The organism is bacterium, from assembly GCA_037147175.1.
GTDB lineage: Bacteria > Cyanobacteriota > Vampirovibrionia > Gastranaerophilales > UBA9971 > UBA9971.
Genome location: JBAWVS010000003.1, coordinates 1 through 57,671 on the forward strand (window position 1 = coordinate 1; position 57,671 = coordinate 57,671).

At 33.8% G+C, this 57,671-nt stretch carries 54 protein-coding genes and 1 tRNA gene (1 of these 55 running past the window's edge); 16 read left to right on the forward strand and 39 right to left on the reverse strand.

Features of this window, described 5'->3' with window-relative positions:
- Positions 1 to 115: 115 nt before the first annotated feature.
- Entirely contained in the window at positions 116 to 856 is a 741-nt protein-coding gene (locus WCG23_01225) for a hypothetical protein (GenBank protein MEI8388482.1), read from the reverse strand.
- Positions 853 to 2,250: a Clp protease N-terminal domain-containing protein gene (locus WCG23_01230; protein ID MEI8388483.1), complete on the reverse strand. Its 1,398-nt coding sequence runs from the start codon at positions 2,248 to 2,250 to the stop codon at positions 853 to 855. The genes WCG23_01225 and WCG23_01230 overlap by 4 nt, the downstream gene beginning before the upstream one ends.
- Positions 2,251 to 2,609: 359 nt before the next feature.
- Between WCG23_01230 and WCG23_01235 the strand changes: the two genes are divergently transcribed.
- Positions 2,610 to 2,975 carry a hypothetical protein gene (locus WCG23_01235; GenBank protein ID MEI8388484.1) on the forward strand — a complete coding sequence of 122 codons (366 nt, stop codon included), beginning with the start codon at positions 2,610 to 2,612 and terminating at the stop codon, positions 2,973 to 2,975.
- 74 nt (positions 2,976 to 3,049) lie between these two features.
- Here WCG23_01235 and WCG23_01240 read toward each other — a convergent pair whose 3' ends face one another.
- A complete protein-coding gene (locus WCG23_01240) occupies positions 3,050 to 3,664 on the reverse strand; it encodes a hypothetical protein (GenBank protein MEI8388485.1) in 615 nt (204 codons plus the stop codon).
- Between the two features lie 203 nt (positions 3,665 to 3,867).
- Here WCG23_01240 and WCG23_01245 point away from each other — a divergent pair, with 203 nt between their 5' ends.
- Complete coding sequence (locus WCG23_01245; protein MEI8388486.1) at positions 3,868 to 4,494, forward strand: DedA family protein; 627 nt, start codon at positions 3,868 to 3,870, stop codon at positions 4,492 to 4,494.
- Positions 4,495 to 4,613: 119 nt separating this feature from the next.
- On the opposite strand, the gene WCG23_01250 is transcribed toward WCG23_01245, so the two are convergent.
- Together WCG23_01250 and glyA are read right to left on the reverse strand one after the other, a co-directional pair.
- Positions 4,614 to 5,693, reverse strand: coding sequence for an MraY family glycosyltransferase (locus WCG23_01250; protein MEI8388487.1), 1,080 nt, complete (start codon positions 5,691 to 5,693; stop codon positions 4,614 to 4,616).
- A 57-nt stretch (positions 5,694 to 5,750) separates the two neighbouring features.
- On the reverse strand, positions 5,751 to 7,001 hold the full coding sequence (gene glyA / locus WCG23_01255; GenBank protein ID MEI8388488.1) for a serine hydroxymethyltransferase: 1,251 nt from the start codon (positions 6,999 to 7,001) through the stop codon (positions 5,751 to 5,753).
- A gap of 192 nt (positions 7,002 to 7,193) precedes the next feature.
- Between glyA and WCG23_01260 the strand changes: the two genes are divergently transcribed.
- Positions 7,194 to 7,511, forward strand: coding sequence for a nucleotidyltransferase domain-containing protein (locus WCG23_01260; GenBank protein ID MEI8388489.1), 318 nt, complete (start codon positions 7,194 to 7,196; stop codon positions 7,509 to 7,511).
- Positions 7,498 to 7,890 (forward strand): HEPN domain-containing protein, encoded by a 393-nt coding sequence (locus tag WCG23_01265; GenBank protein MEI8388490.1) that lies wholly within the window; start codon positions 7,498 to 7,500, stop codon positions 7,888 to 7,890. Before WCG23_01260 ends, WCG23_01265 begins: the two co-directional genes overlap by 14 nt.
- A 5-nt stretch (positions 7,891 to 7,895) precedes the next feature.
- Here the strand turns inward: WCG23_01265 and WCG23_01270 are convergent, their stop codons facing one another.
- The 3 genes from WCG23_01270 to WCG23_01280 all read right to left on the reverse strand — a co-directional run bounded on the left by WCG23_01270 (position 7,896) and on the right by WCG23_01280 (position 16,115).
- Complete coding sequence (locus WCG23_01270) at positions 7,896 to 12,380, reverse strand: AsmA-like C-terminal region-containing protein (protein ID MEI8388491.1); 4,485 nt, start codon at positions 12,378 to 12,380, stop codon at positions 7,896 to 7,898.
- A 268-nt stretch (positions 12,381 to 12,648) separates the two neighbouring features.
- Complete coding sequence (locus WCG23_01275; GenBank protein ID MEI8388492.1) at positions 12,649 to 13,839, reverse strand: trypsin-like peptidase domain-containing protein; 1,191 nt, start codon at positions 13,837 to 13,839, stop codon at positions 12,649 to 12,651.
- Between the two features lie 77 nt (positions 13,840 to 13,916).
- Positions 13,917 to 16,115, reverse strand: a complete 2,199-nt coding sequence (locus WCG23_01280) for a PBP1A family penicillin-binding protein (protein MEI8388493.1) — start codon at positions 16,113 to 16,115, stop codon at positions 13,917 to 13,919.
- A 376-nt stretch (positions 16,116 to 16,491) separates the two neighbouring features.
- Here WCG23_01280 and WCG23_01285 point away from each other — a divergent pair, with 376 nt between their 5' ends.
- Positions 16,492 to 16,644 (forward strand): hypothetical protein, encoded by a 153-nt coding sequence (locus WCG23_01285; protein ID MEI8388494.1) that lies wholly within the window; start codon positions 16,492 to 16,494, stop codon positions 16,642 to 16,644.
- A gap of 70 nt (positions 16,645 to 16,714) precedes the next feature.
- Here the strand turns inward: WCG23_01285 and WCG23_01290 are convergent, their stop codons facing one another.
- From WCG23_01290 to recA, 4 genes are all read right to left on the reverse strand, one after another.
- Entirely contained in the window at positions 16,715 to 17,581 is an 867-nt protein-coding gene (locus WCG23_01290; GenBank protein ID MEI8388495.1) for a PHP domain-containing protein, read from the reverse strand.
- 27 nt (positions 17,582 to 17,608) lie between these two features.
- Positions 17,609 to 18,412 (reverse strand): TIGR00282 family metallophosphoesterase, encoded by an 804-nt coding sequence (locus WCG23_01295; protein MEI8388496.1) that lies wholly within the window; start codon positions 18,410 to 18,412, stop codon positions 17,609 to 17,611.
- Positions 18,413 to 18,436: 24 nt separating this feature from the next.
- Entirely contained in the window at positions 18,437 to 19,987 is a 1,551-nt protein-coding gene (gene rny, locus WCG23_01300; protein ID MEI8388497.1) for a ribonuclease Y, read from the reverse strand.
- Between the two features lie 264 nt (positions 19,988 to 20,251).
- On the reverse strand, positions 20,252 to 21,331 hold the full coding sequence (recA, locus tag WCG23_01305; GenBank protein MEI8388498.1) for a recombinase RecA: 1,080 nt from the start codon (positions 21,329 to 21,331) through the stop codon (positions 20,252 to 20,254).
- Between the two features lie 458 nt (positions 21,332 to 21,789).
- Here recA and WCG23_01310 point away from each other — a divergent pair, with 458 nt between their 5' ends.
- A complete protein-coding gene (locus tag WCG23_01310) occupies positions 21,790 to 23,856 on the forward strand; it encodes a hypothetical protein (protein MEI8388499.1) in 2,067 nt (688 codons plus the stop codon).
- Between the two features lie 96 nt (positions 23,857 to 23,952).
- Positions 23,953 to 25,491 (forward strand): MFS transporter, encoded by a 1,539-nt coding sequence (locus WCG23_01315; protein MEI8388500.1) that lies wholly within the window; start codon positions 23,953 to 23,955, stop codon positions 25,489 to 25,491.
- A gap of 4 nt (positions 25,492 to 25,495) precedes the next feature.
- Here WCG23_01315 and WCG23_01320 read toward each other — a convergent pair whose 3' ends face one another.
- The 3 genes from WCG23_01320 to WCG23_01330 all read right to left on the reverse strand — a co-directional run bounded on the left by WCG23_01320 (position 25,496) and on the right by WCG23_01330 (position 28,546).
- On the reverse strand, positions 25,496 to 26,161 hold the full coding sequence (locus WCG23_01320) for a flagellar brake domain-containing protein (GenBank protein ID MEI8388501.1): 666 nt from the start codon (positions 26,159 to 26,161) through the stop codon (positions 25,496 to 25,498).
- Between the two features lie 2 nt (positions 26,162 to 26,163).
- Positions 26,164 to 27,765 (reverse strand): tetratricopeptide repeat protein, encoded by a 1,602-nt coding sequence (locus WCG23_01325; GenBank protein MEI8388502.1) that lies wholly within the window; start codon positions 27,763 to 27,765, stop codon positions 26,164 to 26,166.
- A gap of 157 nt (positions 27,766 to 27,922) precedes the next feature.
- Complete coding sequence (locus WCG23_01330; protein ID MEI8388503.1) at positions 27,923 to 28,546, reverse strand: PilZ domain-containing protein; 624 nt, start codon at positions 28,544 to 28,546, stop codon at positions 27,923 to 27,925.
- Positions 28,547 to 28,665: 119 nt separating this feature from the next.
- Here WCG23_01330 and WCG23_01335 point away from each other — a divergent pair, with 119 nt between their 5' ends.
- Positions 28,666 to 29,376, forward strand: coding sequence for a matrixin family metalloprotease (locus WCG23_01335; GenBank protein MEI8388504.1), 711 nt, complete (start codon positions 28,666 to 28,668; stop codon positions 29,374 to 29,376).
- A gap of 23 nt (positions 29,377 to 29,399) precedes the next feature.
- Here the strand turns inward: WCG23_01335 and WCG23_01340 are convergent, their stop codons facing one another.
- The 3 genes from WCG23_01340 to WCG23_01350 form a co-directional block, all read right to left on the reverse strand.
- Positions 29,400 to 29,750 (reverse strand): phage holin family protein, encoded by a 351-nt coding sequence (locus WCG23_01340; protein ID MEI8388505.1) that lies wholly within the window; start codon positions 29,748 to 29,750, stop codon positions 29,400 to 29,402.
- 100 nt (positions 29,751 to 29,850) lie between these two features.
- Positions 29,851 to 30,657, reverse strand: a complete 807-nt coding sequence (locus WCG23_01345; GenBank protein ID MEI8388506.1) for a hypothetical protein — start codon at positions 30,655 to 30,657, stop codon at positions 29,851 to 29,853.
- A gap of 4 nt (positions 30,658 to 30,661) precedes the next feature.
- A complete protein-coding gene (locus WCG23_01350) occupies positions 30,662 to 31,411 on the reverse strand; it encodes a hypothetical protein (GenBank protein ID MEI8388507.1) in 750 nt (249 codons plus the stop codon).
- Between the two features lie 113 nt (positions 31,412 to 31,524).
- Here WCG23_01350 and WCG23_01355 point away from each other — a divergent pair, with 113 nt between their 5' ends.
- The 3 genes from WCG23_01355 (at position 31,525) to dnaK (ending at position 34,368) form a co-directional block, all read left to right on the forward strand.
- Positions 31,525 to 31,890, forward strand: a complete 366-nt coding sequence (locus tag WCG23_01355) for a hypothetical protein (GenBank protein ID MEI8388508.1) — start codon at positions 31,525 to 31,527, stop codon at positions 31,888 to 31,890.
- A gap of 72 nt (positions 31,891 to 31,962) precedes the next feature.
- Positions 31,963 to 32,361, forward strand: a complete 399-nt coding sequence (locus WCG23_01360) for a hypothetical protein (GenBank protein ID MEI8388509.1) — start codon at positions 31,963 to 31,965, stop codon at positions 32,359 to 32,361.
- Positions 32,362 to 32,532: 171 nt separating this feature from the next.
- Positions 32,533 to 34,368: a molecular chaperone DnaK gene (dnaK, locus tag WCG23_01365; protein MEI8388510.1), complete on the forward strand. Its 1,836-nt coding sequence runs from the start codon at positions 32,533 to 32,535 to the stop codon at positions 34,366 to 34,368.
- 407 nt (positions 34,369 to 34,775) lie between these two features.
- On the opposite strand, the gene WCG23_01370 is transcribed toward dnaK, so the two are convergent.
- Both WCG23_01370 and WCG23_01375 read right to left on the reverse strand, forming a co-directional pair.
- Positions 34,776 to 34,898, reverse strand: coding sequence for a hypothetical protein (locus tag WCG23_01370; protein MEI8388511.1), 123 nt, complete (start codon positions 34,896 to 34,898; stop codon positions 34,776 to 34,778).
- 128 nt (positions 34,899 to 35,026) lie between these two features.
- On the reverse strand, positions 35,027 to 36,034 hold the full coding sequence (locus WCG23_01375) for a YkgJ family cysteine cluster protein (GenBank protein ID MEI8388512.1): 1,008 nt from the start codon (positions 36,032 to 36,034) through the stop codon (positions 35,027 to 35,029).
- A 259-nt stretch (positions 36,035 to 36,293) separates the two neighbouring features.
- Between WCG23_01375 and WCG23_01380 the strand changes: the two genes are divergently transcribed.
- Positions 36,294 to 36,605: a hypothetical protein gene (locus WCG23_01380; GenBank protein MEI8388513.1), complete on the forward strand. Its 312-nt coding sequence runs from the start codon at positions 36,294 to 36,296 to the stop codon at positions 36,603 to 36,605.
- 72 nt (positions 36,606 to 36,677) lie between these two features.
- Here WCG23_01380 and WCG23_01385 read toward each other — a convergent pair whose 3' ends face one another.
- Both WCG23_01385 and WCG23_01390 read right to left on the reverse strand, forming a co-directional pair.
- Entirely contained in the window at positions 36,678 to 39,107 is a 2,430-nt protein-coding gene (locus tag WCG23_01385) for a DsrE/DsrF/DrsH-like family protein (GenBank protein MEI8388514.1), read from the reverse strand.
- A gap of 62 nt (positions 39,108 to 39,169) precedes the next feature.
- Positions 39,170 to 39,439: a metalloregulator ArsR/SmtB family transcription factor gene (locus WCG23_01390; GenBank protein ID MEI8388515.1), complete on the reverse strand. Its 270-nt coding sequence runs from the start codon at positions 39,437 to 39,439 to the stop codon at positions 39,170 to 39,172.
- A 103-nt stretch (positions 39,440 to 39,542) separates the two neighbouring features.
- On the opposite strand from WCG23_01390, the gene WCG23_01395 reads away from it, so the two are divergent.
- Both WCG23_01395 and WCG23_01400 read left to right on the forward strand, forming a co-directional pair.
- On the forward strand, positions 39,543 to 40,685 hold the full coding sequence (locus tag WCG23_01395) for an aminotransferase class III-fold pyridoxal phosphate-dependent enzyme (protein MEI8388516.1): 1,143 nt from the start codon (positions 39,543 to 39,545) through the stop codon (positions 40,683 to 40,685).
- Positions 40,686 to 40,929: 244 nt separating this feature from the next.
- Positions 40,930 to 41,088 carry a hypothetical protein gene (locus WCG23_01400; protein MEI8388517.1) on the forward strand — a complete coding sequence of 53 codons (159 nt, stop codon included), beginning with the start codon at positions 40,930 to 40,932 and terminating at the stop codon, positions 41,086 to 41,088.
- 89 nt (positions 41,089 to 41,177) lie between these two features.
- Here WCG23_01400 and WCG23_01405 read toward each other — a convergent pair whose 3' ends face one another.
- The gene (locus WCG23_01405) at positions 41,178 to 41,594 is read right to left on the reverse strand and encodes a YkgJ family cysteine cluster protein (GenBank protein MEI8388518.1); all 417 of its coding nucleotides are present in this window, start codon (positions 41,592 to 41,594) and stop codon (positions 41,178 to 41,180) included.
- Between the two features lie 119 nt (positions 41,595 to 41,713).
- On the opposite strand from WCG23_01405, the gene WCG23_01410 reads away from it, so the two are divergent.
- Positions 41,714 to 42,841, forward strand: a complete 1,128-nt coding sequence (locus WCG23_01410; protein ID MEI8388519.1) for a GGDEF domain-containing protein — start codon at positions 41,714 to 41,716, stop codon at positions 42,839 to 42,841.
- 48 nt (positions 42,842 to 42,889) lie between these two features.
- On the opposite strand, the gene WCG23_01415 is transcribed toward WCG23_01410, so the two are convergent.
- The 15 genes from WCG23_01415 to hisF all read right to left on the reverse strand — a co-directional run bounded on the left by WCG23_01415 (position 42,890) and on the right by hisF (position 57,277).
- Entirely contained in the window at positions 42,890 to 43,450 is a 561-nt protein-coding gene (locus WCG23_01415) for a M23 family metallopeptidase (protein ID MEI8388520.1), read from the reverse strand.
- A gap of 398 nt (positions 43,451 to 43,848) precedes the next feature.
- Positions 43,849 to 43,986 carry a hypothetical protein gene (locus WCG23_01420; protein MEI8388521.1) on the reverse strand — a complete coding sequence of 46 codons (138 nt, stop codon included), beginning with the start codon at positions 43,984 to 43,986 and terminating at the stop codon, positions 43,849 to 43,851.
- A gap of 105 nt (positions 43,987 to 44,091) precedes the next feature.
- On the reverse strand, positions 44,092 to 44,502 hold the full coding sequence (locus WCG23_01425; GenBank protein MEI8388522.1) for an AIR carboxylase family protein: 411 nt from the start codon (positions 44,500 to 44,502) through the stop codon (positions 44,092 to 44,094).
- Positions 44,471 to 45,763, reverse strand: coding sequence for a phosphoribosylamine--glycine ligase (gene purD / locus WCG23_01430; protein MEI8388523.1), 1,293 nt, complete (start codon positions 45,761 to 45,763; stop codon positions 44,471 to 44,473). The genes WCG23_01425 and purD overlap by 32 nt, the downstream gene beginning before the upstream one ends.
- A gap of 2 nt (positions 45,764 to 45,765) precedes the next feature.
- Entirely contained in the window at positions 45,766 to 46,737 is a 972-nt protein-coding gene (purM, locus tag WCG23_01435) for a phosphoribosylformylglycinamidine cyclo-ligase (protein ID MEI8388524.1), read from the reverse strand.
- Between the two features lie 12 nt (positions 46,738 to 46,749).
- On the reverse strand, positions 46,750 to 48,231 hold the full coding sequence (gene purF / locus WCG23_01440; protein MEI8388525.1) for an amidophosphoribosyltransferase: 1,482 nt from the start codon (positions 48,229 to 48,231) through the stop codon (positions 46,750 to 46,752).
- Positions 48,228 to 50,393 carry a phosphoribosylformylglycinamidine synthase subunit PurL gene (gene purL / locus WCG23_01445; GenBank protein MEI8388526.1) on the reverse strand — a complete coding sequence of 722 codons (2,166 nt, stop codon included), beginning with the start codon at positions 50,391 to 50,393 and terminating at the stop codon, positions 48,228 to 48,230. The genes purF and purL overlap by 4 nt, the downstream gene beginning before the upstream one ends.
- Positions 50,394 to 50,395: 2 nt before the next feature.
- Complete coding sequence (gene purQ, locus WCG23_01450) at positions 50,396 to 51,049, reverse strand: phosphoribosylformylglycinamidine synthase subunit PurQ (GenBank protein MEI8388527.1); 654 nt, start codon at positions 51,047 to 51,049, stop codon at positions 50,396 to 50,398.
- Positions 51,050 to 51,060: 11 nt separating this feature from the next.
- Positions 51,061 to 51,318: a phosphoribosylformylglycinamidine synthase subunit PurS gene (purS, locus tag WCG23_01455; GenBank protein MEI8388528.1), complete on the reverse strand. Its 258-nt coding sequence runs from the start codon at positions 51,316 to 51,318 to the stop codon at positions 51,061 to 51,063.
- Between the two features lie 75 nt (positions 51,319 to 51,393).
- Complete coding sequence (purC, locus tag WCG23_01460) at positions 51,394 to 52,104, reverse strand: phosphoribosylaminoimidazolesuccinocarboxamide synthase (GenBank protein ID MEI8388529.1); 711 nt, start codon at positions 52,102 to 52,104, stop codon at positions 51,394 to 51,396.
- Positions 52,105 to 52,235: 131 nt separating this feature from the next.
- Positions 52,236 to 52,308 (reverse strand) — tRNA-Lys (locus WCG23_01465).
- A 110-nt stretch (positions 52,309 to 52,418) separates the two neighbouring features.
- Positions 52,419 to 53,723, reverse strand: a complete 1,305-nt coding sequence (locus WCG23_01470) for an adenylosuccinate synthase (GenBank protein ID MEI8388530.1) — start codon at positions 53,721 to 53,723, stop codon at positions 52,419 to 52,421.
- A 165-nt stretch (positions 53,724 to 53,888) separates the two neighbouring features.
- Positions 53,889 to 55,139, reverse strand: a complete 1,251-nt coding sequence (gene hisD / locus WCG23_01475) for a histidinol dehydrogenase (protein ID MEI8388531.1) — start codon at positions 55,137 to 55,139, stop codon at positions 53,889 to 53,891.
- A 124-nt stretch (positions 55,140 to 55,263) separates the two neighbouring features.
- On the reverse strand, positions 55,264 to 56,490 hold the full coding sequence (hisIE, locus tag WCG23_01480; protein MEI8388532.1) for a bifunctional phosphoribosyl-AMP cyclohydrolase/phosphoribosyl-ATP diphosphatase HisIE: 1,227 nt from the start codon (positions 56,488 to 56,490) through the stop codon (positions 55,264 to 55,266).
- A 25-nt stretch (positions 56,491 to 56,515) separates the two neighbouring features.
- Positions 56,516 to 57,277: an imidazole glycerol phosphate synthase subunit HisF gene (gene hisF / locus WCG23_01485; protein MEI8388533.1), complete on the reverse strand. Its 762-nt coding sequence runs from the start codon at positions 57,275 to 57,277 to the stop codon at positions 56,516 to 56,518.
- Between the two features lie 176 nt (positions 57,278 to 57,453).
- Between hisF and WCG23_01490 the strand changes: the two genes are divergently transcribed.
- A complete protein-coding gene (locus WCG23_01490; protein ID MEI8388534.1) occupies positions 57,454 to 57,642 on the forward strand; it encodes a hypothetical protein in 189 nt (62 codons plus the stop codon).
- Here WCG23_01490 and hisH read toward each other — a convergent pair.
- Positions 57,617 to 57,671, reverse strand: the 3' portion of a protein-coding gene (gene hisH, locus WCG23_01495) for an imidazole glycerol phosphate synthase subunit HisH (protein ID MEI8388535.1). It continues 539 nt past the right edge of the window; 55 of the gene's 594 nt are visible here — the last part of the coding sequence; the start codon falls outside the window, past its right edge; its stop codon occupies positions 57,617 to 57,619. The genes WCG23_01490 and hisH overlap by 26 nt on opposite strands.

The window sequence follows — 57,671 nt, forward strand, 5'->3', positions numbered from 1 at the left end:
TCGGGAAAATCCGGCTTTGCCGGTTTTCCTGAAAACAAACTCGTTTCAGTATAGACAGATTCTTCGGATTTGTGTTTTTACTTGATAGACTGAAATTTACTATGAACCTGAATATTTAACTTTCAGCGACTGCTTTTTTCTCTGCAATGCTGGTATAAACTACAAAAATTATGAGAATTGCAGCGAGAATGGAAGAAGAGCCGATTGTTCCAAAATTAAGCCCACCCTTTGCAACGGGCTTTGTAAGAAGGTCTCCGAAAGTTGCTCCAAAAGGACGCGTCAAAACAAAAATAATCCAGAACAATATAACTCTATTAGACCGTGTAAAATACCACGTAAAGACAGCTACTCCTATTAATCCTGCAATAAGAGCCGCTCCTCCCAAAAATCCCAGACCGGAATTATCAGCAAGAAAATCTCCTAAAGCAGTACCCAACGTATTTGAAAACAATATAGCTATCCAATAAAAAATTTCTGCTTTTGTTGTTTGGATATTGCTGACAGATAAAGTCTTTTCGCTAAAATACCAAACAGCTAAAGTTCCCAACAAACAAGTAATCAGGATAACCGAGCCTTTCGCATATCCAAACTTGAGTGTTCGATCCATAAAATCAGACATTGTTGTGCCTGCCGTACTTGTCGAAAGTATCACCGTCCAATAAAGTACCGGATTAAACTTACGCGAAGTAAGCTGCATTATTAACGTAATAAAAAAAATACTGACCAGAATTCCGGAACTCATAGCATATCCGACGTTCATCGTCATTGACAAAAGATCTCCCGCTGTTTCCCCGAGAGTAGTTGCACAAATTTTCATAATCCAAAAATTAAATGTTATTTTGGCGACTTTATTCATATATCAACTTTATCAAAGCCCGTTATATCGCCTTTTTTAATTTCGTTTAAGATGCCCTGTCTTATTTCGAGTACATCAACACCTACGTTTCCAAGTACCTTCATCGCCATTGAATCTTTTTCTCTTGTTATAGCAAGCAAAAGATGTTCGGATTTTATTTTAGCATGATGGAATCTTTTTGCTTTGGCCCATGCAAGAGCTAAAACTCTTTTGGCACGAGGAGTAAAAAGCATTTCTTTTTCTTCTGAATAATGATGTCCAAAACCGATAACTTTTTGGACTTCTATCCGCAAATCTTTTAAAGTTATCCCTAAGTCCCTGAGAACTTTTGCGGCAACTCCTGCGCCTTCGCCGAGTATCCCCAGAAGTATCTGTTCTGTTCCTACTATATTTTGTTCCATCCTTCTTGCTTCTTCCTGAGCAAGTTTAATAATAGTAAGAATTTCAGGCTTTTCTTTTTCTATAGGATTAATTATTTTATGAAAAAGTGAATCTATATCAATGTTTAATTCTTCTAAAATCCTGCTTGCAAGACCATTTTTTTCCTTCAGAATCCCCAGAAGCACATGTTCAGGTTTTATGTATGTTGACCCGAATTCTCTTGCAAGGTCATACGCTGAACTCACTGCTTTGTAAGCTTTTGGAGTCAGCTGTGGTTCATCTTCATTATATTCATCTTTTCTTGAATTAATTTCATTTAATTTTTGCATAAAATTATCAATATTTACGCCTTCGCTTTCGAGAATCTGCGCAAGCCAGTTTTCTTTATTTTCCAGCATTCCGATAAACAACTGTTCTGTGCCGTAAGCTTCTCGATTGGTTTCGATTAATTTTTCTTTAGCTATATTCATTATTTTGTTCAAATTTTCATCTTCAAACAAAAGAGAAGTATCAAGATTTGCTATTGATACAACAGACTTAGAAACGTCTTCAGGATGATTATTAGGCTTTATAGATTTGTTTGCAGATCTTTTTACACTTGTTTTAATCCTTGCTATATCAATATCCAAATTTCTCAAAAGATTTATAATAGATGTATTTTCTTCCCTTAACAGGCATACAAAAAGATTTTCAGGCGTTACATAATACGCACCGACAGATTGGCTTTCATACCAGGCTTCCCTGAGTATTTTTTTTACAGCAGGACTAAAAGGTAAAGATTCAGAAGTATTGGAAAGTTCAGTCTGTTTAAAAGGTATTTTTGTTATTTCTTCTCTTAAAATTTCCAGGGTTAAGCCTGAGGCTCTAAGCAATTTTGCCGAAAGCCCAGAGCCTTCTCTTAAAAGTCCGAGCAGAATATGTTCAGGATAAAGTTTTTCATGTTTAGCAATAAAAGCTTCTTCCTGCGCTAATAAAATTACTTTTATTGCCTTTTCCGTAAATCTTTCTATCAAACCTTTTCTCTTTCTATATCTAACTAAGAGCCGATCTTGCTAAAATATTAAAATTAATATATAAGCTTTTAAGGCTCGTTTAGGGACTGCGGTTAAAATCATAAACGACTTGTTTGACAAGGCGGTTCTGATTTTAACAAGACAGCTTCTAAACCTAATACACAATTAAAATCATTCTAAAATAAAAAACAAATAATTAGAAGATACCCGAAGCTCTGATTTTAGAATAATTCCCAACCTTTGTGTAAAGAAATGTAACAGTATATACTTTTTATGCATTCCGTAGATACTTTTTGTTTTTATATAAGAGTAGAGACAAAATTAATAAATAGTTAAGGTAAGATAAAAGGAGAATTAAAATGGGTTTAGCAGCAAGCCAAGGTAGATTGTTAATGCTTACAGCAAGAAAAAGCGATCTTGAATTTCAAGTACAAAACGTTAACCAACAAAGAATGATTGTCAGTATGGCAGCCGCTCAAGTAGGAACATTATATGCAGCTCAGATGTCTGCTGTTAACCCAACAAGTCAAACTTATGCATCTGAACTTTCCGTAATAAGCGCAAATCAAACAGCTGCTCTTGCAGTATTCCAATCTCAAGATAAATCATTAGAATGTGTTCAAAAAAATCTTGATACCCAGCACAATGAAGTTCAAACAGAATATGATGCAGTTAAAAAAGTTATCGATAAAAACATTGAAACATCATTCAAAACACTCGGTTAATTAATCATAAATAATCGATATATTATTAAAAAACTCCTCTTCCCGAGGAGTTTTTTAAATTATAGAAAAATTTTTTAAAATCTTGTTTTATCAAGTTCTTTCTTTATATAAACGCCGGGTATTACAGATCTAAAACTTTCTATTTCTTTTTTAGATTTATAATTATCTCTGGTTAAATTATCGACTTTTTGTTTTAATCTTTCATTTTCAGTTTTACATCTGATAAGATCAAGTATAATATCATCAAATTTTTCAAGTCTTTTGTCAAAAACTTCGGTTAATTCCTGAACTATATGATTTTGCGTATGAATAAGTGCATTAATCATTTGCATTGCTTCATTGTTTATAGTGGGAACATTAACAATCTGAGGAGTTTTCTCACTTTCAGGAATATTAAAAATCTCCTGTTTCTCTATAGAAGCATTTTCCTCAAAAATTTTAGTATTATTTTTTAGTCCCAGTCTATGATTTTTTCTCAAAGTATCAATTTTTTGTGTAAAAGAATTTTTATTGTTCACTTGATTATTTATCTCAGGACGCAAAACACTTCCTGCATCTTCAAGAGAAAAGGTTTTTTCAAGATTCACAATGTTTCTATCCGAAGTAGTAACTGCCAGCTTAGCCATAGATTTTTCGTGCTTATTTGCAATAATTTTTTTCGTGTGTGCATTTACGTCTGTAAAACTCACTATTTCAATCCTTCACTATCCTACCCAACCTATAATATTATTCAAATATTTATAATACATTATTTTATATAAATACTAACATATTAGTTTTTCGATGACAAACAAAGAAGTTGGTTATCATTGATGGTATGATAGTATTCTAAAATTAACCGCTAAATAAAATTTTACAAACGCAGTACAGTTTTTAGGAGTTTAAGCGTATCATGTCTTATCTAGATCAAAGTCTTTTGCCTTTAATTAATTTTATTGAACATACTATAACAAGCATGGGATCGATAGGAATAGCTTTATTAATGGCTATTGAATCCTCAAATATTCCTCTGCCAAGTGAAGCAATTTTGCCTTTTGCAGGATATCTTGTAAGCAAAGGATTAATAGGCTTTCATACAGCTTGTTTTGCAGGAGCTTTCGGTTGTGTTGCAGGCTCTATCCCGTCATATTATCTGGGATACTTCGGAGGAAGGCCTTTTGTCGAAAATCATGGAAAATGGTTTTTAATCAGCAAAAAAGACCTCGAAACCGCTGATAAATGGACTGCAAAATACGGCGACTGGGCATTTTTTATATGCCGCATGCTTCCTGTAGTAAGAACTTTTATTTCTTTACCTGCCGGAATTTTAAAGGTAAATTTACCGAGATTTATCTTGTTTACCTTTCTCGGTTCTTTAATATGGAGTTATTTTCTTGTTTATGTCGGTCTAAAGCTCGGTCAACACAGAGAAGTATTTTCAGCTTTCTGGCATAAATTCGATTACGCCATTGTCGGAACTTTATTTATATTATTCGTAATATATATTTACAGGCATTTAAAACATCTTAAAGAATCTTAATATTTCAAATTACCATGTTACAAAAATTATATTTTTAGAAGCTGTCTTGTTAAAATCAAAACCGCTTTGTCAAACAAGCATTTAAAGCTTAATTTATAAATTTTTAACAAGATAGGCTCTTAAACTTGAAATTCTTCCTGAGGCTGTTCATTCAAATCCGCTAGTTTATCAGATTCTTTAACTTTTCTGGAATTAGCTAATCTTGATAATAAAAGCATTAGCGACAATACGATTAACAAAATTGTAAGATAAACTCTTTGCGCTCCGACTATAATTGCTGCAACAGAGCCGGCTCCTGCACATACAAGATAAAGAATAGTCGCTGTTCTATTATGAGAAAACCCTGCCTGAAGAAGTTTATGGTGAATATGCTCTGCATCTGCCTTCATCGGATTTGAACCTTTTAAAAGTCTTCTAAAAACTGAAAAAGATATATCCAAAATTGGCACAACCAATATAAGAATAGGCAAAACCATTGTAGCAGTTAGGCTTTTCAATACTCCAGCGACAGAAAGTCCTGCCAGCGCAAATCCAGAAAACAAAGCTCCTGAATCTCCCATAAAAATTCTTGCCGGATGAAAATTAAACACAAGAAAGCCCATCATTGAACCGGCTAAGATTGATGCCAGAAGTGCGCTTATGGGCTGATTAGTATAAATTGCAACCACTGCCAGAGTCACCGCACAGATTGCGCTTACTCCACCTGCAAGTCCGTCAACTCCGTCAATAAAATTCATAGCATTGCTTATACCGACAAGCCATATCAACGTTATAGGCAGGCTGAATATTCCGAGATGCAGCGCACCTCCAAAAGGATTAAACAAAATTTCAATCCTAACACCCAGTAAAAATGCTATTAAAGCAGCACCTATCTGGACTACAAGCTTGAATTTAGGGCTTAGGTCATATAAATCGTCTACCAGTCCGAGAAGAAACATAATGCTTCCTCCCACAAGTATGCCTGACAATCCATTGCCATAAGGATAGTCCCAGTTTACAAAAACAAGTATTATGAATGTGAGTATTGTACAAAGCCATATTGCAACCCCACCCAGTCTTGGAATGGGTTTTTTATGGACTTTTCTGTCGTTAGGAATATCTACCAGTCCTTTTTTAAGACAAAAACTCCTAACTACAGGCACAATTACTAAAGCCAGTACAAATGCTATTAAAAAACCGTGAATATGGGCATATTGCATATAGTTTTGATCGCTCCTTTTATAACTTATGCATATTATACTTCATTTTAAATGTTTTTATACTATATCAGGGTAAAGTGGATATTTATTGCATAATTCCGCTGAAATAGTTTTCAATTCGCTTAATTTCTCTTCGTTTTCAGAATATTTTACTGTTTCTGCAATGATTTTACCAACTATTTTCATATCTTCTGTGGTGAAACCCCTTGTGGTTATTGCAGGTGTACCGAGTCTTACTCCGCTTGTAACGAAAGGACTTTTTGGATCATTAGGTACAGTATTTTTGTTAGCGGTAATATTAACTTTTTCAAGTAAATTACTGATATCTTTTCCTGTTTTATCGTACTTTCTCAAGTCCATAATCATTAAATGATTATCTGTTCCACCGCTTACCAGATCCATATCATTTGCAATCAGGGATTCTGCAAGAGCCTTTGCGTTATCTAATATTCTTTGCTGATAAACTTTGAATTCCGGCTGAAGTGCTTCTTTCAATGCTATAGCTTTACCTGCAATAATATGTTCGAGCGGACCGCCCTGAATTCCGGGGAATACTGCCTTGTCTATGCCTAAAGAGTGCTGTTCTTTGCAAAGAATTAGTCCGCCTCTGGGGCCTCTAAGTGTTTTATGAGTTGTAGTTGTCACAAAATCCGCATATTCAACAGGTGAAGGATGTAGTCCTGCTGCTACAAGCCCTGCAATATGTGCTATATCAGCCATAAAATAAGCGCCGACTTTATCTGCTATATCTTTGAATTTTTTAAAGTCTATAGTTCTCGCATAAGCACTTGCACCTGCGATAATCATTTTCGGTTTTGATTCAAGAGCAAGTCTTTCGAGTTCATCATAATTGATATAACCTTTTTCATCTACACCGTAAAAAGTTGTTGCATCAAAGTAAGTACCTGAAAAATTCGCAGGTGAACCGTGAGAAAGATGTCCTCCGTTGGATAAATCCATTCCCAGTATTTTATCTCCGAATTTTAAAGCATATAAAAACACTGCCATATTTGCCTGTGCGCCACTGTGTGGCTGCACATTTGCGTGTTCTGCTCCGAAAAGTTTTTTTGCTCTTTGCTGAGCCAATTCTTCTATCTGGTCTACTATTTCGCAACCGTTATAAAATCTTTTATGCGGTTTGCCTTCTGCATATTTATTTGTCAAAACCGTTCCACACGCAGCCATTACTGCTTCACTCGTGAAATTTTCGCTTGCAATAAGTTCTATAGTGTTTCTTTGTCTGTCTAATTCTTTTAAGACTAGTTCTGCCACTTCAGGGTCTGTCTGTCTTATTCTTTCAACTTCCATAACATCCTCCATCATCTTTTATAATTATTATAGTAGAAAAATATGATGATATAAAATTAATTATTGATTCTCAAAATATTACTTATTAAATCTTATATATATAAACAACTTTATCAAAAAAATAAATCAAATTTATTTAAATTTAGCTTTAATCTGATATAATCGAATTTGACAGAAGGAAAATAAAATTTCATGGATATAAAAACTTTACAGGTAGTTGAATATTTAAATACAAAACTGAAAGAAACCTTTACTGATTTTAAAGGGGCTTATTTATACGGTTCAAGAGTTAGTGGCTCTGCAACTGATGAAAGCGATATTGATATTGTGGCTGTTTTCGATGAAATAAGCAGAAACAAAAGAATGGATATATGGGGTATTGTTGGTAGACTAGAGGCAGAACTCGATGTTTTTATTGATCTTCACCCTATGACAATAAAAGAACTGGAAAGAAATCCCATATATTACAATCAAGTAGTGAATAACGGTATATTTTATGACGCAGCATAAAGATGTTCTTATAAAAATAGCACTTGAAAAGGCAGATGAATCTATAAAATCAGCAGAATCAAGCATTGAAAATGAATTTTTATCAACAGCGCAAAACAGAATTTATTATGCGATTTTTTATTCTATTGTTGCACTTGGATATTTTTACGATTTTTCTTCTTCAAAGCACAGTCCATATTTAAGCTGGTTTAACAAGAAATTTGTTTATACTGACAAAATTTTTAATGAAAACCTTTTTAAAATATACAAAGAAGCTTACGAAAACAGACAAAAAAGTGATTATGAATTCACATGGAAACCCGATAAAGAAGATATTATCAAGGATTTGAATGATTCAAAATTTTTTATAGAACAAATTAAAACACATCTCGGTTATTAAATTTTTTAATCTAGCCACCTAAAGCTTTTTACTGAGCTTTGTTCGTAGAGATTGCCATTAATATCAACTTCAAACTGTCTGTTTTTCTTATTAAAATCAAGCCCGAGTACAGGGATTTTGCTTAATCCGGGGATTAAATCAATAAGACCTTTTTCTCCTGCCGCAGTTGGCAAAAATCCAAACCCGGGAATATAGCCTATAACCTGATTTACAGAAACACTTCCGAGAGGACCCAACAATCCTAATACTTTTTTGGAAAGTTTACCAAGTATTTTAGCGTCAGCATAGTTTGTAAGCATATCAAAGTTGCCTGAAATAAACAGGCTCAAGTTATCTCCGGAAGAAGTTATCTCTTCTGTATTAATTACACCGTCTTTTATATCAAGTTTTCCTTCCAGTTTGTCAAAATATCCTGTTTTTTGAGGAATGACAAGATCAATAACATTATTGACATTCAATCCACCAATACCACTCTGCATTACATTTGCAGCTCTCAAGAAGTACTCAAGCGAACCAAGCCTGACAAGTCTACCGTCATAAATTTTGAAATCAGCATAGCCGTTTGAATTAGAAATCATTTCTTCGGAATTTCTTCCACTTGTATAAAATTGTCCTTCTCCGTTAAGAGTTCCGTAAACTTCGTTTGGAAATCTTAAAAGTGTTGTAGCAAGAGCATTTGCCTGCATATTCTTGGCTTTTAAATTAAGCGAAAGTTCTGTTGACTTGGCATTATAATAGAGATTACCCGTGCCAACGCCACCTGCTGCTTTCATTTGAATATCAGAAACAGATAATAATCCATCAGGAGTGAAGTTTACATCAGCTTTAACATTTGAAATAATCATATCGCGCATGATTAACTCTTTAGAATCAAGAGTTCCATTTTGAATAACAAAATTTGTTGCTTTAATATCCTCTGTACTGCTGTTTATCAAATCTTTATTTGCCATAAAAACTGCAGCAATCTTATCAATATTCATATAATCTGAAGTGATATTGATATCTCTAACCATCAAGGGAGTTTGCCATGAATAATCGAGTAAAGCTTTAATATCCATAGAAGAATCATCTATTTTTAAGCCTTTAAGATTAAGATTAATATTGTCTTTAGTAAAAGAAACATTTGCATCTCCAAGACTTAACTTATAATCAGGTATTTTTAATCCGTAAAAAGAAATAAAACCTGCAATATCAGGATTATAAATTGATCCGTTAATTGTTAAATCAGCTTTTACATTTCCTTCAGAAAAGAATTTATCATTTCCATTATTTATAACTTTGCATACACCTGGATTTAAAATACATAGACTAAGGGGCTTTTCGTTATTTGTATAAACTCTAAAGGTTTTAAATATTGGAGTTTGGCTTTTTAATCTGTCTACAGAGCCTGAAATGTGCAGGATTTTATCTTTTTCGTCTGTAATATCAACATTACGAAGTAATTGATTGTTCAGTTCAGTATCTCTTCCGAAAATGTTGAGTTCCATTCTTTTTATATCAATTCTGTCACTTTTGCCCTGAGCCTCCAGAGCAATCATTCTTACTTTATCATCAGGCAAGCCTATTTGCTTAGCAAAACTCAAAGAAGTGCCTTTGTTAAGCGCCATCTTTGCCAAAACATTCCAGTTATCAAGACCTCCCTTGAGTTTTATCACTATAGGGATACTGTTTTTCATATCAACAGGTTGTTTAAACAGTGAACTAAGTCTGTCTGAATCTTCAGGATTAACTTCCATAGATAATTCCGTCTCAAACGAAGGTTTTTTTAGATAATTTTTTACGGCTCCATTTATAAAGAATCCTGAATTTGATATTTTACCGTTTATGCCTGAAAAATATGCGGTTTTATCAGTTATTTCAGCTTTTCCATTTTCAATTACAAGGGGTAAATCGTAGGGCAAATAATTCATTGCGAAATTATCAAAATTCACTTTAGCCTTGAATCCTGACTGATTTATCCTTACAAAAATATTATTATTACCGCTATGAAGAGGCAATGAAGATGGGGTTATATCTGCCAAAATTTTTCTTAAATTATTAGGAATTAAAGAGGATTTTGCTGTTTCTTTAAGCATTGCAACGTTAAAATTTCTTATTTGCAACTCTATATCAGGCACTACAGGAGCTTTTGTATTGATGTTTGCTTTAAGATTAGAAACTTTGCCTTTGACAGTAAAATCCGTATTTGCAATACTTGCTTGCATTTCTGGAGTTTGAACAGAATCATCAGTTATGGTAAAAGTTCCTTTAGCAATTTTTATCGGGAAACCAGTATTTTTTTGTATAAAAACTGCATTCGTATTCTCAAAAATCAGGCTTTCAAGGCAATCATCATTAGATTTTCCCTTGAGTTTCAATTTAAAAGAAGCTCTTCCTTTAATAAAAGAAAAATCATTAACTATTTTCTGTGCTTTAGACATTAAAGAACTGTTCATGACAAATTTCTTGGCATCTTCCAGATTAATATTTTTGGAAGCAATTGAAAGATCAATATTTTTACTTAATGCAGCCACAAAACCGTCAACAGTTACGTTGTTTTTTAAGACATTGCCATTTATATTATCCATAAATATATTTTCATTGTTGTACCTTAGCTGCCCTTTGAGATCATTAAAAGCTTCTCCATAGCCTTTATAAGAAAGATAAGCACCAACAAATTTTATAATTCCGCTTGAATCAAGCTTTTCTTCTGTTCCTTTAAGAAAAATCGTAGTATCAGCAACCCCTTTTATGTCCATAATGTCTTTTAATGAGACCTGCACTTTTTTAAGGAGAGGGCTGCCATATATAAACTTTTGTCCTTTTTTTAAATCAAGATTAGGCATATATAATTTTATGTCAGAATACCCGTGAAGTGTTGAATATCCTGAGGGAATCAACTTTATTCCTTCCACAACACCGCTAAGATCATCATAAAAAACCTTTTCTCCATTGAATTTCACTTTTCCGTTAACATTTTCCGCTTTACTTGCAAGGGTTTTGTACTTTACCTTTGCATTTTTGGTTTCTACATATCCGTTTATTGTTACGTCTTTAAATGCTCCTACTATATCAAGACTGACTTTTCCTCTTCCTGTTATGTCCATTTCCGTAACAGGTGCTAGTTTAAACTGAAACATATCTCTGACAGCAAGCAAGACAGGTAATGTTGTTGCAAAATCTATGTTTTGAGTTGAATTTATCTTAAGATCAACTTTTTTTCCCTTGAAAGGAACTATAGTACCTGTTGTTTTAACAAATCCATTTTTGCTCAGGTACTGTGTACTGTCCAAGACCAGCGTAGAACCCAAAAAATCCACGCTGCCATAACCGTTGGGAGAATCGGGAACTTTTTCTACTACTGAAAAATCATCGTATTTAATTTTTCCAAAAAGGGCAGGTCTTTTATAATAGCCTTTTGCTGTTATATTTCCTGATATATTACCGTCTATATTATGTTTTATAATTTTATTAAACGGATCCAGAGCAACATTAATATTTTTAGGAAATATTTCTGCTGCTGTCTTTGCTCTTGTTCCTTCTACTTCAACATTTAAATCTACGTTTCTGATTTTTTTTCTGGCAAAATTGCTTATTTTTCCTTTGATAGATGTATTAATTCCTTTTCCGTTAACCTGAAAATTATCTAAATACAAATCATTATCATCAAAATTCCCGTTCGTTTGAAAGATTAACGAGCCTTTATGAGACAAAATATTTCCATAAAACTCATCAGATGCAGACGAAGCTTGAGATTCTTTTTTTTCTCTCAGTCCGCTGCTTATATTCAGATTGTTAATTTTTGAATTAATGAAGAATTTTCTTTTGCCGACAATTTCTGTATTTAAATCTATATCAAAGTTTACACTGCCAATTCCCGTAAAATCCGAGAAATAACGGGAACTATATCTGTTTATGTAAGGTTTGAACTCTGAAAGATCAAATTTTTCAATGATTCCTCTGATTTTTAACCTATTTTTTGTTGGATTTATTTTCTTTAAAGGAAGATCTGCATCCAAAGTTAAAGCATAGAGCATTTCGGGTTTTTTTAACTCAGAAACAGCTCCTACTGCTTGAATTTTAATATATTTATCAGGAGTAAAATTCTCTATTTTTAGATTTTTTCCGCTAAAAACAAAATCTTTTTCAGGAGATATATTTTTATCTATGAAATTGAGTTTATAATTACTTAAATTTATTGAAGTGTTTTTAAATTCAACTTTATATTTTGCTTTTCCTTTTTTGGCAAAGATTTTGTTTATATCGAAAGTTCCGTCTTTAGTTCTTGTAATAATCCCGTCAAGATTGTTTATAACGGCTTCGCGAATCACAACATGTTTATTCAACAAAGGAAGCAGCGAAACCTCAATGCGAGAATCACCAATACTTATAAATTTGCTCCCATTCGGCTTTCTTAGAAAAGCTTTATCAATTTTAATTTTCATCCCTAAATTCCAGGTCATATCAATATCAAGTTTTCCTAAAACAAGTGGAACAGAAACACGTTCCATAAGATATTCCCTTATTTCAGGCTTGTATTTTTCTATATTAATAATTGCAGGCAACGCAAAAAAATATGCTAAATTAAGCACAATAAAAAAAATAAAAATACTTGAAAAAATTATATTTTTTTTAAAATCGGGTTTCATTAAACCTGTTATTACAAATTTTCCTGCTACTTCTCTAATATTACTATATTAACTGACTTTTCATCAACAATTATACCTCTAACAAGTTGATGTTTTTACGGTTAAAACATCCTCAAGCCTTATTTGTACTTTATTTTGCAGTGATTTTAAAATTACTGACATCAAAAACTTCCAAATTATCAGGCAATTTTGATATTTTAACGGAAATAGTTTCTTTTTTTCCTTTTCTTATAATATTCATAATGATTTTATTACCGGCATGCGTTTCGGCAACTTCATTTTTGACCTGAGTTATATTTTCTATTTTTTTATTATTCAACGATATTATTATATCGCCTTTTTTTAACCCGTACATAAAAGCGGGGCTGTCTTTTATGATATCTGTAATTACAACACCTTTAACCAATTTTTTTGATAAAAATTTGGCTATTTCGATATTAGTATCTTGAATGCCTGCTCCCAGCCAACCTCTTTCAACCCTGCCGTTTTTCATAATAGAATTAATAACTTTTTTTGCCATATTGGTGGGGATTGCAAAACCTATGCCTTCATATCCTCCGCTTTTGGTAAGGATTGCCGTATTTATTCCCACAAGTTCGCCTTTTGTATTAACCAGCGCACCTCCTGAACTTCCCGGATTTATTGCTGCATCTGTCTGAATAAAATTTTCATACTCAACAATGCCTATATTTGTACGTCCTACTGCGCTTATTATCCCCATGGTTACAGTTTCACCTATCCCAAAGGGATTTCCTACCGCAATTACTACATCACCAACAATAGCTTTGTCAGAATCACCTAATTTTATAATCGGAAGGTCGTTTGCATTTATTTTAATTATAGCCAAATCGGTTTTTGGGTCAGTACCGACTGTTTTTGCCATGAATCTTTTTCCGTTGGAAAGGCTTACACTGATATTTCCGCCAAGATTTTCTACTACATGATTATTTGTCAAAATATACCCGTCATGAGAAATAATTATACCTGAGCCTAAGCTGAAATATCTCTTTTCTAAAGGTCTATATATGTTTGTGGATGTATTTCTCAACACAAATTGGGATAAATTTCTACTTCCAAGTGAAATATTAACGACAGCAGGAGTAGCCAACTTTGCCGACAAAGACATGGAAGCAGGTTCTGTAGTGATATTTGTTTTAGTTTTATTATCTGAAATAATATTTTTTTGGATGTTTTCATAATTTGTATTTTTATATGACAAAGAATTTTTATATGAAATCTGTCCACCTTCATATCCCGAAAAAAATGATAAAATCAGAACGAAAATTACTAATATAAAGTCTTTTTTATTAATCTTTTGCAATTTAATCTCCTGTTATTAATGTTGACTTTGGGTTTGATAATTTTATTTTGACAAGTTTTTGCAACAACTTGAAAAAATTATTGCTGATAGTTGTTGTAATTTTGCTGAGGATATTGATAAGTTTGATTTTGCTCCTCCTGCTGTTTTGCTTTTTTGTATCTGTTTTCATAATCATTTTCATCAGGAACATAAGTTCTCTCAGGAAGTTTAATTTCATTATTATTCGCTTTATTTTCCTTTGTTTTAAGCTTTTTAAACTTATATTTCTTTTTGTTTTTGTAATTTTGTTTTTTTAATGAACTTTTAATCCCTGTTTTTTTATTTAAATCTTCTTCTGTTTTTATTTTAACTTTAGCGGCTACCTGATTTTTTATTTCCATTTCGGAAAGAGGAAAGGGTTCAGGCGGAATCTTTTTAATTTTGTAGTATTCTGTACTGAATTTATTCCATAGAACAGCGCAATTACTGCTGAACACTCCGCTTAACGTCTGGTTTTCATCATTGCCCATCCATATTGTAGTTGCGGTATCAGGAGTGAATCCGTTAAACCAGATATCTTTTACACTGTCAGTTGTCCCTGTTTTTCCTGCTACCTGTCTATCTTCAAGCTTAGCTGACTTTCCTGTGCCTTTTTCAACGACATCTACAAGGATAGAATCTAATTCTCTAACAGGTTCCTGCTTTACAACCCTTACAGGCGTGTTATTAGAAACTTCAAGAACATTTCCTTTGTTATCTTTAACAAATCTTATTGCTACTGGCTCGATATAGACACCATCACGAGCCAGTGTGCTATAAACAGCAGCCACTTCCAGAGGTGTAATCTCAGATGAGCCAAGAACCATGGAAAAACCTCGCCTTATATAGCTTTTAATGCCCAGCAATCTTGCTGTTTCAATTATTTTATCAACACCAACTTTCAGGGCAATTCTGACAGTCGGCGTATTTCTTGATAGAGTAAGAGCTTTTCTTACAGTTAATTTCCCTAAATATTTACCGTCCCAATTATGCGGACACCATACATTCCACTTTGTACGATAAGCAACAGGCGCATCAAATATCGTAGACTCAGGATTAATTGCACCTAGCCGCAACCCTGTCAGGTAAACAACTGGTTTAAATCCTGAGCCTACAGGTCTTTTAGCTAAAACTGCCCTGTTAAATTGGCTCTTTGTAAAGTCAACACCTCCGACAAGAGCCTGAACATAACCATTTTTAACATTAATTGAAACAAGAGCGCCTTCTCTTACTCCGCATCCTTTTGGTAAAGCCTTTATGCCTTCTGTAATGGTTTTTTCCGCAATTTGCTGCACTTCCGGATCCAAAGTCGTATAAACATTCAGTCCGCCTCTTCTGACAATATTATCGCCATATCTTTTTCTTAACACGTAAGACACATAATCTACAAAATAAATATACTTTGCGTAGGCAAATTTACGCGGCGCAAGCTTCAATGGTCCTGCATAAGCCGAATATTTCTGTTTTTTGGTTATAAAACCAAATTCATACATTTTATTTAGCACTACCATCTGCCTTTTTTTGGCATCTTTCATATTAGTGTAAGGAGAATAAAGCTCAGGAGCTCGAATTAATCCTGCGAGCATAGAAGATTCAGCTAAATTAAGATCTTTTGCCGATTTTTTAAAATATCTTCTGGCTCCTTTTTCAATACCATAGGCTTGATTTCCCCAATAAATCTGATTCAGGTATTTTTCAAGAATTTCATTTTTTGAATAATACATTTCAACTTTTATAGCAAGAATTGCTTCCAGAAACTTTCTTTTTATCGATCTTTCAGGCGTTAAAAAAGAATTTTTTACCAACTGCTGGGTTAAAGTACTTCCTCCCTGAATCGAATCCCTATGCAAAAGATTATTATAAAAAGCCCTAACGGTACCCATTAAATCAATTCCGCTGTGGCTGTAAAATCGGTTGTCTTCGATAGAAATAACTGCGCTTTGTAAATAGCGGGAAATTTTATTAAGTGGCACGGAAATCCTGTCTTCATCAGCATGAATGCTTGCAACAAGATTATTATTTATATCAAAAATCTGGGTTGATTGATCAGGAGCATAAGAATTTAAAAAAGATACATCCGGAAACTCCGCTAAAGTCTTTAACAAATAAACCGATACGCCAAGACTTAATAAAAAAATAAGAAGACCTGCTATAGCAAAAATCCTTTTAAAAGCCGACTTAAAGAGTTCTGACCTTTCAAGTTCAGTTTTGGAAAGAAGATCAATATTATAAAAATGGTTTATTGGTCGATTTTTCATTTACACCTTTAATTTTACTGAATTATTTTATATCAGTTAGTTTCTATAAAAATGCGTCTGTAAGGCATAGTCTATTGGATGTTTTAACACACAATTAAGTTAACTTGAGATTATATTTATATATTGAAATCATTAAAAATCTAATGGCATGAAAAAATCATCTCGGGACAATAAAAAAGCATGAAATTTTAGCCATGTAAGGAATTTAAAACATAGAAAAAATTGAATAATCTGTTATACAGATACAAAAACATTCAAAGACTTTTCAAAATTTTCTGAATAGCTTATGAGCTCTTTTTATGTTATTATATAAATATAAAAACAAAAGTGTCTGTTCTACACTTATTTACTAAACTGGAAAAAGGAGGCAATTAACATGGCGACCTTAACGAACATCAAAGTAAACAAAAAAACGGGTTTAAACGATGAATTTGAAAAATACCTTGATAAACAAAGGGGTTATACAACATTCAACGGTATTGAGGTTGCTAAATTCTCTTCTTATAAAAAGCTTTTAGGTCTTAAATAAATAATTTTATAAAATAATATAAAAAAAAGGAGAAAACAAAATTTTCTCCTTTTTTATTTAGAATTTTTAATTAATTAGCTGCTATTTCAAGGCGGCTTTTTTCTTTTTTAAGCTCTGTTAACACCCATGCAGGGACATGGACTTTCCCCAGAACAAGCTGTCCGTTCGGTCTTGGGCCGTGACAATCCGAGCCTCCCGTCATTATTAATTTATATTTTTCTGCAATACTTGAATAATATTCTATTATTGCAGGTGAATGTTTTCTGTGATAGACTTCTACGCCTCTTAGACCGTAGTTCATTAGCTCTTTTATAAGGTCTTCAGCACCATTAAGATCACAAGGATGAGCTACAACAGGAATTCCGCCTGATTCATAAATTGTTTCAACTGCTTCAAAAGGCGAAACTGTTTTTCGTTTTACATAGGTCGGGGAATTATCGCAAATATATCTTCTGTAGGCTTCAATCATATTTGAAACCCCGCCAGCATTAACTATTGCTTTTGCAATATGCGGTCTGCCAACACTACCGCCTTCTTTAACAAGTGAAGTTACATCCTCAAGCTTGATATTGATTTTAGCTTCATCTTTAAGTTTTTTAACTATTTCAATTGTTTGTTGAATTCTTACATGCTGCTGATAGGCGATTAAATCCTGCATTTGTTTGTTAGCGGAATTTATATAATAACCGAGAATATGCACTTCCTGCTTTTCATGCATTGTATTAATTTCAATTCCGGGGATAATCTCAAGCTGAGTATTTCCTGTTTCTTTTGAACGCATTTCAGCATGACTTCTTGCATATTCATATGCAAGGATGTTGTCATGATCAGTAATAGAAACAGCCGCCAATCCTAAGTTTATGGTAACGTCAACAATTTCCTCAGGGGTAAGACTCCCATCAGAATAGACGCTATGGGTATGCAAATCTAGTCCCAATTTTTTATCCTTTCATAATAAATTACCTCAACTACTTAAATTAAATACATTATTAATTCTTTTTATATTCAATGCACACCCTGTTTTGGCATTGATACTTAATTCTATTCCGTTTACCTGAACTTCATCACTGGAAACCACTTCAAATTTAACAGGCAAACAAGTAACCAACCTTTTCACAGATTCTTCTATATCCATACCTATGACGCTGTTATAAGCTCCGCAAAACCCTGCATCGGTAATATAGGCAGCGCCATTCTCTAAAATTTTCTCATCTGCCGTCTGTATATGAGTATGCGTTCCTATAACTGCACTTACTGATAATTTGTCAGCTATATAGCCGCATGACACTTTTTCTGCCGTTGCTTCCGCGTGGATATCGATTATCACAACTGGTGTTTTATACTGAATTTTTTGAATTTCCGCTTTTAACATTTCCCATGGCGGTGTTATTGGCGACATAAATACTGTTCCCTGTATATTAATAACGCCTACTGAAAGATTTTCAGCAAGTTCAAATACCCTTGAACCAAAACCGGGAGTGCCTTCGGGATAATTTAGAGGTCTAACAAGTTTATCTGCATTATCTATAAAATTAAATACTTCTTTTTTGTCCCAAATATGATTACCTGAAGTCATCGCTCCTATGCCCAGAGACTCGAGTTCATGATAGTTTTTTTCAGTTAATCCAAAGCCATGAGAGGCATTTTCGATATTTGCTATAACAAAATCATATTTTTCACCGGATTGTTCGAGAAACAGGGCAACACTTTGTCTGCCTGGTTTTCCGACTATATCCCCTAGGAATAATATATTTATATTTTCTTTCATTTTATTTCATTTTTACTATATTAATTATTTTGCTATTTCAGTAGATCTGACTTCTCTTACTACTGTAACTCGTATCTGACCGGGATAATCCAATTCTGTTTCTATTTTCTTGGCGATATCTCTTGCCAGTTTGCTTGCTGCTACATCATCAAATACTGTCGGTTGAACAAGTACTCTGATTTCGCGTCCTGCTTGAACAGCAAATGATCTTTTAATACCTTCATAGCCTGTAGCAATTTCTTCGAGTTTTTTAATTCTCTTAATATATATTTCAAGAGTATCTCGTCTTGCTCCCGGTCTTCCTGCACTTAATGCATCTGCAATTTTAACAAGTACAGCTTCCACAGAATTTGCTACAACGTCGTCATGATGGGCTTCTATAGCATGAATGATACATTCTTGCTCACCATAGCGTCTTGCAAAATCAACACCAAGCTGAATATGCGTTCCTTCATGCGTTTGGTCGAGCGCTTTACCGACATCATGGAGAAGACCTGCTCTTTTTGCAACATCAACATTTGCTCCTATCTCTGTAGCAAGCATTCCAGCGATATGTCCTACTTCTAAAGAGTGTTTAAGAACATTTTGACCGTAGCTTGTTCTATATAGAAGCCTTCCTAAAGTTCTGATAGATTCAGGATGCAAGTTTATGACACCTAATTCATATGCAGCGGCTTCACCTTCTTTGTACATGGTTTCTTCTATTTCGCTTTTGGCTTTTTCAACCATATCTTCTATTCGAACAGGGTGAATTCTTCCGTCTGAAATCAATTTTTCGAGAGCTACTTTAGCTATTTGTCTTCTGACAGGATCAAATGAAGATAAAACAACCGCTTCAGGAGTATCATCAATAATTAAGTCAACACCTGTAAGTGTTTCCAGAGCGCGGATATTTCTTCCTTCTCTGCCTATGATTCTTCCTTTCATTTCATCGTTAGGAAGGTTCACTACAGAAACAGTTGACTCAACAGCCTGATCTATAGCACATCTTTGCATTGTAGTAGACAGGATTTCACGTGATTTTTCATTTGAAGTTTCTTTAATATAAGCTTCATTTTCACGGATAAGCTGAGCAGCTTCGAGTTTTAACTCTTTTTCCAGATGTTCGAGGAGTATTTTCTTGGCATCTTCGCTTGAAAGTCCTGAAACTCTTTCAAGTTCGCGAATATGTTTTTCTACGAGGTCTGCTAAATAATCTTCTTTTTCATACAATTCATCAAGTTTTTTAGCAAGTTCGCTTTCTCTATCGACAGCTGACTGCATTTTGGTTTCTAATTTTTCTTCTTTCTCAAGAAGTCTTTTTTCAAGTCTTCCGAGTTCATTTCTTCTTTCACGGACTTCATTGTCAAATTCTTGTTTTTGACTTTGAAGAGCTTCTTTTGCTGAAATTAATGCTTCTTTTTTCTGGAGTTTAATTTGTTCTTCGGCATCTTTAATTTTTCTTGCAGCTTCTTCGTTTATATTTTGAACTTTTTCATTCATGTTTTTAAGCTGAGCATACTGATAAACAGCATACGCCAAAAACAAAACTGCAAGCACAGCCAATACTATTGTAATAATACTTATGCTTTCGATTGTCCTGTACCTCTTTTAATATATATAACTATAACTGATTTTAATCTACTATTGTTGGGAGTATTTTCTGTTTTTAACAGATTCTTCGGGGAGTCAAAGCCGCAAATACAAATAATCAAGAAAGTCCTTGAATAGCTGATTAATTGCATTATCCAAATTCAGTATAACCGCCCGAAATTTAAGTTTGACAATATAATCTTAGCACAACTAATGCTTATTAATATACTGCATTTAAATAATTTTCTACTTTTATATATGTATAATTTATTCGGTATCTTCTGCTTCCGATATTTCCGAAGGAACCGCAGTATTGCCGACTTTTATGTTATTTCTGACAATATTTTCTACTTCGGCAAGCAACTCGGTATTTTCTTTAAAATACTCTATAGCCTTATCTCTACCTTGCCCAAGCTTGTTATCATTATAACTAAACCAGCTTCCTGATTTGTTAACGATATTCATATCGACAGCAACATCAAGAATACAGCCGACTTTGGAAACGCCTTCTCCGTAAATAATGTCGAATTCGGAAATTCTGAACGGAGGAGCAACTTTGTTTTTAACAACTTTTACTTTGACCCTGTTTCCGTATTCTTGTCCATCTTTTTTAAGTGTTTCGATTTTTCTTATATCAAGTCTTAAACTTGCATAATATTTTAAAGCATTACCGCCTGTGGTCGTTTCGGGATTTCCAAACATAATGCCGATTTTTTGTCTTAGCTGGTTAATAAAAATAACGGTCGTTCTTGTTTTTCCGACAATACCTGTAAGTTTTCTTAAAGCCTGACTCATAAGTCTTGCCTGAAGCCCCATGTGGCTGTCGCCCATTTCACCGTCAATCTCAGCTTTTGGAACTAATGCAGCTACAGAATCTATTACAATTACATCAATAGCTCCTGAACGAACTAATTCTTCGGTTATTTCCAAAGCCTGTTCACCTGTGTCAGGCTGGCTTAAAAGCAGTTCATCTATATTCACACCAAGATTTTTAGCATATTCAGGGTCAAGAGCATGCTCTGCATCAATAAATGCTGCTATTCCACCCTTTCTTTGGGCTTCTGCTATGATATGCTGAGCAAGTGTGGTTTTACCACTGCTTTCCGGACCGTATATTTCTACTATTCTTCCTCTTGGTACACCGCCTATACCTAACGCTACATCCAAAGAAAGGATACCTGTAGGGATTGATTCCACACCAACACCTGTTTTGTCCCCCAGTCGCATTATTGCGCCTTTGCCAAAATCTTTTTCTATTTTGCCAATTGTTGCTTCAAGTGATTTCTTTTTTTCCGAATCCAATGTAACCTGGAATGCTTCAGGTTTTGATTTTTCTTTTGTTGCCATTTTGACCAACCTTCCACTATCTATATTTTAAATTAAGTAATCTTAATTACTTGAAATTATACTTCAAAATACAATTCTTTAAGTAAATATTATGTTTTCTTTACAATGCTCCAAAGCGTAAATTCAATTTCTAATTGCAACACTAATTTTTTTGTTGTACTTTTTTATAACTGCTTAATTATTAATTCAGATTCAAAAATCAAGGTATTTGTTTTAGAAATTTAAAAAAATTATCTTAATTTTTATAATCTGAAATTCATCTTCTCTGACTTTTTACAGCTTTTTGTCTTTTATATTGTAACAATATATTGCAATTTTATTCAAAACTCCCGTAAAAAAGTAAATTTTTTTTTCGTTTAGGTTTTATCTTAACAGAAGTATTAAAAATGGTTTAAATTATTCAATTTTTTTAATATTTTCTATTGTTTATTAATTTGATATGAAGGACTTTTTAAAAAATGATGCATGTTTCTTCTAATTTCCAAAAAAAAATAACAAAAGAAAAATTGAATAGTTCAAATCTTCCCCAAAAAACCGGATTTACTTCAACTCCGACAAAACCAATTTCAAGAATAGTAAAAGAAGCTCAATCGCTTGCTGTAAGTGATTCTTTCAGGAATACTAATTCCTTTATAAAAAATTGGGATAAATGGCTTGGACTTGCTACAGCATTAACCTCAACAGTTGGTTTTGCCGTTGGAGGAGTCGCTTTGATGTATGATGATATATACAAAAAAAGGAAACATAAAAAAGAGCATGCAGAAACCAAAAACAATTCTCAAATAGATACAAATAATGCTTCTGCGCAAAAAGATAAAACTGCAAGCAATGTTTCCTTCCAGGGAAACAAAACTAAAGACACCCACAAAAAAGAAGAGATGGGTCATATTAACCCTGAAACTGCATTCGGCAAGATAGGACTTGCTTTTGCAAAAGTCGGCATAGCTTTTTCAGGAATTGCCGGTATTTTTAACGGTATTGCAATGAAATTGCCTCTTATGGCTTTTGGAGAAGGCGTTAACGTTGCAGCCTCCCCTATAATAAATACTCCTGCCGGTTTTGGATTATTTTCCATGGGGCTTGCAGGTGTTTTTGCAGGTCGTGCTCTTGAAAATAATCCTGCCTTGAAATTAAATACCGCTGTATTAGCCAGCAAAACTTTAAATGAAAAAGTTAAATACCTTGCTTCTAATACATGGTTGACTATAAAAGAACTTGGTAAATCAACAAAAACAACGTTTACGCATTTATTTAATCTTGTAAATCCTGCAAAATCAAAAATCTCCGCTAATTTCTTCAGAGATAAAATTATTGCGGTAAAATCCTCAACACTTCAATTTAACCAAAGCGTACTTGCAGATGGATCAAAAATAGCAGAGGCAGCAATAAAATCACACCCTTACCGCATGCATACCGCATCTGTAATACTTGCCGTCGGTGGAGCAATATTAACAATCGCAAGTTTTATAAAAAATAAAATTGGGCAAAAAACAGGCTTTAAAACAAGCGAAGTTGGTGGAGCACTTGATAATATAGGGCTTGCATATTCAGGGTTGGAAAAACTTCAGATGGGCAGTAAAGCTTCAGGTGCTGCGCTTGCTGTTTCCGGTGTTACAATCCTTGCAGGAACTCCTCAGGCAGAAACAGAAAGAGGAAGAGCTCTACAATGGATAGGATGCGGACTTCTTTTTGCAGCATTTGTGTTTGAAAGAAAGCATGATTTATCAAAAGCCTTAGCAGCAATGAAAAACATAAAAGAAACAGGACTTGCTAAAGAATCAAGTCAACTTATACGACAGCTGGAAATTGACTTGCCTGATGCATTTTCAAGAAAAGAACTTAAAAAGATTTTAAATCCTCTTGCAAAATTTATTAAGGGAGGTCAAAAAGAAAAAATTGCAGCAGAAGCAAGAAATGCCTTAATGAACAATCAGGCAGGCTCAAAAATTGTTAAATTTATTGATTCTGTTTCGGAAGAAAGCAGAGCGGATATTATCAGATTCCTTGGAAATGACAGCAAAATTGCAGAAAAAACAAGAAAAATAATGGAAGACAATCCAGCAGGCACAGAAATTGTTAAATTCTTTGATTCGATTTCAAAAGAACATACAAAAAATATAATTGATTTACTTGGCGGAGATAAAGAAGCTGTAGCCGCAAGAGAAATTCTGGAAAACAATCCTACAGGCAAAGCCGCGGTTAACTTTATTGATTCTATGCTAGAGCATCTCTCAACAGGCAAATATGAACCAAGTACTTTTAAAAATCCTGAAACGCAAGAAGGAAGCAATATTGTAGCAACACTGGTTCAGGATTTACAAAAAGACGGCGTTCACTCCCAAGTGGCTAATAACGTAAGATTTATAAGCGAAGCAAAAGACCCGAAAGCGGTTGCACAAGCTATTATCTTCGAAAACTCCAAAATGTTCGGAGAAAATTACAAAACCGAGCTTCAAAAAATAAGTGACGACTCTTCTACCCCTGCTGCTTTCAGAGAAGCTGCACAAGAAGCATTAAAAAAATAAATTTAAAAATAAACATAAATAAACTGTCCTGTTACTATGTTCCATGCTAAAATTTTTCTACAGCATTAAATACTTTTTTAGAGAGGAAAGAAATAAATGGAAGCTCAAATTAGACCGGCTAAATTGCCAAAAGTTTCTGTATGGCAATTTATAAATCTTTGCATTGGCGGAATAGGCTTACAGTTTGCATGGGCAATGCAAATAGGACTTACAAGCCGTGTCACAGAGCCTCTTGGAGCAACACCATTAATTCTGGGCTTAATTTGGCTGGCCGGTCCGATAACAGGAATCCTTGTTCAACCTATAGTCGGAACAGTAAGCGATAATATCTGGACAAGATTTGGCAGAAGAAGACCTTTTTTAATGACAGGAGCAATTTTAGGCGCTTTAGCACTTGTACTGATGCCTTATTCTCCAACTCTTTTATGGGCAGCTCTCTCTCTCTGGATCATAGATATATGTGTTAACGTCAGCATGGGACCACATAGAGCTCTTGTTCCCGATACAATGCCTTCGGAACAGCATGCTCTGGCAAATTCATTTTTCAGTTTTGGTGCAGGATTTGGAGCTATTATTGTTTTTGGGTTTCCGTATTTTTTAAAAACATTTTTTCATCAACAAATTTCAATTCACAGCCAATTTTTAATAGCTGCAATTGTTCTCGTTCTCGGAATGGGATGGACCTGTTTCAGCGTAAAAGAAAAATATTTACCTGAAGAAAAGAAAATAGAAGATAAAGAAAATCCTTTTGAATCAATAAATATGTTTTTAATAAGCGGACTGATTTCCGCGGCTATATTAACTGTGCTAATCAGTTTTGGAGTCTTTGGAAAGTTTGATCTTTCAAATAATAACTTTATAACAACTATTCTTTCATGGTTCGTACTGATTCTTAGTTTTCCGATGCTGGCAATGGCCTTAAAGAGTTTTTACACAAAAGAAATAGCTAAAATATGTGCGATGCAGTACTTTACCTGGATTGGAATGATGTGTTTATTTATTTATTTCAATAATTATGTCGTACACAATATTTTTCTTATTCCTGATTTAACATCAGCTACTGAAGTTATTAAAAAAGCCTACGAATCCAGAGTTATGGAAGCTACAAATCTCTCAGGATTAGGATTTGCCTTTTTTAATCTTGTTTGTTTCCTTGTTTCAATACCGCTTGGTCTTTTATGCAATAAATTCGGCAAGAAAAATATACATTCTTTTGCCCTTTTTACATTAGGATTAGCGTTCTTAGGCTTTGCGTTTTTTGCAAAAACAAAACTCGAAGTCCTCTTTTTTATGGGGCTTGCAGGAATCGGCTGGGCCTCAATCCTTACACTCTCCTATGCCTTATTAATGGACAATATTAAAAAAGGTACAGAAGGCTCTTCTCTTGGCAAAATGAACCTGTTTGTTTCAGGACCTCAAATTTTATCTTCTATAGCTGTCGGCTATTTAATAAACAAAAGTCCGATGCAAATAAACTCAGGGTTAACAAATCATTGGGAATACGCTTTTATTGTCGGAGGAATTGCAATGTTTATTGCTTCTCTGATAACACTTACCATAAAAAGAGAAAATATAGGTCAAGAAAAAAATCAGTTTGTTTTTGAAGAAGAACTTGTTCCTTCGGAAAATATTTAACCGCTTATATTCCTTTTTTTCTTAATTTCAACTCATAAAGAAAAATTTCTTTAATAAGTTTATCTCTTGATTTTTCGTTTATATCAATGAAAGTAAAAGAATTTTTGTGCTTATTTTTTCCTGCAGCTATAATTTTTTTAGAATGAACGTGTTTTATAAGAACTTCAACAGGCTCTATATTCGAATTGGGCAGGTAAATTTTTCCAATTATTTTTGAGTGCTTTTCTGTTGGTCTGTCTGAAATATAACAAAACCCAGAACCGCTTATATCTAGACTATTTACAACACAGACATTAATTTCATCATCTTCTTTCTCTGGGAAAATACTCAATTCCATTTTTAACGAAAGAGGAACTCTTACATATTCTCTGCGCTGAATAAATTTAATATCATCAGGATACGAAATTTTAATACCGGGAATCCTTGAATTATCCCTGCCAAGTATTTTACAAGCTCCTGAATAAATTCCTGTTTTTTCTTTAAATTTGACAGTAACCTGTTTTTCATTAGGAATATTATACTCTACGCCTTTATAAAATAAAAAATCTATAAGTATATACTCAGTTTCAACACTTTTAATATAACTTTTAAAAATATTATTTTTATCTTCTGACTCGTCATATTTGTATTCAACATCGATTTTACCGAGTTCTTTTATAAAGGAAAACATTTTTAGTCAAATAACTCCTGAATCTTAACTTTAATTTCACGTTGATCCATTTCATTAGTATGGTTATTTAAATCCATAGCTACCTGAAATAGTCTTGCAGCTTCTATTTTATCACCTTTAACAGCCATTGCCCTACCTAAATTGTAATTAGCCAGAGCGTATTGAGTATTACTTTCAATAGCTTTACGGAGGTTATCTATTGCTTCTTGAATATATCCCAGATCGTCAAGATAAATTACTCCTAAATTGTTATAAGCTATATCATAGCTAGGGTCTAACTTAATTGATTTTTCGTATTCTTTGACAGCTTCTTCAATCTTGCCTTTACCCCAAAGTAAAAAGCCTAAATTACAATGGATTCTGGCATTATTCGGGTCTACTTCCAGAGCCATCCTGTATGTTGCAAGAGCATTCGCATAATCACCCTTATCATAAAAAGCACTTCCAAGACTTATATAAATATCTACATCGGTCGGATTTAAAAGAGAAGCACTCTGGTAAGCACTTATTGCCGCATCAAAATTATCTTTTGATTCATGAAAAATATATCCGAGCGTTTGTGCAATAATACTTGTCCAGTTTTTATTGGGGTTTAAGGATATTGCTGTTTGATAAAAAGAGACAGCCTCTTTGATATCACCTTTTAAATAATAAATATTTGCCAAATTACTATGATATATCGCATCATTTGGATTCATATCTATTAATTTTGCATAAAGTTCTATGGCACTGTCATAATTTCCCTGCTCTTCATAAATAGAACAAAGGAGTTTGTGTGCGGCAACATGGGTAGGATCAAGCCATATTGCCATTTTATATTCATTTATGGCATCCTCTAAAGAACCTGCCAGTCTGTAGGCATTTCCCAGATGCAAATACAAAAGCAAAAAGCCCGGAGCTTTTTCTATTGCTTTAACATAAAGATCTATAGCCTGATATACACTTTTTGTCTTTTCCAGATAATATCCCTGAAAAAAAATAGGAAAAAACTTTAAGTAAGAAAATTTTGTACAAATTTCTTTTTTGGCTTCCTCTTCAAAGGCAAGTTTAAATACTGCTAAAAATAAATTTTTAAATATCTTAAAAGTATTTTTGCCTGTTTTATCTTCCCGCACTTTTAAAAGTTTGAATAAAAGGTAATGAGCCCGAGAATTTCTAAATCCGCCATATTGCACAGCTTTTTCGAGGTAATCTATAGACTCTGCAACTCTATCTCTTTTTGCAAAGATTTTTGCGGTCATATAATAAGCATTTGAATAATTTTGATTGTATTCAATACTTATAGCAAAATGATTCAGGGCTTTTTCCAATTCCCCTTTATAATAATAAGCACAGCCGAGTTTATAATGAATATCCGACGAATTTAAATTTGATTCTAAAGCTCGCTGGTACTCTAAAATCGCATCATCCAGAAATTGCTTTGGTTGATAAATATTAAGATGATTTTCCAAATATAAATCACCAAGCCTTATATGTAATCCGGCGTTCGTAGGATCATTTTGGATAGCGGTTTGACACATTTCTATGGCTTTTGAAATGTTGCCGTTTTTTTGCATTTTTTCTATTTTATTGTTCAACTTTTCAATTATTACTGTTTCACTCATTTGATTACTCATTATTTATACCGATTATTATTCTTCATTCGGGTTTTTATAAATTCAAGCTGTATATACTTTTTTTATTATAACTGATTGTATATAATTATGCTTCATTTATCCTGATTTTAAAACTATTTTTGTTAATAAATTTTATATTGAACTATTATTCCGTCAATTTTTTCAATTTCAAATTTCTCACTTCTTCTTCAAAGCATTTTTTTATTATTTTATTTCTGTCTGTTTCACTTATTTCAACAAATTTAAGTACTGATACAATATTTTTGCCCTGCAAAAGCGAATAGAGAATTATTCCTTTGCCTGTTGCTATTTCATCATCGGGCATGTAGAGAGTAAATTTCCAAATTGAATTAGTTTTCAGCTCATCTTTAAGTAACAATCTAATTCCGCCGCCGCCTATGTTTATTGTCTTTGTTTCAATTTCCGTTACATTTTGAGATAAAATTAATCTGAGATTGAAAGGTGATCTTACGTAATCTCTTCTCTGGATATGTTTTTTTTCGCCGGGAATTTCTATGACAAAGTCATGCTCAAGCGGTGAATTTATTACTATTGAGTCAAACGAAAAAATCCCTGAATCAGTATAAACAACGACCTCAACTTCTTTGCCTTCCGGCAATTTTTTGATCAAATAACTGTGATCTTCAGAAAAAACAACTGCCACTCTGTCGCTTTCAAACCATTTAACAGTGCATGTTATTGATTCAGAACGAAGTGAAGAAACCTTAAACTTTAAACGTATTTTCTGACCGGCTTTCAATTCTTTCATAATATACCTAACTTAAATTTATTTTCGGATTTATTAAAACAGGAAACTGTTTTAAGTATTCGACTTTCCCGAAACAATAACACTGGATGAAACTATTGCTTAGATAAAAGATAATTTACTTGTGCGATATTTTAAAGGCTAAAAAATATTATATTAATTATATTATGAAAATTAACCATCTACTTCCTGTAAATTTATTTAAATCAAATTCTGTCGGCAGAAAAGCCGAAATTTCCGACAGGGATGATAATCAAGACATAAAAATCGACATAGATCACCTTCTTCAATGGGAAAGAAATGAAAAAACTCCCGAAAAAAAACTCCCTAAATGGAATTTAGAAAAAATTCCGCTTAAATTTTTTATAAATAAAGATGTCTATACAGAAAAATTAATGCCTGAATTTGCCAAATCCGTAGAAAACTCTTTTCAAATTTGGTCAAGAGCTTCTCACGGATTAATCAGGTTTGAAAAAACCTTAAATCCTTACAATTCCGATATTATAATTCGGTGGTCAAATGAAACACTGCCGGGCAGAAATTATGAAGCAGGTCATAATGATTTAAAAGTAAATAATAATCGGATTCAAAAAGCTGAAATCACTTTAATAGTTTTTCCTGTGATTGACATGAATCTTTCTGCGGAAAACCGTATAGACAGAGTCCAACGCACAGCACTACACGAAATCGGACACGCTCTGGGATTAAATCACAGTAATAATCCTAAAGATATTATGTTTCACAGGGGAATCTACAATAAATCTTTAAGTATAATAGATATAAAAAGAATTAATGAGCTTTACAAAACAAGAGACCTTGATTTAATTAGCTGAATTCTTTAAATTTTTTTCGCGGTTTATACAGGAAGAAGCTTTCCTGATGCATTTATCAGCATACTAAGTATTGAAAATAATATTGAACCTACAAGTGCAGGAATAAACCCGCCTATATGAAAGCCATGCACAAAATAAGCCGATAACGCGAATAAGCCGGCATTTATTACAAGTGTAAATAAACCCAGAGTAAGAATATTTAACGGCAACGCAAAGAAACTTATAATAGGCTTAATGAAGGTATTTACAAGTCCGATAACAAGCGCCGCAAAAAGTGCGGTTAGAAAACCTGATATTGCTATTCCGGGAACTATTTTAGCAATCAGAATAAGCGCAAGTGCAAAAAGTATCCATTTTATTAAAGTTCTTATCATTTTATTTCCCTTCTCATTTTAAAAATTATACATACCTATATTAAAATACTTTTCTTGAAATTCAATTATGCTTTTGTATAATGATTTTAAAATTTTTTTACTAGTACAATCCTTCCAGCAAAACCCATCTGCCAAGCGGTACAACTTCGCAGTAAAATTTTAAGGAATCCTGAAAACATTTATTCAGGCAAAATCCTCCCGAAAGATAAATTTTATTCGGATTTCCGGCAAAATTCCATGTATTATAAGCAATTCCGTTAATATATTTTGCAATAGCAACATCAGCAGGAATATTTGATGCTATATCATCCATAATTTTTTCCATGGCAAAAACTCCGCAGGTTACGGGTATTTTTTCTTTTTGCGCAAGCAGGCTTGAAGAATCCACTCCGTAAAATTTTGAGAGCATTTCTACTGTTGCGCCTGTCACACTTCCGCAACTTCCGTTCCAGTCAAGGTCTTTATACTTTCCGTCAGTAAATCTTACCCATTTTACATCTCTGCTGCCTATATCAACGATAGTCGCATCTTTCAAATCATCTTCCGAAAGAATTTTTTTTGCGCCATAAGCAAGTGAAAGCATTTCATTCTGGTAAAGACCATCGGGTTTTACCCGATTTTTCACCATATGACCTGTTGCCCCGTCAAAATTTATATCAACTGAAGCAAAAAATTTTGAGGGAAAAAGAAAGTGTCTGATATTATTTTTGGCACTGTCATTCTCAGATGAAGTTGAATACTCGGTCAATGCAGGGATTGAGACTTTATCTGAAAGTTGGGTTGCTCCTTCGCTGTCAGCAGAGAAACAAAAAGTTGATAAAGGGCTTGTTAACAGGTCTTTTTCGTCCTCATAAACTTCTAAAACCTTGCTCCAACTCGTCCCCGCATCTATGTATAATTTTGTCATAAACTCACCCCAGCTTTATAAATGCTTCTATCTTTGCCCTTACCGAATTTGAGGCTTTATCGTCAACATCAACATAAAGTCCGTCATATTTTTTTGCAAGATATTTTGCTAACTGCATTTTTGCACAAAAAGTCTGGGCAAAAAAAACTGTCGGAACATTTTTATCAACAAACATCTCTAAATCCATATCAGCAGGTTTTCCAGCCTCAACACATCTGGTCCAGCCGTAAACATGAGTTGTATCAGGAAATAATTCAAGAAAACTCAAGTCATTTGGAGCAACTCCCCAAAAACCGTATTCCGGAATTGACTTTTCTACAGAAATTTCCTGTTTTTCTATAACATTGTCCATTATGGTTAATATTTTTTGCTTTAAAGGCAAGTTGCTTGTGGATATTGGAGTTGAAAAATCTTGATTGCTTTCGTTATATTTTGTTTGTACTACATTAAAGCCCATATCTTCCAGAATTTTTGCGGCAATTCTGCCTGAATCACATTTTTCTTCCCCTACCGCGGCAACTATAACTTCAAGATTTTCTTTTAAAGCCGTTGTATTATCCATAATATTTTTTATTATTCTGCAAAAAGCATCGGGAATTATACTCGAATTGGGCATTTCATAATTAACATCAAGGTCTATAATTACGTGATTAGGATATTTCTGTTTTATTTGCATAAAAATTTCGGGTTCCGGATAACCCCAGATGCCAATTACTTTTTGCTTTTCGGATTTTAAAAATTCTACTTTATTCATTGTTTTAGTTTTTTAAATATTAATATTTCTTTAGATATTATACTTTAAATGGCAATTTATTATGTTGTTTAGTTTTAAGTAAACTGTGATAACAGAATGAATAAGATTTTAAAATGATTATTAATACAAAACAAAATATTTATTTTGTAACCAATTCAAAAGATTCTAAAATGAATTTTGTTTCTTTTAGTGCTGTAAATCCACACAATCCCTTAGAAACAGCCTTAAGCGAATATTTGTTCGTTGAGCCTGACAAAATATCTTTATTAATGAAAAAATTAAATAGTAAAAGTTATGAAACAGTAGGAAACCTTCCTCCTGAATGGAATATAAAGCCTAATAGCAAAAATGAGGCTGCCATTATGAAAGATTTTGCTGAAGTTGTTAAAGATTTGCGAAAAATCAATTTTTTGCAAACAAAACCTCCTTTATATGTAAAATCTTATGATGAATTTTTAAAGCTTGTTGAAAAAAAATAAAAACAAGCAGAAAATAAATTAAAACAACTACTAATCAAATCAGGAATTATAAAAGATACTGAAAAAATTTTGATGGAGGAAATTAAGGGAGGCTCAAGAAGTTTTGTATATTCATTTAAAGCTAATGGTAGTGATTATGTAATTAAAATATTAAAAGAGAATAAATCTCATACAGAAAAAACTCATGGGGTATTTATTGAAACAAATAAACAGATGTTTTTAAGCAATAAAGAAGGTGATAAATACCTTGCCAAAATTTATTTTTCAGATTTCAAAAATAATTTTATCTTATCTAAAAAGGAAAAAAACGTACAATCTTCTCTTGACAAAATCCTTGCTTTTCTTTCAGCTATTCAAAAAAAATATAAATTAAAGTACACCGATTTTAATAATGGCAATATTATTAATAATAAAATTGTTGATTTTGGAGGAATAGATGTTTCTCCATCAAAATTTGTTTTTCCAAACTGATTTTTTAAAATATTAATTTTTTCTTAAGTTTTATTTATTAAAATATTTCAACTGATATAAATATACTATAAGGAAAATTTTCCTTAAAATTTTGTATGTAAAAATTTTCATATTAAAATGAGATAAAGAATACAGAAATTAGAGAAAAATTAAAGAGGAGTTAATAGAAAAATGGGAAAAACGATAGGTATTGACTTAGGTACAACAAACTCTGTTGTAGCGGTCATGGAAGGTGGAAAACCTACTGTAATAGCAAACGCTGAAGGAAGCAGAACAACTCCTTCAATCGTAGGGTTTTCAAAAACAGGCGAAAGATTAGTAGGTCAATTAGCTAAAAGACAAGCTATTCTTAATCCTGACAGAACAATTGCAAGTATCAAAAGAGAAATGGGCACAGATCATAAAGTAACCATTGACGGAAAAGATTATTCACCGCAAGAAATCAGCGCAATGATTCTCAGAAAACTCGCTGATGACGCTTCAAAATACCTTGGAGAAAAAATCACTTCCGCGGTTATTACAGTTCCTGCATATTTTAATGACAGCCAGAGACAAGCGACAAAAGACTCAGGTAAAATAGCAGGTCTTGACGTTCTTAGAATCGTTAACGAACCTACAGCCGCTTCTCTTGCTTATGGTTTAGACAAAAAAACCAATGAAAAAGTTCTTGTATTTGACCTTGGTGGCGGTACTTTTGACGTAAGTATCCTTGAAGTTGGTGACGGCGTTTTTGAAGTTCTTTCAACAAGCGGCGATACCAGACTCGGTGGGGATGACTTTGATGAAAAAGTTATGAACCACCTCTGTGAAGAATTTAAAAAAGTTGAAGGTATTGACCTCAGAAACGATAAACAGGCGATGCAGAGGCTTAAAGAAGCTTCTGAAAAAGCAAAATGTGAATTGTCAACTGTTGTTGAAACAAATATAAATCTGCCGTTCATTACAGCAGACGCAAATGGTCCTAAACATTTGGATTTAACTTTAACCAGAGCAAAATTCGAAGATTTATGCCATGACCTCCTTGAAAGATGCAAAAAACCTGTTGAACAAGCTATCAACGATGCTAAATTAAATGCATCACAGCTTGATGAAGTTGTATTAGTAGGCGGTTCAACAAGAATTCCTGCTGTTCAGAAACTTGTTAAAGACATTACAGGCAAAGAACCAAACCAGAGTGTTAACCCCGATGAAGTTGTTGCTGTTGGTGCTGCTATTCAGGCAAGTATTCTTGCAGGCGAAATCAAAGATATCGTTCTTCTTGATGTAACACCTCTAACTTTAGGTATTGAAACACTCGGTGGAGTTTTAACACCGCTGGTTCCAAGAAACACAACCATTCCTGTCAGTAAAAGTCAGGTATTTTCAACAGCAGATGACAACCAGACAGCTGTTGATGTCCATGTAATTCAGGGTGAAAGACCTATGGCAAAAGATAACAAGTCTCTCGGAATGTTCAGACTTGACGGTATTCCTCCTGCGCCAAGAGGACTTCCTCAGGTTGAAGTAACTTTTGATATTGACGCTAACGGTATTGTAAATGTAAGCGCAAAAGATAAAGCTACAAATAAAGAACAAAAAATTACCATTACAAACACATCCAATCTCAACAAGGATGACGTTGATAAAATGGTTAGAGATGCTGAAGCTCACGCTGAAGAAGATAAACAAAGAAAAGAAGAAGTCGAAATCAGAAACAATGCAAACAGTTTAGTTCATGCTGCTGACAGACTCTTTAAAGACCTTGAAGGAAAAATATCCGAAGAAGACAAAACAAAACTCAAGGAACAAAGAGACGAGCTTGATAAAGAACTGAAAGAAAATGCTCCTATAGACAAAATTAAAACTTTACAGGAACAAATTCAAGAGACAATGTTTGCTATATCATCTGCTGCTTACCAACAAGCAGGAGGCGAAGGTCAGCCTACAGGCGATGGTCCTGCTCCGGAAGGAAATTCCGGTGAAAAACCTTCTGATGAAGACGTTATCGACGCTGAATTTACAAAATAAGTCTTAATACAGAATACTAAAAAGCCCCGAGATTTCGGGGCTTTTTAAATTTTAAAAAATTTGATAAAACAGAAAATATTAAGACAGCTTCTAAACTTTTGCAATACTAATTTCGATATGTTCTTCTTCATTTTCTCTGCTGATGTTAAATTTAACATGCCGGTCATCCTGATGACGATTGACGAAATCAGCTTTATGATAAACATTAAAATTCGTTATTATATATCCTTCTGAGATATAGTTTTCTAAAATATCTTTAACACGTTCTAACTTTGCACCTACAAGTTTAAAATGAGCTTGTTTTAATATTTTTACAAAATTATTAATAAAATTAACCCCTGTTTTTGATTACAATATAATTATCGCATAAACAGGTTATTTAATTTATTTGTAGTGTACAAAAAGAATTATTTGTTGTCTGCGGGTTTGGCAGTAGCAGACTGAACCGAATTTTGAGAGTTTGGCGCTTTTGAAGGTTTAGCCTGTTTTGGTTTTTTAACTTCTCTTTTTCCGCCTTTATCTTTAGACATAATAAAATTCTCCTTAAATTTTGATATCAGTATTTTGTATTAAATTAATAATACTCCTATTCTAAGATTCTTACAAAATTATTTGTATTACAACATGGAATTTAATTTAAATAAAAAAAAATAACTTTTTACAAAACTGCCTCGATTTTTTCCAGATAAAACTTATAAATATATGTCATTGCATGCAAAGTCATTGAGGCAACCATAACTTCTTCTTTCCACTCATAAAATCCGCACACGGGAGGCAAAATAGACAGCGGATTATCAGGAAAATCCCTGCAAATATCCGGTCTTTTTTCATAAATAGTGCAGGTATTATCACGAGAAATATGCGGGCAATGATAAAAATAAATATTTTCATCTTCATCAAGAGTTTGTTTTACTAAATCCACATAATCAGGAAAAATTTCCCTTGCTTCATCTAAAGTTTTGTAGGGAATGAAAATACTTGAAAACTGTTTTGCAAATTCATCACCGTTTTTAGCTTTTTGTTTTAATTCTTCTAAATCATATTCTGAGCATGCAAGCTTGCAGCAGGTCGCGCATCTGTCGCAGTTAAAATTATTACTGTAATTTTTGATTTCCTCTGCTTTTACATAAATATCCGGAGCTATTTCATTTTTAATTTTATCTGTACAAAATTTTTGCCATTCGCGAAAACTGCAATTTTTTGGAAGAATGGTTGTTACGGAATTCGGGAAATTATCGCATAAAAAACTTTTTTCTTTGCAAACACATTTATCATCCGATAAATTTCTGCAAAAATAAAAATAAACAGGATCTAAAGACTTTGAAAGAACAGAAGACACATAAGCATTGTCTGCCGCAAGAGCTTTTTCATTATTTATTTCAACAAGGATTTCGTTGTCTTGTTCATAAGTAAAAAATTCATCTGCTCCGTACGGAATAAAAAGCTTGATGTATTCCTGAGAAATCACATCTTCCTTCTGAGAAAGTTCATATATATCAGCAGGAGAAAACGGGGAGTATCTTATTTTGCAGCAGGAATGGCATTTTGAGCAAGAAAATTCTTTCTTAAGCTTATTTAGCTGTTCTTTAAAAGTTTTGTCCGCTTCAAAAAACAGTTCACGATACAAAATTCTATTTTTTTTTCTTTCCAGATCAAGCTTATTCATTTTTAATCCTGTTAGATTTCTTTCTTAATTAAAACTATAACACATACACCAAAATGGATAAAAATAGCCAAAACAGAAGCAATTATTAATAAGCATTATTATATTTGAATAAATTAACACAAAGGACTATCGAGAACCTGCCCGTTAGTTTGTTTAAAAAAGACTTCACATGACCTAGAATTTAAACAGAAATATCTAAAAATATGAGAAAAAACATGTAATCTTAAAATAGCAGGCTAATGTCCTGAGGAGAAATATTATGGAACTAGGGCAAACTTACGGGGATGAAGTATATAACCCCAATCTGCTGGAATTCAGAAATATTTCCAAAGATATTCTTCCTTGGCTCGAAAAAATAGCTATCGAGAATAATTGCAGAATAGAAAAAAAAGAATGGAGAAGCAAATATAACAGCTACGTTGTTTATGACTATGAACCTTTTTGCTCGGACGGTTTTGAGATTAGTCTGAGTATTTCGTCCACATCAAAAAACTATCTTAAATTTATACAATATCTTTACAGCAATAAAATTAAAACTATAGAATACCTGAAAGTATGTCTGTCCAGCTAATTTCAATCAAAATATAATTAAAAAAGAACCAGCCTTATTGTGATAAATAAAAAGGGCTGGTTCTTAAATTAATTATATGAATAAATTCACGTCAGATTTTTCGGCAGCGTTGATGTAAGTGGCAACTCCACCGATTTCTACACCCGAAATAAGTTCTTCCGGTTTAATTCCCATAACATCAAGCGACATCTGACAGGCAATAAAGGTTACGCCATTATCCTGTGCCTGTTCGATAAGTTCATTAAGTGTTGCAACATTTTTTGATTTCATAACATGTTTCATCATAAGAGTCCCTAGCCCAAACATGTTTAATTTAGAGAGGATAAGCATATCAGCACCTTTCGGCATCATCATCCCGAACATTTTATCAAGCAACCTTTTTTTAACTTTTGGTGATTGCGTTTTTCTGAGTATATTTAATCCCCAAAAAGTAAAAAACATGGTAACAGGATTTCCTGTTGCAGCCGCGCCATTAGCTATAATAAAAGATGCCAGTGCTTTATCAAGGTCACTGCTAAATACCACAAAAGTTTTATCAGTTCCCGAAGAATTGTTTATTTTATTCTTTGTTGTTCCCTTTTGAATAGAAGCTGTTATTATCCTGTTTTCGTCCTTGATTTCAAGCAGTGTATTCCCTGTGCTATTACACCATGCCTGAATATCTTTTTTGAAACCGGGGTCAGTTGTTTTAATCTTAATAACTTCACCGCTGTTAAGTTCTTTTAAAGACTGAGTCAACTTCATTATCGGACCGGGACACTGCATTCCGCATGCATCAATTTCATTACAAATAACTTCATCAAAAGGAATTGAATCAAAATCAGCAACGTTTTTATTTTCATCCTGCTTAAAGTTTTTATCTTCAAGCACATGTTTATATATACTGTATCCGCCAATTAATCCGTAAACATCTTCAAACCCTTTTTGCATAAGAATTCTTGCTGCAAAGTACGATTTTTTGCCTTTGTTGCAGTAAATAAGAATTTTTTTATCTTTAGGAAGCTCATTTAATCGGCTTCTTAATTCTTCAAGGGGAATATTATAGCTTCGAGGAAGTGTTCCGAACATTTGCTCTTCTCTTGCTCTTACATCAAGAACAAATGTTTCATCATTAAGTTTTTCAATATTATCCCAGTAAAAAGGTTTGACTTTACCTTCCAGAATATTTAACGCACCCATTCCTGCAAGGTTTACAGGATCTTTTGCCGACCCGAAAGGAGGAGCATAAGAAAGTTCAAGTTTTGCGAGGTCTGCAACTGTTTTTTCAAACCTTATTGCTGTTGCAATTACATCTATTCTTTTGTCTACTCCATCAAGTCCTATAATTTGCGCTCCAAGCAATTTGCCGTTTTCCGAAGAAAAAAGTGTTTTTATCATAAGAGGAAAAGCTTCCGGATAATATTCGGCATGCGAAAAGACAGGAGTATAAGTTTTCATATATGAAATATTGTTTTTCGAAAGCTGTTTTTCGTTGTTTCCTGTTGTTGCAACAGTTATATCAAATATTTTCAGGATAGAAGTTCCCTGCGTAGCATCATATTTTGAATTGAATCCGCAAATATTTTCAGCCGCAATTCTTCCCTGTTTATTTGCAGGTCCTGCAAGAGGAATCAAAGCATTTTGCCCCGTAATAAAATCTTTGACCTCAATAACATCTCCGACTGCCCATATATTTTCATCCGAAGTCTGAAGATAATCATTTACTAAAATTCCGCCCGTTTGACCTATCTTAAGACCTGCCTCTGCGGCAAATTTTGATTCCGGTTTCACTCCTATTGCAAGAATTACAAGTTCTGTTTTAATTTGTTTACCGCTATATAAATTAACAGCTAACTCTTGCCCATTTTCAAAGGACTTTACTCCGTCAAATATATATAAATCAATTTCTTTATCTCTCAAATGATTGTGAATTTGTGCTGCAATTTCAATGTCAACAGGGGCTAAAACTTGAGTTGATCCTTCTACAAGACTCACTTTTAAACCAAGATGCCTGAGATTTTCGGTCATTTCCAGTCCGATAAAACCTCCGCCTATAACCACTGCATTTTTTACTTTATTTTTTCTTATAAAATTTTTAATTGCATCTGCATCAGGGACATTTCTGACTGTAAAAATTCTTTCGTCATTTATACCCGGAATATTTGGTCTGACAGGAGAAGCCCCCGGCGAAAGTATCAGTTTATCGTAATTTTCCTCATATTCGATATCGGATTTTCTGTCAAGAACTGTTATGGTTTTTCTGTCTCGATTAATTTTAACGACTTCCGCTTCCACTCTTGCTTCAATATTAAACATAGCATCAAGTTGAGCCGGAGTAAGCAAAAGAAGTTTTTCCCTGTCTTTGATTACATCCCCGCAGTAATATGGAATACCGCAATTAGCAAAGGAAATATGCTTTCCTTTCTCAAAAATTATGATTTCAGCGTTTTCATCAAGCCTTCTTAATCTCGCTGCCGCGCTTGCTCCGCCTGCAACTCCGCCTACTATTAAAACTTTCATCATTATTCTCCTTATTAAAAATTTTAGTTCTTTTTATTATCTTCCTATATTTTTTTTAAAAAATCTTAATTAAGAGAACTAAATATTTTTTTCACCTGTTCATTAGTTACTTTATAGCAAATCTGATTGCCGTTTCGAAAGCCTTCAATAATTCCATGTGATTTAAGAATATTCAAATGCTGAGAAACAGTGGGCTGAGGCACATCAAGATTTTGAACCATCTTGGAAACATTGCATTCTTGTTTTTGTATTAAGCCCATTACTATTTGAACTCTTAAAGAATGTGCAAGTCCTTTGAAGATTTCTGAAAGATTTTCGTGTTCTGATTTTTCCATACTTTCACCTTAATTTTTTCATATCGATACATTATAATATCCGAATATACTAATATAATATCAGTAGTTTTAAATTTGTCAATATTCTTGTTATAATAATTTCATGTTTGAAGATAAATTTGACGATAAAATACTTGAACACTTAGAGGAGAAAGAGAAATTCCCCTCTTTTCCATTGCCGCTTACTGTAAAAAAAGCGGAAAATTCTTATTTGTTCGATATCAATGAAAAAAAATATTTGGATTTAACGTCAAACAGGGAAAATAATCCTTTCGGGTATTCAAATATCATTATCGAAAGTGAAAATCGCTTTTTAGATTCCGAGCTGTTTGATTCTTACGACTCATTGAAGTTGAAAGAAATCTTAAAATCAGCGACAGGATTGGAAAAAGTATATTTTTCATCAAGTTTAGGGGAAATTTACAACCTATCAGGCAACTTAATAAATATTCATCTTAATAATACAGGCAAAGATAAGATTCTTTTGTCATGTGCTTCCGCAAATAAAGACCTGTACGAGATAAAAGGTATTAAAGAAGAATTAGTTCCTGTAAACAAAGATTCTTTGCTTAAAACTCTGTTTTCCCGATCTGTAGGAGCCGTTATAATTCAGATTATTCAAAAGACTGACGAATTTATAATCGCAGAAGAAGAGTACTTAAAAGAAGTAAGGAAATTATGCGATAAAAACAATGCACTGCTTGTTTTTGACTGCGCAAACACAGCACCGCTCAGGCTAAATAACGGCTTATTCAACTATAATCCTGAAATTAAGCCTGATATTCTGATAATTTCAAAAGGATTAAGTCAGGGATTTCCTTTTAGTACTTTAATTGCATCAGAAAAGACTCCTCAAATTGAGCTTTTTGAGTCAAAAGCAGGACTTTACTCTCCTGCGTACTCTGCGGCATGCGAATTAATTCAGGATTTTCAGACAAATAAAACCGACGAAATTATTAGTTCAAACATAGAATATATAACTCAAAAGCTTGGTGAATTATCGGAAACCCATATAAGTCTTGTGGATTATTATTCAAGCGGAATGTTTTTTACACTTGTTGTTGATATTTCTGCTTATGAGTTTGCCAGAGAAGCCTTTAATAAAGGTGTTATAGTTGATACTCTTAACGACAGCAAGATTATACTTGCACCTCCGTATAATATTAAGAAAGATGAAACAGATTATTTAATTTTGATTTTTGACGAAGTTTTTGACCTGCTTGCAAAATTTGACAGAATGAAATAAAAACCTCCTTTTATAAGGCTAAAACAGGAATGACTGGCCTAAAAGGCTCTAAAAAGGGGCTTACAAAAATAAACTACTAAAAGTTTTGCTTTTCTTTTTTTAAAAAAATGATATAATTAGTTAATGTTTCAACTTTCTTGTTTAGTTTTTTAAGAAAATTTAATCAAAAGAAAGGAGGTAAATTTAGAAAAATCCGCATTTAATCAGGTTAGTGCTTTAACAAGAAGTTTCGGGGTATTTCTAGATGAGAGAACAATTTTTTCATGATCTTTCTTCATTAACAAGTAAAACAACCAACTCCAAATACGAAACGGAAAAGAAAACAACAAATCTTAATTTAACAGCACTCCGTAGTTATATTAACTATATGAGAGAACGAGGAGTCACTGTTTACCCTATTTAAAAGGAATTTGAAACGGAAAAACAAAATATTTTTTAAAGAGAGAGTGCTTAAAAGCCCTCTCTCTTTTTTGATTTTTAAATTTAATATTATTAATCGGAAGAAAGATAACTTTTAAAGTCTTTTTCGGGAATTAATTTATAAGTGCATCTTTTATAAAGTTTTCCTCCTGCTTTGATTCGTGCAGGATTTGGATAATCCTTGCACATCTCAAGTCTGTTTTCATAATCAGGACAAAGATTTGTTTCATCTATAAATTTACAAGCAAGAATTAAATTTCCGTATTCATCTTTTCCGATAACTTTAAATCTTTTATACTTTGGATAAAAATTTGTTAAAAAATTAAATTCTTCTTCTGTATAAGCATCAAGACTGTACATAAAACGGCAGCAATCACCGCAACGACTGCATTCTCCTTCGATTCCATATTTAACTTTTTTTAGAACCAAATTCGACATTATTTCGTAATAAATATTTTTTATAAATTTTATTAAAACTTTTACATTCATTAATATATTCTAAACTAATTTAAAAATATTAAAATATATTAAAATCCTGCACGAAATCGAAATATAATATAATATTATATATAAAACACCTTTATTAAGAAAATTTTCGGAGAAAAATATTGTTTGCTCACGGTGAATTAAACACAAGACTCACTCATACACTTAGATTTAACAGGTTTTTGACTATTGCTTTAATTATAAATCTTGTTGTTTATTCATTACAAGATTACGGAAATCATAGTATGACTTGTCATATCTTTCTTTCGTTAAGCTGGATTATTCTCGGACTGTACATAATCTCAAACGAAATCCTAATATGGGTTACGAATAAGCCTGATTTGTCTTCTCAACATTCCTGCGAAACCCTGTCAGGCTTTAACACAGTTTTAACAGCGTCACTTATAATAATGCTTACAATATTTACAGGCAACAGTGACTATATTTTCCTCTCATTAATACCGCTTATTCAAGGAATATCATACGGAAACACAAAGCTATCCCTGAATATTTTTATCACCTGCGCAGGTATAATATTTATTGCCAACATTTTTGGCTGGTTTCAAAAAGATTTTTTAATTTCTAATCAGAATGTTATATTAACTAAAACACTCTCATTCCTTACAGTTATGGGGGTATTAACATATCTGGTAAAAATATTTAACAGTTTCATTGAATTTGCGGGAAATAAAGCTGATGTGCTTCACAATATGGCAACAACAGATGCTTTAACCGGTCTTATGAACAGAAGAGAGTTTAATAGAAGAATTGCAGAAGAGTTTTCAAGGGCTAAAAGACATAAAACTCAATTAAGTCTTGCTCTTTTTGATATTGATTTTTTCAAAAAAATAAATGATACATACGGTCATAACGCAGGCGATGTGATTTTAAAAGAGCTTGGCAGTTTGATTTCCAGCAAAACAAGGACTTCTGATATTGCATGCCGTTATGGAGGCGAAGAATTTGTTCTTATACTTCCTGAAACATCTCAAGTTGAAGCTTATGAGCTTCTTGACAGATTAAGACAAATTGTAGCGGAAGAAATTTTTAATCAAGCAGAAAAACCGATTAAAGCCACTATTAGTGTAGGGGTTGCACAGCTTGATCTGTCCGACAAAAACCCTATTGATTTCTGCGAGAGAGCCGACAAAGCACTTTATAAAGCAAAAGAAAGCGGTAGAAACAGAGTTGAAAGAGCTTCTCTCGGTCTTCCCAAAATCGAATTGGTTTACAAGAAAAAAGTTAGCTAATTTTAAAGCCTGGATTCATCTTCAAGAAGGGAATTTCAAGTTTAAACTTTAATTTCCAGAATTATAAGAAGTATATCTGTTTTTTGATCTTGCATAAGCAACATAATCAAGATATGAAGGCAATTTATATAAGTAATCCATTGGATTAACGTACATTTTGTTATATGTAACTTCAAAATGCAAATGAGGTCCATTTGAACGACCTGTTGAACCGACATAAGATATAACTTGTCCGCGTCTTATGGTATCTCCAACATTTACAACAAGAGCAGAATTATGTCCGTATAATGTTTGCAGTCTTGGAATTTGTGGGAGATCAGGATAATAATGGTCAATTATTACGCAATTGCCATAACCTCCTTTCACTCCGCTGTAAATAACTACTCCGTCCTGAACCGCATATACGGGAGTACCCGTATCAGCAGCTATATCAACACCGCTATGAAAAGCTATTTTTCCTGTGAACGGATCAGGCCTCATTCCAAAGCCTGAAGAGATTTTTCCGTAAACCGGTCCGACTACATCATATTTCGCATATGCAAAACTTCCCTGAACTACAAACCAGAGAAATAAAACAAATATTATTATAAATTTTTTGTATCTTTTCAAGATCCTACCACTCCACAAGGCTTTTTGGGGTTGCCTTTAAGTAAAATATTTAATCATGTATCCACATACTAAGTCTAACAACTATAAAATTATTCAGCCTCCTATGAATTCTGTATTTGAAAAAACACATAATTATTTAATCGGCATATATTTTTTAAAATTAATAATTTATTTTCAGAAATCAATTTTTTAAAATCAGAAACAGGGTAAATTGCTTACCCTGTTTGAAAAAATAATTGTAAATTTTTTTTAATATATATTAAAAATTGCTTAACCTAAAATGAGTTTATATTTTCGAAAACTCATCGTTTCCGAAAATAACGCTCTTAACAGTGAATACCGCTTTTCTGCCGGTTGTTAAAATCCCGAATTTATTTTTGAAGCGGTATAACCTAAAATTATTTGGCTAGCAAAATAATTTTTTCAATGGCTTCGTCTTGTAAATTATATTTTTCTTGAAGCTCAATTAATCTTCTTTCCAAAAAATTAATATCTGCTTTTCTGATTGCTTGTGTGTTGTTTTTTATTAAATTCATAATTTGTTACACTCCTTAGTTTTTGAATTACATCTCTCTTACTTATATAAAAACATCGGAGTGCAAAATATTGCCTTTTTATATATTAAATAAATAATTTATTTTTTATTTAATTTGTTTAAGAACTCTATGTGCAAAATTTACCGAATTTAACATTCCATGCATGCCAATAGCCATAGTCGCCACAGGAACACCTTTTGGCATTTGGGCTATCGAGAGAAGTGCGTCCATCCCATTAAGCGGGCCAGTATCTCGAGGCACACCAATCACAGGAAGATTGACCCTGGCAGCAACTACACCCGGCAAAGCCGCAGCTAATCCGGCAACAGCAATAATAATTTTAGTTTTTCCGGCTTTTTCAATTTCACCAAGATAATTCAAAAGCTCTTCTAAATTTCTGTGTGCCGAATATACAACATATTCTGTTTCTATTCCAAGTTCTTCGGCCAATTTTAAGGCAGGTTCTACAAAGCTTGTATCACTTTCAGACCCCGCAATTATGACAAGTTCCTTCATCTTTGCAACAACCTTTCCCAAAAACGCTAACTTCACCGATATCGTTTCTAAACACTTTATCAACATAATCAAGCTGTTTTATAGCATCGTAAATATCTTTTTGCGCGCCAATTCCGCTTTTGCAGACCGACAAAACCCTTCCGCCATTGGCAAAAAGTTTTCCTTCATCTATATTTACACCTGCATAAAAAATATTTACTTCGTTATTATCAATAATTTCATCAATATTAACTATTTCACCGCCTTTAACCGGATTTTCGGGATAACCTTCCGCAGCAACAACAACACAAAAAGATTGCCCATGTTTCCATTTAAGTTCAACCTCATCAAGCTTTTTCTCGGAATGCTTCTTGAAAAGTTCAAGCAAATCAGTATTAAGATGCATTAATAATGCCTGAGTTTCAGGATCACCAAACCTCATGTTATACTCAAGGACTTTAACTCCTTCATCGGTAATCATCAAGCCGGAATAAACCACACCTGTAAAATCGGCATTTTCTCTAATCAATGCCTCTTTTAAAAGTTTTATATAATCTTCAATCCACTCATACTCTTTGACTACAAGAGAAACAGGACAATATGCTCCCATTCCGCCTGTATTAGGTCCTTTATTGCCGGAGAGTAATCTTTTATAATCTCTTGCAGGGACTAATGGCAGCAGTGTCTTTCCATCCCACAGGGAAATTAAGGAGATTTCAGCTCCTTCAAGGAATTCTTCCACTATAATTTTTTGAGAAGCCTGACCAAATTGGCCATCCAGAAAATCTTTCAAAGTATTTTCAGCATCTTCTTTTGTTGAAGCTATATAAACACCTTTTCCTGCCGCCAAACCGTCTGCTTTTATGACCACAGGTATTTTGAATCCCTCTAAAACCTCTGCTATCTGCGATTTATCGCTAATTAGTTTATATTTTGCGGTTGGAATATTATTTCGCTCCATAAAATCTTTTGCAAAAGACTTTGAACCTTCCAGCATGGCCCATTTTTTATCAGCACCAATGGCAGGAATTCCGATTTTATTAAATTCATCAACTATTCCACTTATTAAAGGGTCTTCAGGTCCGACAACTATTAAATCTATTCCGATTTCTTTTGATATACGAGCGAGTTCTATATGATTTTCTGCCTCAATGACTTCTCCGAGTTCGGCAAATCCGTCATTGGGCTTACATAAATATAATTTTTCCAATAATGGCGATTGTTTTATTTTCCATGCAAGTGTGTGTTCTCTTGCTCCGCCTCCGTATACAAGAACTTTCAAGTTTATTCTCCCGCGTTAACTCTGACTTTTTCTTTGTAATTGCTTATTATAGTCCCTAAAATAAAAGGTTCATAAGATTTACAAACTTCAAAAACGCTGTTAAGTTTGTCAGGGTGGACAATTACACACATTCCAACACCCATATTAAATGTTTTATAGGCTTCTTCAAAACCAACTAAATCTTCTAACTTTGTAAAAACAGTATTTTCCGGAATATTTTTGGTTGAAATATCAGCGCATAAAGCATCTGGAATAACTCTTTCGAGGTTTCCTTTTATTCCTCCGCCTGTTATGTTTGCACAAACTTTAATTGCATTTTGATTACATAGTTTTAAGATTTCATTTACGTATATATACGTTGGTTCTAGTGTGTTTTCAAGTTCTTCATCACTGATAAGCCCTTGCTCGTGGAGTTTTCTTATCAAAGTATACCCGTTAGAATGAGGTCCGCTTGACTTAAGACCAATTACAATATCACCTTCTTCGACGTTTTCTTTTCTTAACATCAAATCCTTTTTCACCAGCCCTAAAGCAAATCCTCCAACATCAAAATGTCCTTTTTTCATTAAGTCACTCAGTTCTGCTGTTTCTCCACCCAACAAAATACAGTTATATTTGCTTAATTCAGTTTTAAGAGCTTTTATAAATCTTGAAGTTACTTCCACATCAAGAGTATGAGTTGCAAAATAATCAAGAAAGAATAAAGGCGAAGCTCCGACACAAATCATATCATTCAAATTCATTGCTATAAGGTCAATAGCAGCTGTTTCAATCAAGTTATATTTGCTTAATGGAATTATTTTTGTTCCTACTCCATCTGTACAGCCCACTAAATAATGGTCTGGAAGCACAAGATGCTCATATATTCCTGCAAAATTTCCTATATTCTCATTTTTGACTTCATTTCTTATAAGTTCTGTAAGCATATCTGCCTTTTCGATGCTTACACCTGCTTGTTCATAAGTAATTTTCATTTTAATTTCCTGTTATTTATTTATGGAACCGGTACAAACCAGATCACAATGTTTATTTTTATTGGTATGTTTAGATTCTTTGGTAACCGGAGCAGTTAAACATGAATAGCACCAATCTTCCCATCCGAAAATATCTTTTAAGCCGTCAAGTGAAAGATAATCCAGAGAATCTGCCTCGATAAAATTCTTTATTCCTTCTGTATCCTTATACATGTTCGCTAAAAGCTCTTTCGGTGATGGAATATCAACTCCCCATTGACATGTATTAATTAATTTTGGAGAAGCTGACCTGAAATGGACTTCTTTGGCACCTGAATTCTTTATCATTCTTACTATTTCACGTGATGTTGTACCTCTGACAATAGAATCATCTATTATTACTACCTTTTTGCCTTCAAGAACCTCTCTCATCGGCGTAAGCTTTCTTATAACGCTATTTCTTCTTAATTGCTGTTCAGGAAGTATAAAAGTCCTTCCAACCCATCGGTTTCTCATTAATCCTAATTGAAAAGGGATTCCTGACTGTTGTGAAAAGCCAAGTGCCGGAGCAAATCCTGAATCCATTACAGGAACAACGATATCAGCATCAACAGGGTTTTCAACAGCACATTTCTTGCCGAGTTCAACTCTTGCCATGTAGACGTTTTTACCGAATATATTTGAATCAGGACGAGCAAAGTATATATGTTCAAACACACACATCTTTGACGGCATTTCAGGAGCGAATCTTTTTATTTCATAACCATCTCTGGTTATAATAACGCCTTCTCCCGGTTTAATCTGTGTTACTTTTTTTTCTGTTAAAGATTGAAAAGCTGTATCTTCAGAGCTTATAAAAATTCCTTCTTCAGCTTCGCACAATACTAATGGTCTATATCCGAGAGGATCTCTATAAGCAAAAACTTTTCCCGGTACACAAAATAATATTGACCATGCTCCGCCCAAGAAATTTTTTGTTAACACTTTGCCGATTTCTTCAAACGACCATTCAGAAGGGGGTCTGCAAAGTTCCCTTACTACTTTTTTAAGGATCATTTCTGTATCAGAAGTTGTAAGAAAAACCTCTCCTTGCTCTTCAAGGTGTTTTTTCATTTTTACAGCCGCATCAACATTGCCATTATGGGCAACCGAAACCTTTTCTCCAAGATAAGTAATCACATACGGTTGAGCATGGAGTGAATCAGACGAACCTTGTGTTGAATATCTTACATGTCCGATGCCTGTTTTGCCCTTTAGATTATGAATTACTTTATCCGTAAGAACTTCCATCACGAGTCCTTTGTTCTTATGAACAACTAAATCTTTGTCTCCACAGCACAAACCTGCGCTTTCCTGTCCCCTGTGTTGAAGCATGAATAATCCCTGCTGGATAAAAGGAGCTATATTGTGATTATGGCTAATACCTCCAAAGATTCCGCATTCTTCTGAAAATTTTACTCCGTCAATTTTGGAATCAGCATAGCCTAGACAATGTTTTTCACAGGAAAATTTCATCTTTCCATCTCCAATTCAATAGATTTATCATATAAATTAAATAATTTTTTTAAATCAAAGCTGTTTCCGTCAAATTCAAAAACGTTATCCACGCAATTACCGAGTATTTTATATTGAACTTGTTTAGATTGAAGAATTTTTTCTGCTTTTTCGGGTTCATTTGTTGAAATTACATATCTTCCTGCAACTTCACCCAAAAGCGCTTTTTCCTGGTCTTTACAGAAGATAAGACTGCCTTTAAATCCTGTATTCCCATTTCTTACGCCTTCAAAGACTGCTCCGAAAAGCCCGCCTTCTGAAACATCAACGCATCCACCGATAACTTTATTATCTCTCAGGTCAAATATGGTTTCTTGAAGTTGTTTTTCAAGTTCTGCGTTTGTTTTATCTACTTCTCCACCAATAAAATCGTATATAACTCTTTGATAAAGAGAGCCGCCTATATTTGATTCATCGTTAATTTCTTTACCCAATAAAATCAAAGTTTCATCAGTAGAAAAAGCAGCTTTTATAAGCTTTTCTGCCGAATCTGCATATCCGACCATCCCTATTGTCGGGGTTGGAAATACACGTCTTTCCGAGGATTCATTATAAAAAGAAACATTACCTGAAACCACAGGGACACCTTCTTCTCTACAGGCATCCGCAATTCCTTCTATTGATTTTACAAACTGGTAAGCAACTTCGTCTTTTTCGGGGTTGCCGTAATTTAAACAATTTGTAACGCCTAAAGGCTTAAACCCACTCGAAATAAGGTTTCTGCAACATTCCCAAACCGTATTTTTTCCGCCTTCATAAGGATTCAGAAAAACCTGTCTTCCGTTTGAATCTATTGCAAGCCCCATAACACCGCCTTCTTCATGTATCCATATTCCTGCTGCTCCTGCCTGAGACGGTTTCAATGATGTTCTTGTTCCAACGGTATGGTCATATTGTCTATAGACCCATCTTTTAGAAGCAAAATTGGGGTCAGATACAATTTTTTCAATGGATTCATTAATAGGCATGGTTTTATTATGCGTTAAATTTCTATACTCATTTATGTATTCAGGTTCTTCTTCATTCAAAGAGTATTTAGGCGCTTCAGCAAGGATTTCCGGCGGAAGATCCGCAACTTCTTCACCATGCCAGAATAGCCTGTATCTGCCTGTTTCGGTGGTTTTACCTATAATACTTGCAGGGATTTCATATTTTTTGGCTATATTAAGAACTTTTTCAACGCCGTCTTCTTCTACAACGAAAAGCATCCGCTCCTGCGACTCTGAAAGCATAATTTCCCAGGGTTTCATATCATTTTCTCTCAAATGAACTTTATCAAGATGAAGGTCTATGCCACATTCGCCTTTATAAGCCATTTCGGAGGAAGATGATAAGAGTCCCGCTGCTCCGTAATCCTGACAGCTTTGAACTTCTTTTAAATCGAGAATTTCAAGTGTAGCTTCGGTTAAAACTTTTTTAATAAATGGATCACCCACTTGTACAGAAGGTCTGTCCTCTTTGGAGTTTTCATTAAGCTCTTTGGAAGCAAAAGAAGCACCATGAATACCATCACGCCCGGTATGTGAGCCTACTGCAATTACAATTTTGTTTGGTTCTGCTTTTGCTGATCTGATTTTATCTTTTTTTACAATCCCCACCGCCATAACGTTTACAAGGGGAGAATCTGTATAAGACTCATCAAAACCAACTTCTCCGGCTACTGTGGGAACTCCTATGCAATTTCCGTAGTGGGAAATACCTTGAACAACACCGTCGAAAATATGTTTTGAAAAATTATTAGTGATTTTGCCGAATTTTAATGAATCCAAGAGGGCAATAGGTCTTGCGCCGATTGCGAGAATATCCCTAATAATCCCTCCAATCCCTGTAGCAGCACCTTGAAAAGGTTCTACAGCCGAGGGATGATTATGAGATTCAACTTTAAAAACTATTACATGCTCACCAATCTGAACACCGCCTGCATTTTCACCGTGAGTTACCGCACCGCCTAAGGGGAATTTGGACAAATATTTTCTTGAGTGCATATAACCGCAGTGTTCTGACCACATAGCAGAAAACAAATAAGTCTCCAGCTTGTTTGGCTCTCTTCCCAGCCTTTTTTGAATTTCAGTATATTCAAAATCCGTTAAACCAAGTGCTTTATATAGTTCAAGTGTTTGCATAATTATTTTATTCCTCCGGATAGTACTTTCCCTTTGATTTGGGAGTCTATCATCTCAAAAAAAGCTCTTCCGTCTGTATTTCCTGTTTCTAAGAAGATAGCTCTCTCCGGATGCGGCATCATTCCTATAATGTTGTTTTCTCTATCCCAAAGCCCTGCTATATCTTCCACAGAACCATTAGGATTACTTGTATATTTTAGAAAATCAATTTTTTTAGATTTAATTTCCTGTAAAGTGCTTTCATCTGCGATATATCTACCTTCACCATGGGCAATAGGCAGGGATATTTCTTTATTTTCAAACAAAAGCCCTGTTTCTTCGCAAATAAATTTTGTATTATCGTTTACAGACAAAATACCAGGAAGAAGTTTTGCTTCGCACAGAATCTGAAATCCGTTGCATATACCAACTAAAAAACCTTCTTTTTTGCCTATATAGTTGCTTAATGCCATTACAACAGGGCTAAACCTTGCCAATCTGCCTGCTCTGATATAATCTCCATAGGAAAAACCGCCAGGTAAAAAGACAATATCATATTTTTCAAGGGAAGTTTCATCATGCCAGATAAAACTTGTTTCCCAGCCGAAATATTCGCAAGCACGCTTGGTGTCTACATCACAGTTTGTTCCCGGAAATACAACTACGCCTGCTTTTATCTTTTCGCCTTTCATACTTCCAAAAACCTTTCAACTTCATAACGCTCAAGTACAGGATTTGAAAGAACGTCTTCACAGATTTTACTTAATTTTTCTCTGGCATCTAATTCATTGCTGCCATTGACTGAAAGTGTAAAAAACTTTCCTACCTGAACTTCTGCGTTTTCTTCCAGTCCTGTTCTTCTTAAAACAGTATCAACAGCTGTACCTTGCGGATCTCTGACACCTTTTTTCAAAGTAACTATAACGTCTGCTTTATATTTTTTCATGTTGTTTTTCTACTCCATGTTTTGCAAAACTATAAAATTATCATATCGGGATTTCGTTGCTAATCACAACTACAGTTAAATTTCTATATTTAAAAGATCTGCCAGTTTTTTGTAAGAAGTTACCAAATCACCTTTTTCTTCTCGATAAACATCTTTATCAAGAGATTCCATCGTTTTTTTAACCCAAAAACGACAGGTATCGGGAGAAATTTCATCAGCTAGAATTATTTCTCCGTCATCAGTTTTTCCAAATTCTAATTTGAAATCCGCTAATATTATACCAAAAGAATCCATGTGTCCGGAAATTATTGCATTGATTTCCAGAGCCGTTTCTTCAATTTGAGCCAACTCTTCTTCTGTTACGGTATTCATATATCGAATATGTTCTTTGCAAAGAATTGGGTCGCCTAGCGAATCATCCTTGAGATAAAATTCGCAAAGAGGCGGTGTAAAAACCATCCCTTTCTCAAATCCCAGTCTTCTGCAAATAGAACCTGCCGCAAAGTTTCTGACAACAACTTCCAGCGGGACAATATCAACTTTTCTGGCTTTCAGAGAAACATCATCGATAAATGAAACTATATGGGTTTTTACATTGTGAGAGTGAAGTAATTCAAAAAAATATCGTGTGAACGCAAGATTCACACGACCTTTATCTAAAAAACTATCTTTTTTCTCACCGTTAAACGCTGTAGCATCATCCTTGAAAGATATTATAACCTCTTTTGGATTCTCTGTGGCAAATATTTTTTTTGCCTTGCCTTCATAAAGCATTGTTAGCATCATTTTTGGCACCTTTATTTTTTATTTTTAATTAACGGCATTTTTTTCTCATCCACATTTTTGAAATTATCACGCTTAAGATATAGAGTCAATAAATTGTAAGCTTTGGTAAATAAATTATTGCATAAAAAAAATGCGCTATCCGCGATTCGAACGCGGGACCTCTCCCTTAAAAGGGGATTGCTCTACCGGCTGAGCTAATAGCGCATTTCTTATTCGAATTTTCAGTTAATTAGAAGTTTTGTGTCATCCACATACTTAAATTACCAAGAGCATAATTTGAAGTCAAGTATAAATCGTCATATTTATAAGAGGATTTATACTCCCGCTTTACATTTCAAAGGACTATTCAGCATAATAGTCTGGTCTCTATTTGCGCCGACGCTAATTATAGAAATTTGCACTCCTATAATTTCTTCAAGTCTTTTTATATATTTTTGCGCATTTTCAGGAAGGTCTTCGTAGTTTTTTATTTCCGAAATATTTTGCATCCAGCCGTCCATGGTTTCATAAATAGGATCAAGATATTTATGAAGGCTTGTTATTGACGGATAATATTCATAAATTCTTCCATCTCTTCTATCTTCATAACCTACACAAATTTTAATTTCTTCAAAAGAATCGAAAACATCGAGTTTTGTGAGGGCAATATCTGTTAAACCGTTTAACAGAGTGGAATATTTTGCAGCTATTGCATCGAACCAGCCGCACCTTCTTTTTCTTCCTGTTGTAGTACCGAATTCATCGCCAATCTGTTGAATTTTTTCTCCGAATATATCGCCCAATTCCGTTGCAAAAGGACCTTCTCCTACTCTTGTTACATAAGCCTTAAATACGCCTATAACTTTATCCAGATATGTCGGACCAATCCCGCTGCCATTGCATGCTCCTCCTGCTATAGGACTGGAACTGGTTACATAAGGATATGTTCCATGGTCAATATCCAGCATCGCACCTTGTGCGCCTTCAAAAAGAATGTTTTTATTCTCTAAAATTGCTTGCCTTAACAATTCGACAGTATCTTTCACATAAGGAGAAAGCATTTCTGAATATTTTTTGCATACTTCAAGAATTTCATCTTTATCATAAGTCTTACATCCGTAAGATTCTAACAGTTTGTTTTTCTTAGGGAGAACTATATCAATTTTTTCTTTTAAAATTTCTTCATCAAGAAGATCTTCTACCCTTATGCCTACTCTGTCTATTTTATCGACATAGGTAGGTCCGATTCCTCTTTTAGTTGTGCCTATTTTGTTTTTTCCAAGCGCGTTTTCATTTAATTCATCAATATCTATATGATACGGAAGCGTTACATGCGCTGAAGTACTAATGTACAGGCATGAAGTATCAATACCTTTTTCTTTTAATCCTTCAATTTCTTTATTCAAAACTTCAGGATTAATTACTGTTCCACAACCAATAATGCATGTTTTTCCTTTGTATAAAATTCCTGAAGGAATAAGATGAAATTTATATGTTTGACCGCCTGTAACTACAGTATGCCCTGCATTACATCCGCCTTGATACCTAACTACAAGATCGGCGTTTTCAGAGAGAAGATCAATAATCTTAGCCTTACCTTCATCTCCCCATTGCGCACCAACAACAACTGCATTAGTCAAAGTTTTATCTCCTTTTTAGTTCTTGGTTTTCAAACAAATTTAGGCTGAATATGCCAACAGTATGTAGTATAAGCAAAGCATAGATTATCGTCAATTTTTATATAAAATAAGTTTATCAAAAAACGCCCATAACAAGCTATACGGCATTTTTTGCGAGTTGAATATTTAAATTTGTTTTCTCAAATCAGCAGAAAGTTTGTGAGCCATAAGCCCTTCTATATTTGCCAGGTTGGAAGCAACTGCGCATAAAGTATTTTGAGCTGCATTTTTTGAAATTTGCTGGTAAGTTTGGATTTTTACAAAATCCAGCGCACTTAAACCGCCTGTATATCTGGCAACTCCGTTTGTCGGCAGTATATGATTAGTTCCGCTGCAATAATCCCCGAAAACTTCCGCAGAATAATCGCCTATAAACAAAGAACCGTAGTTTTTGTATTTATCAATGTCTTTTTCAGCATTTTTATAACAAATTTCCAGATGTTCAGGGGCTTTTCTATTAGATATTTCTATAGCTTGTTCAATATTTTCAACCAGAATTACAATGCTTTTAGAGATAGATTTTGATGCTATTTCTCTTGTTTCAAGTGTTATCAAAAATTCTTCGACTTTTTTGATAACATCATTTGCAAATTTCTCTGAAGTTGTAACCAGATAAGCTCTTGCATCTGGATCATGTTCACATTGTGCCAGCATATCTGCCGCTATAAAAGATGGATTTGCTGTTTCATCTGCAATAATCATAACTTCACTGGGTCCGGCAAGAAAATCAATTCCGCATACCCCGTAAACCTCTTTTTTTGCAGCAGTAACGTATTTATTACCCGGTCCGACTATTTTATCGACTTTAGGGATTGTTTTTGTGCCGTAAGCCATGCCCGCAATAGCCTGCACGCCGCCGATTCTAAAAATTCTGTCAACTCCTGCGAGTTTGCATGCTGTTATTGTAGCAGGCTTAATTTTTGGACTGCAAACCGTAATTTCTTTCACTCCTGCGACTTTTGCGGGAATTACAGACATTATTACCGAAGAAGGAAGCGGATAATTACCGCCGGGTACATAAGCCCCTATTCTTTCAAGAGGAATTACTTTATGCCCGAGCTTTACTCCGTTTATGTCGGTTTCTATATCTTTAATTACCGAGATTTGAGCTTTTGCAAAGTTTTTTACGTTTTCTATTGCCTGTTTTAATGAATTTTTTATTTCATCAGAAGTTTCATTATAGGCTTTTTCGATTTCCTCAGGTGTAACTTCAAGCTCTATAATATCTCCGTCTCCGAATTTTTTGCTGTGTTCTTTTATTGCATTATCACCACGATTTTTTACATCAGAAATTATTGAAGAAACCGATTCAATCCCGTCAAATTCCTGATATTTATAAAATTCTTCTGATAATTCGCTGTGTTTTATGAGTTTCACAAACTAATTCCCTTGATATTACAATAATTATAACTGATTGTTACGCTGAACTTGTTTAAACAATGCCTAATACAAAACAGATTGCCACGTCAGGGCATCGCCACTTCTCGCAATGACAAATAGTTTATTTTCTTCGAGAAGAAAGATGATTTTTTACATCTTCAAGTGTCACACCATATTTAACCATTAAAGTCATTACAAAATAGGTCAAATCTGACACTTCCCAGATTAATTCGTCTTTATTTGTTGCATGAATTACTTCAAAAGCTTCTTCATTTATTTTACGCTTAAGAAAAACTTCATCTTTAAAAAGCTTTGTAGTGAACGAATCTTCCGGAAGCTCTTTAAATCTGCTTTCAAGAACTTTATACAATTCATCCAGATCAAAGTTTCTCTCTCCAAAGCAGGTTTCACTGCCTGTATGACATGCCGGTCCTGTTTGTTCAACTACATACAACAAAGAATCTCTGTCGCAGTCATATTTAACTTTTATTAATTTTTGGGTATTGCCTGAAGATTCACCTTTTGTCCAGAGAGATTTTCTTGAACGTGAATAATAAGTTGCTTTTCCCGTCTTAAGTGCTTTTGTAACAGCCTCTTTATTGCTGTATGCAAGCATTAAAACCTCTTTTGAACTTATATCTTGAACAACTGTGGGGATTAAGCCTTTCCCCTTCTCAAAATCAAGCAGAGCAACATAAGCTTCTTCCAAACTTATTTTCCCTGTATAAATACTCATTCCGAGCTGGCAACCTGCACCAATCTTGTCAAGTTCGACTATTTCTTCTATAGAACTTATGCCGCCGGCAGCTATGAGTTCTTTATCGGTGATTGAACGGATATGTTTTATTGCTTCAACATCTGTTCCGCCCATCATTCCTTCTTTTTCCACGATTGTGTACAGATAGCCCGAACAAAGTTTATCAAATCTTCTTACGAGTTCCTCTGCGGTATTTGCTGTTTCTGTTTGCCAACCGCGCGTTACAATTTTTCCGTTTCTTGTATCTATTGCCAGAAGGACTTTATCTCTTGGAAGTTGACTTAAAAACAATTCTGATGCTGCTGTACCTATAATAATTTTCTTAGCGCCATAAGACAGAATTTCTTTAGCTTTTTCAATAGTTCTTATCCCACCGCCAACACGGCAATCAGCAACTTTGCAAAGTTCTTTTATAAGCTCTGTATTATTTCCTTTGCCCATTGCAGCATCAAGATCAATAACCGCAATTTCTCCAAAACGTCCAAAATACTCCGCAAGTTCAAAAACATCTTCTCTTTCAACAACTTTTTCTTTGCCTTGTTTTAATTGGACTGCTTTTCCATCCATTATGTCTATGCTTGGGATAATCATCAAATAGTCCTTTCTCTTTCACTCTCTACTTTAATCTTGTAGGGATGCCTTTATTATACAAAAAATTCTTTAAATCTTTAATTTTAACGGTATCAAAATGAAAAATTGAAGCTGCAAGCGCTGCATCTGCTGCTCCTTTTTCAAAAATATCGCTAAAATGCTCCATACTCGGACCTGCACCACCGGAAGCAATAACAGGAAGATTTGTATTTAAAGAAACTGCTCTTGTAAGTTCAATATCAAAGCCGTTTTGGGTGCCGTCTGCATCCATTGAAGTAAGCAAAATTTCTCCCGCGCCGAGTTTTTCAACTTCTTTAACCCAATCAAGAACTTTCCATTGAGTTTTTTTTGTACCGGCATTAATGTAAACAAACCATTCATTATTTTCTCTTTTCGCATCTATCGCAACAACTATACACTGGGAGCCGAATGCTTGGGAAGCTTTTTCTATAATTTCTGGGTTTACAACGGCAGCCGTATTTAAAGAAGCTTTATCCGCACCGGAAAGAAGGATTTTTCTAATATCTTCAAGAGTTCTGATTCCACCGCCGACTGTTAAAGGAATAAAAATCTGTTTAGCTACCTTTTCAACGACATTTCTCATTGTGTCGCGACCTTCATTGGTTGCAGTTATGTCAAGAAAAACTATTTCATCTGCACCTTCCTGCGAATATCTTGCAGAAAGACTTACCGGATCTCCGGCATGCCTGAGATTAAGGAAGTTAACCCCTTTTACGGTTTGTCCGTCTTTTACATCAAGACATGGAATTATTCTTTTTGCCAGCATATTTTGGTTCTCGAATAAATTAACATAATTTTATACTTATTTATTATAACTCAAAGCCTCAATTCCAAAACCATCTTATTTAAAACAAATATTTAAAAAATATGCCTTTTTTTAAAACTTCATTAGAATATTTTCAAGTTGATACTTAATTAAAGTGGTTATATAAGGAGATAATTATGAACAATAAACTGCAAACAAATCAAATTTATAATAAAATTGAACAGCTTAAAGAGCCTGAACACAGTGTTGCTTTAAATAAACTAACAACTAAAAGCAACAATATAAAAGCTATGATGAAGTTTAAATATTCAATTTGCAAATTAGAACGGACATGTACTTTTAATAAATTTCAATCCATCGTTTAAAGAATTCAAAACCGACTTCACCGCTCTTT

Excerpts from the sequence above, each read along its gene's own strand:
- WCG23_01320 (MEI8388501.1), bottom strand. The coding sequence starts at position 26,161 with ATGTTTTCCTTTATAAAAGAACTCGGTAAAATCGATGTTGAATACAAA.
- WCG23_01250 (MEI8388487.1), bottom strand. The coding sequence starts at position 5,693 with ATGCAATATGCCCATATTCACGGTTTTTTAATAGCATTTGTACTGGCT.
- WCG23_01270 (MEI8388491.1), bottom strand. The coding sequence starts at position 12,380 with ATGGAACGTGTTTCTGTTCCACTTGTTTTAGGAAAACTTGATATTGAT.
- WCG23_01260 (MEI8388489.1), top strand. The coding sequence starts at position 7,194 with ATGGATATAAAAACTTTACAGGTAGTTGAATATTTAAATACAAAACTG.
- purF (MEI8388525.1), bottom strand. The coding sequence starts at position 48,231 with ATGAAATTTTCCTGTGAAAAACATTGTCTAGGCTATGCTGATTCCAAA.
- glyA (MEI8388488.1), bottom strand. The coding sequence starts at position 7,001 with ATGGAAGTTGAAAGAATAAGACAGACAGACCCTGAAGTGGCAGAACTA.
- purM (MEI8388524.1), bottom strand. The coding sequence starts at position 46,737 with ATGAAAATTACTTATGAACAAGCAGGTGTAAGCATCGAAAAGGCAGAT.
- WCG23_01280 (MEI8388493.1), bottom strand. The coding sequence starts at position 16,115 with ATGAAAAATCGACCAATAAACCATTTTTATAATATTGATCTTCTTTCC.
- WCG23_01295 (MEI8388496.1), bottom strand. The coding sequence starts at position 18,412 with ATGAAAGAAAATATAAATATATTATTCCTAGGGGATATAGTCGGAAAA.
- hisF (MEI8388533.1), bottom strand. The coding sequence starts at position 57,277 with ATGCTGGCAAAAAGAATAATTCCATGTCTTGATGTAAAAGACGGACAA.
- WCG23_01400 (MEI8388517.1), top strand. The coding sequence starts at position 40,930 with ATGAGAGAACAATTTTTTCATGATCTTTCTTCATTAACAAGTAAAACA.
- WCG23_01265 (MEI8388490.1), top strand. The coding sequence starts at position 7,498 with ATGACGCAGCATAAAGATGTTCTTATAAAAATAGCACTTGAAAAGGCA.
- recA (MEI8388498.1), bottom strand. The coding sequence starts at position 21,331 with ATGGCAACAAAAGAAAAATCAAAACCTGAAGCATTCCAGGTTACATTG.
- WCG23_01360 (MEI8388509.1), top strand. The coding sequence starts at position 31,963 with ATGGAGGAAATTAAGGGAGGCTCAAGAAGTTTTGTATATTCATTTAAA.
- WCG23_01310 (MEI8388499.1), top strand. The coding sequence starts at position 21,790 with ATGATGCATGTTTCTTCTAATTTCCAAAAAAAAATAACAAAAGAAAAA.
- WCG23_01385 (MEI8388514.1), bottom strand. The coding sequence starts at position 39,107 with ATGATGAAAGTTTTAATAGTAGGCGGAGTTGCAGGCGGAGCAAGCGCG.
- WCG23_01380 (MEI8388513.1), top strand. The coding sequence starts at position 36,294 with ATGGAACTAGGGCAAACTTACGGGGATGAAGTATATAACCCCAATCTG.
- dnaK (MEI8388510.1), top strand. The coding sequence starts at position 32,533 with ATGGGAAAAACGATAGGTATTGACTTAGGTACAACAAACTCTGTTGTA.
- WCG23_01340 (MEI8388505.1), bottom strand. The coding sequence starts at position 29,750 with ATGATAAGAACTTTAATAAAATGGATACTTTTTGCACTTGCGCTTATT.
- WCG23_01425 (MEI8388522.1), bottom strand. The coding sequence starts at position 44,502 with ATGAAGGAACTTGTCATAATTGCGGGGTCTGAAAGTGATACAAGCTTT.
- hisIE (MEI8388532.1), bottom strand. The coding sequence starts at position 56,490 with ATGATTATCCCAAGCATAGACATAATGGATGGAAAAGCAGTCCAATTA.
- WCG23_01490 (MEI8388534.1), top strand. The coding sequence starts at position 57,454 with ATGAACAATAAACTGCAAACAAATCAAATTTATAATAAAATTGAACAG.
- WCG23_01315 (MEI8388500.1), top strand. The coding sequence starts at position 23,953 with ATGGAAGCTCAAATTAGACCGGCTAAATTGCCAAAAGTTTCTGTATGG.
- WCG23_01375 (MEI8388512.1), bottom strand. The coding sequence starts at position 36,034 with ATGAATAAGCTTGATCTGGAAAGAAAAAAAAATAGAATTTTGTATCGT.
- WCG23_01390 (MEI8388515.1), bottom strand. The coding sequence starts at position 39,439 with ATGGAAAAATCAGAACACGAAAATCTTTCAGAAATCTTCAAAGGACTT.
- WCG23_01225 (MEI8388482.1), bottom strand. The coding sequence starts at position 856 with ATGAATAAAGTCGCCAAAATAACATTTAATTTTTGGATTATGAAAATT.
- WCG23_01330 (MEI8388503.1), bottom strand. The coding sequence starts at position 28,546 with ATGAAAGAATTGAAAGCCGGTCAGAAAATACGTTTAAAGTTTAAGGTT.
- purS (MEI8388528.1), bottom strand. The coding sequence starts at position 51,318 with ATGAAAAAATATAAAGCAGACGTTATAGTTACTTTGAAAAAAGGTGTC.
- purL (MEI8388526.1), bottom strand. The coding sequence starts at position 50,393 with ATGCAAACACTTGAACTATATAAAGCACTTGGTTTAACGGATTTTGAA.
- WCG23_01355 (MEI8388508.1), top strand. The coding sequence starts at position 31,525 with ATGATTATTAATACAAAACAAAATATTTATTTTGTAACCAATTCAAAA.
- WCG23_01345 (MEI8388506.1), bottom strand. The coding sequence starts at position 30,657 with ATGACAAAATTATACATAGATGCGGGGACGAGTTGGAGCAAGGTTTTA.
- WCG23_01285 (MEI8388494.1), top strand. The coding sequence starts at position 16,492 with ATGGCGACCTTAACGAACATCAAAGTAAACAAAAAAACGGGTTTAAAC.
- WCG23_01370 (MEI8388511.1), bottom strand. The coding sequence starts at position 34,898 with ATGTCTAAAGATAAAGGCGGAAAAAGAGAAGTTAAAAAACCAAAACAG.
- purC (MEI8388529.1), bottom strand. The coding sequence starts at position 52,104 with ATGATGCTAACAATGCTTTATGAAGGCAAGGCAAAAAAAATATTTGCC.
- WCG23_01350 (MEI8388507.1), bottom strand. The coding sequence starts at position 31,411 with ATGAATAAAGTAGAATTTTTAAAATCCGAAAAGCAAAAAGTAATTGGC.
- WCG23_01235 (MEI8388484.1), top strand. The coding sequence starts at position 2,610 with ATGGGTTTAGCAGCAAGCCAAGGTAGATTGTTAATGCTTACAGCAAGA.
- WCG23_01325 (MEI8388502.1), bottom strand. The coding sequence starts at position 27,765 with ATGAGTGAAACAGTAATAATTGAAAAGTTGAACAATAAAATAGAAAAA.
- WCG23_01245 (MEI8388486.1), top strand. The coding sequence starts at position 3,868 with ATGTCTTATCTAGATCAAAGTCTTTTGCCTTTAATTAATTTTATTGAA.
- WCG23_01395 (MEI8388516.1), top strand. The coding sequence starts at position 39,543 with ATGTTTGAAGATAAATTTGACGATAAAATACTTGAACACTTAGAGGAG.
- WCG23_01405 (MEI8388518.1), bottom strand. The coding sequence starts at position 41,594 with ATGAATGTAAAAGTTTTAATAAAATTTATAAAAAATATTTATTACGAA.
- WCG23_01420 (MEI8388521.1), bottom strand. The coding sequence starts at position 43,986 with ATGAATTTAATAAAAAACAACACACAAGCAATCAGAAAAGCAGATATT.